The sequence below is a fragment of the Pseudomonas fluorescens genome (assembly GCF_902497895.1).
Taxonomy (GTDB): Bacteria; Pseudomonadota; Gammaproteobacteria; order Pseudomonadales; family Pseudomonadaceae; genus Aquipseudomonas; species Aquipseudomonas fluorescens_BP.
This window is the reverse complement of the sequence record NZ_CABVHQ010000009.1, coordinates 1-57,531: the sequence shown is the minus strand read 5'-3', so window position 1 is coordinate 57,531 and position 57,531 is coordinate 1. Positions and strand designations below refer to the sequence as shown.

Below are 57,531 nucleotides of genomic sequence, written 5' to 3'. Positions count from 1 at the left end.
ATAGAAACAGGGCGAAGATCAGCCAGCCAAGGCCGATCAGAATGCGTCGTGAAACGGCGCTGCCACGACGGGCGGCGTTGGCCGAGGAAGCGGCGGTAAGCGTTGAACTGGACATATTCCGGGCCTCCTTATGGTTTTTCGATGCGCCGCTGCAACAAGTTGATCAGCAGCAACAGGACGAAGGAAACCACCAGCATCAGCACGCCGATGGAGGTGGCGCCGGTGTAGTCGTATTGGTCGAGCTTGACCATGATCAGCAGCGGCAGGATCTCGGTCTTCATCGGCATATTGCCGGCGATGAAGATCACCGAACCATACTCACCAACACCACGGGCGAAAGCCAGGGCGAAGCCGGTGAGCCAGGCGGGCAGCAAGGCCGGCACCAGGATGTAGCGAAACACCTGCAACGGCTTGGCCCCCAGACAGGCAGCGGCCTCTTCGACTTCCCGGGGAATGTCGGCGAGCACCGGCTGTACCGTACGCACCACGAACGGCAAGGTGACGAAGGTCAGCGCCAGGGTGATACCCAGCGGGGTGTAGGCGATCTTGAAGCCCAGATCAGCGGCGAACTGCCCGACCAGGCCGTTCGGTGCGTACAGCGCCGTCAGCGCAATACCCGCCACGGCGGTGGGCAGCGCGAACGGCAGGTCGATCATCGCGTCGATGATCTTGCGTCCGGGGAAGGTGTAGCGCACCAGCACCCAGGCCAGCAACGTGCCGATGATGCCGTTGATGATCGCGGCGTACAGCGCGGTACCGAAACTCAGTTTCAACGCCGCCAGCACGCGAGGTGCGGAGATGATCGCCCAGAACTGATCCCAGGTGAGTTGAGCGGCATGCACGAACATCGCTGCCAGGGGTATGAGCACAATCAGGCTGAGGTACACCAAGGTGTAACCCAGCGTCAGCCCGAAGCCGGGTATGACGGGGGAGATACGACGCGACATAAAAGTCCTTGGTTGACTGAACGGACACGCAAAGCCCGCAAACGAATGCGGGCTCTACTGTAGGAGCGAGCTTGCTGGCGATGGTCGTTAACGATGACGCGTTTTTACTGGGTAAACGCGGCGCTCTTGAGTCCATCGCGAGCAAGCTCGCTCCTGCAATTTTCCTTACTGAGCAGTGTAAATCTTGTCGAACACACCACCGTCATTGAAGAATTTCGGTTGGGCAGTTTTCCAGCCGCCGAAGTCTTTGTCGATAGTCACCAGGTCCAGTTTCGGGAACTGCTGGGCATACTTGGCCGCCACATCCTTGTCTCGCGGACGGTAGAAGTTCTTCGCCGCGATCTCTTGGCCGGCCGGGCTGTACAGGTGTTTCAGGTAGGCTTCGGCGATTTCGGCATTGCCCTTTTTCTCGGCGTTTTTATCCACCACCGCCACTGGCGGCTCGGCGAGGATCGACAACGATGGCACTACAATGTCGAACTTGTCCGCTCCACCGTCTTCTTTCAGTGCCAGGAAGGCTTCATTTTCCCAGGCCAGCAACACGTCACCCTGACCGTTGTTGACGAAAGTGATGGTCGAACCGCGAGCACCGGTATCCAGCACGGGAACGTGCTTGAACAGCTCCTGGACGTATTCCTGAGCCTTGGCTTCGCTACCGCCGGCTTTCAGGCCATAGGCCCAGGCGGCGAGGAAGTTCCAGCGCGCACCGCCGCTGGTCTTCGGGTTCGGGGTGATCACTTCAACTCCGTTTTTGGTCAGATCGCCCCAGTCCTTGATACCTTTGGGATTGCCCTTGCGCACCAGGAACACGATGGTCGAGGTGTAGGGAGTACTGGCCTCAGGCAAGCGTTGTTGCCAATCCGCCGGCAGGGACTTGCCGAGCTTGGCGATTTCGTCGATGTCACCGGCCAGTGCCAGTGTCACCACATCCGCCCGCAAGCCATCAATCACCGCCCTGCCCTGTTTGCCCGAGCCCCCGTGGGATTGCTGGATTTTCACAGTGTCGCCGGCGTGGTCTTTCTTCCAGAAATTGACGAACTCGGCGTTGAAATCCTGATACAGCTCACGGGTCGGGTCATACGACACGTTGAGCAACTCGTAATCCTTGGCAACCGCGGAACCAGCAAAAATAGCGCTGGCCAGCGCGGCCAGAGCGTAACGGCGAATCGACGACATAGTGAAAGCTCCTGAAATTCTTGGGGTGTTGGCTTTTCTTATGGGTTCTGGAAGCGGGTCGCGTCGGAAAAGATCGCAGCCTGCGGCAGCTCCTACACAGGTGTACGCAAATCCCCCGTAGGAGCTGCCGCAGGCTGCGATCTTTTGATCTTGCTTTAGCCCGGCTTGGTACCTGGGTTCTGCAAACGAAATTTTTCTTTGCGTTCGATCTGTACCACTTGAGCGTTGTGCACGGTGATTTCCACTGCCCCGAAACGAAGGTCGCGCAATGCGCTCTGGATCTCGCGCAAAATGGTGGCTTCGTCCTGGCCGTCAACGCTACGTAGAGATGCGCTCATGGTGCTGCTCCTGAAATAAGAGGTGCCTGACAGTGGCGGCACTGCTTGCGGCGTGAGAGCAATAGTAAATAGGTGGTTATATTCTTAAAAATACTATTTAAGAATGTTTATATAACCAAAATGAATTATCTGCCGGGACAGGGGTTTGCGGGGGGATTTGCGGGAACAAGATCAAAAGATCCCAGGCTTCGCGTTCCCCCTGAAGGAACGCAAATCCCCGTAGGAGCTGCCGCAGGCTGCGATCTTTTGGACGCCACTCAAACTCAAAGACTTACCGAATCACCGGCGCTCTTGCCCAGTCCAGCTGGTCTGCCGGCACCGGCCGTCCAAACCAGTAGCCCTGGCCCAGATCGCAGCCATGCTCGAGGAGGAAACCTGCCTGTTCGATCTGTTCGATGCCTTCGGCGTGCACTTGCATGCCCATGCTTTGCGCCAGGGCGATAATCACCCGAACAATGGCTGCATCGTCGTCATCCCAAGGCAATCCGGCGACGAAACCCTGATCGATCTTGAGTTTCTGCACCGGCAACCGCTTGAGCCGCAGCAACGATGAATAGCCGGTGCCGAAGTCATCGATGGCCAGGCGCAAGCCCAGCTCGCGCAACCGGTGCATTTGCTCCAGCGCCACTTCGGGGTCTTCCATCACCGCGCTCTCGGTAACTTCCAGCTCCAGAAAGGCCGGATCCAGGCCTGTGTCGTGCAACACCTGGGCGACCTGCTGATAAAGCTCACGACGGGCGAACAGACGACTGGAGACATTCACGGCGATGAACGACAGCGCCACTCCCGACTTCAGCCATTGGCACATCTGCTGACAGGCTTGCTGCATGACCCAGGCATCGATCTCGGCAATCAATCCGGTGCGCTCGGCAATCGGAATGAACTCGGCCGGCGCCACCAGGCCACGCTCGGGGTGCTCCCAGCGCACCAGCGCTTCGACGCCGATCAATCGACTGGTCTGCAATTCATGCACCGGCTGGTAGTACACCCGCAGCTCCTGCTGCTCCAGTGCGCGCCGCAACTCATTGGCGATTTCTACCCGGTGCTGAGCGTGAGCGGTGAGTTCTTCGGTATACAGCGCATAGCCTTCACGCCCGGCACTCTTGGCCTTGAACAGCGCCGAATCGGCATTGCGCAACAGTTGCTCGGCACTCAACGCATCGCTGGGGAACAGGCTGATGCCGATGCTGGCGTTGATGAAGAGCTGATGCCCGTCGAACTTGAACGGCTCCTTCAGCCCGTCGATGATCCGCTGGGCCAGCGCTGCCGCTTGCATCAGTTGCGGGCAACTTTCAGCGAGCACGGCAAACTCGTCGCCGCCCAGTCGCGCCAGAGTGACCCCGGGACCGAACATCCCTTGCAGCCGCTCGGCCACCGCTTTGAGCAGCTGATCGCCGACATTGTGGCCGAGACTGTCGTTGATCATCTTGAAATGATCCAGATCGATCAGCAGCAAGGCGCAGCCACGCTTATGGATCTGCGCCGAGGCCAGCGCCTGCTCGGCCCGGTCGGTGAAGAGCAAGCGATTGGGCAAGTCAGTCAGCGGATCATGGTGCGCCAGGTGGGCCAGTTCATGCTGCGAATCCTTGATCGCGCTGATGTCGGAAAATACCGCGACATACTGACTGAGCTCTCCCTGGTCATCCTTTATGGCCCGGATGGTTTGCCACTGGGGGTAGATCTCACCACACTTGCGCCGGTTCCAGATCTCACCGCTCCACTCGCCGGTGTTTTCCAGAGACTCAAACATCGCTGCATAGAATGTCGCTGGATGACGGCCGGACTTGAACATGCTCGGCTGGCGACCGAGCACTTCTTCACGCTGATAGCCGGTAATTTCCATGAACGCACGGTTCACATGGACAATCAGCCCATGCCGATCGCTGACCAGCACCCCTTCGCGGGTGCAATCGAACACCGCCGCGGCCTGACGCAATCGCGCACGATCCTCATGGTGGTGGCGCACACTTGAACCGATACCGAGAAACCTCAGTAATCGTGCACGAGCGATGAAGATCAGAGCGGCACTGAACAGGGCCCAGACATAACCGTTGATCAGTTGCCAGTGGACCAGATCAATCGAATCATCGAGGAAACTGCTCAATAAATGACCACTGAGTTGCAGCCAGAAAACTGACAGCAGCAGGTAGAGCAACGCTGCACGCATCGCATCTCGATAAGAAGCCGTCATAAGGCGATCAATGTCCTCGCAAAAAATCCGGATTATAGGATAAGTAACATCCATACACTCTTATCTGAAAGGGCGACTGGTTTTATCTGTGGGCTGAGTGATAATGCGAGCGCTGTTTTCATTTTTTCGAGGGCCATACAACCTATGTGGTACAACGGTTTTCTTGACTTGTCGCCTTGGCGACTGGTGGCAGTCACCCTGTTGATGACCCATGTGACCATCGTCGGCGTCACAGTTTATCTGCACCGCTATTCAGCCCATCGCTCCCTGGAGCTCAATGCCGGCCTGAAACACTTCTTCCGCTTCTGGCTGTGGCTGACCACCGCGCAGAACACCCGCGAGTGGACCGCTATCCACCGCAAGCATCATGCCAAATGCGAAACCGTCGATGACCCGCACAGCCCGGTGATCAAAGGCCTTTCCACGGTCATGCGCAAGGGTGCCGAGCTGTACCGCGCCGAAGCGGAAAACCCCGAGACCCTGCGCATCTACGGCAAGAACTGTCCGGATGACTGGATCGAACGCAACCTCTACACCCGCTTCCCGCTGCTGGGTGTAACGATCATGGGCGTCATCGACCTGCTGCTGTTCGGCACCATCGGCATCACCATCTGGGCGATCCAGATGATGTGGATTCCGTTCTGGGCCGCCGGCGTCATCAACGGCCTGGGCCATGCCGTCGGCTATCGCAACTTCGAATGCCGCGACGCGGCAACCAATCTGGTGCCCTGGGGCATCCTGGTCGGTGGCGAAGAGCTGCACAACAACCATCACACCTACCCTAACTCGGCCAAACTGTCGGTGAAGAAGTGGGAGTTTGATCTCGGCTGGGCATGGATCAAGGTCTTCAGCTTTTTGCGTCTGGCCAAGGTTCAGCGGGTCGCGCCCATCGCCCACCGGGTCGAAGGCAAGGGCAGCCTGGACATGGACACCGCCATGGCGATCCTCAACAACCGCTTCCAGATCATGGCCCAGTACCGCAAATTGGTCATCGCGCCGCTGGTCAAGCAGGAGCTGGAAAGGGTTGATCACTCGGTCCGTCATCAGTTCCACCGGGCCAAGCGTCTGCTCTCGCGAGAAACCAGCCTGCTGGATGACAAGCATCATCTGCGTATCCAGACCATACTCGAGCACAGCCAGGCGCTTAAGGTCATTTACGAAAAACGCCTCGCATTGCAGCAGATCTGGATCAAGACCAGCACCAACGGTCATGACATGCTGGCGGCGATCAAGGAGTGGGTTAACGAAGCCGAGGCCAGCGGCATTCAATCGCTGCGCGACTTCGCCCACCAGCTGAAAACCTACTCGCTGCGCCCCGCTACCGCCTGACCCTATGGTGAGGGCTTGCCTGTGGCGAGGGGGCTTGCCCCCGCTGGGGCGCGCAGCGGCCCTAAAACCGGCTGATGCGTTTCTACAGATAAAGCGCATTGGCAGATTTTACGACTGCTTCGCAGCCGAACGGGGGCAAGCCCCCTCGCCACAGCAAGCCCCTTCGCCACAAAAACGGGAACTTAGCTGCAAATCCCTTATCTCAAGGAGCAATTCGCCATCCAGGCGGGCTTTGCTGTGGCCGCTTTCGAACCTTGAGCGGCACGTCCTTCGAGATCTGTGCCGATGGTCCCTAAAGATCTACCCACTCCACCCTCTCAATCGTGGCCCGACGCTGCGCAAACCCTGCTTGCCTTGATGCATGCCCAAGGTGAAGTCGCGCGCCTGAGCGAGCGTGAACAACTGTTCAGCTCCTTGCTGGTGAGCGTCAACGCGGTACTTTGGGCTTTCGATTGGGAAGCTCGAAAAGTGCTGTATGTCAGCCCGGCCTATGAGCGAATCTTTGGCCGCTCCGCGGGCCTGCTGTTGGCCGACTACAACGAGTGGCGCAACAGCATTTATCCGGACGACCTCGAGTACGCCGAACGCAGCCTGGCCGAAGTCTTGCACAAAGGCGCCGTCGAAGATCGCGAATACCGCATCATCGCGGCTGACGGCCAGATTCGCTGGATCAGCGATAAATGCTTCATCAATCGCCAGGCCGAGCCTGGACAACCGGTGATCGTGGTCGGCTTTGCCGAAGACATCACCGAAAAGAAACAGCTCGAAACCGAACTGCAACGCCTGGCCACCACTGACGTACTGACTCAGAGCAGCAATCGTCGACATTTTTTCGAATGCGCCAATCGCGAATTCGAAAAGGCTCGACTGGAAGGTTCGCCGCTGGCCTTTCTGTTGCTGGATATAGATGATTTCAAGGTGGTCAACGACACTTACGGCCACCCGGAAGGTGATCTGGTGCTGCAGCGCATCGCCGAAAGTGGTCGCGCAACCTTGCGTCGCGGCGATCTGTTCGGGCGCATTGGTGGTGAGGAGTTCGCGGCGATCTTCCCCGGCTGCGCGCCCGCCATGGCCATGCAAGTGGCGGAGCGTCTGCAACGGGAAATTCAGAGACTGAGCTTCAACCATGATGGCCAGACCTTCGGCATCACCGTGAGCCAGGGCTTGACCAGCCTCACCGCCGAAGACCAAACCCTGGACAGCCTGTTCGCTCGCGCCGACGCCGCGATGTATGAGGCCAAGCGCCAGGGCAAGAACCGGATTGTTTTGGGGTGAGGTTCGCCTGACTGTAGGAGCAGCCGGTCGACGCTCGATTGCTCGCGATTGAAGCGCCTCGGTCTGACAGATGCACCGCGGTGATGCCATCGCGAGCAAGCTCGCTCCCAAAGGTATCTCGCTCCCACAGGTATGAAGTCAACCTAGCCTTTGCGCAACCGCATAAACTCAAAAAAACCCGCCGAAGCGGGTTTTTTGTTAATCAGGTCACAGCCAGCGATCAGAGCTCGGAGAAACACTCTTCGATGATTGCCAGACCTTTGTCCAGTTGCTCGTCCGGCGAAGTCAGCGGTACCAGGACCCGCAGCACGTTGCCGTAGGTGCCGCACGACAGCAGAATCAGGCCCTTGTCGCGAGCCTTGGCCACAACCTGCGCCACAGCAGCGGCGTTCGGCTTGTGGCTGTCGCCGTTTTCGAACAGCTCGACGGCGATCATCGCGCCCAGGGCACGGACTTCGCCGATTACCGGGTACTTGGCTTGAATGGCTTTGAGGCCAGTGACCAGACGCTCGCCGACGGCTTTGCAGCGATCCAGCAGGTGCTCTTCTTCGAACACTTCCATCACCGCCAGCGCAGCTGCGCAAGCAATCGGGCTACCGGCGTAGGTGCCGCCCAGGCCGCCTGGAGCGATGGCGTCCATGTACTCGGCCTTGCCGCACACACCGGCCAGCGGGAAGCCGCCAGCAATGGATTTGGCGAAGGTGGTCAGGTCGGCAGCAACGCCCATCTGCTCCATGGCGAAGAAGGTGCCGGTACGGCCAGCGCCGGTTTGTACTTCGTCAGCGATCAACAGAATGCCGTGCTGGTCGCACAGGGCACGCAGGCGCTTCATGAATTCTTTCGGCGCGACGTAGAAACCACCTTCGCCCTGAACTGGCTCGATGATGATTGCAGCGATGTCACGCGGCTCGGCGTCGTTCTTGAAAATTCGCTCGATGCTGGCGATCGAATCGTCGATGCTCACGCCGTGCAGTTCGTTCGGGTACAGCGCGCGGAAGATGCCGCCTGGCATCAGGCCCATGCCGGCCGAGTAAGGCACGACTTTACCGGTCAGGCCCAGGGTCATCATGGTGCGACCGTGGTACGCGCCGGTGAAGGCGATCACGCCAGCACGACCAGTGGCGGCACGCGCGATTTTCACGGCGTTTTCCACGGCTTCGGAACCGGTGGTGACCAGCAGGGTTTTCTTGGCAAAGTCACCAGGAACCTTGGCGTTCACTTTTTCGCACAGCTCGACATACGGCTCGTAGGCCAGCACCTGGAAGCAGGTGTGAGTCAGCTTGTTCAGTTGCGCAGTCACGGCCGCGATGATTTTCGGGTGCAGGTGACCGGTGTTCAGCACAGCAATGCCGCCGGCGAAGTCGATGAACTCGCGACCTTCAACGTCGGTCACGGTGGCATTCTTCGCCGACTCGGCGAAGATTGGGTGAATCTGGCCAACACCGCGTGGTACAGCGGCTTCGCGGCGTTTCATCAAAGAAGCGTTAGTCTTGCTCATAGTGTCCTCATTCACCGCTCATCGGGCGGCGTGGTTCAAGGAAAATGCGGCGGGGAGGCAACTACGGCAGCATGCGATGATCGACTGCCACAGCTTTCCCGACCACAGAGAAAATTCCGTGTGAAGCTCGGAAAGGGACAGCGCTCTCGTGCCCTTTCCGATTCAAGCAACGCCTTGCCGGACTCAGATGCCCAGGCAGAGGTATTTGATTTCCAGGTAATCTTCGATGCCGTACTTGGAGCCTTCACGGCCCAGGCCCGAGGCCTTGATGCCGCCGAATGGCGCGACTTCGTTGGAGATCAACCCGGTGTTGACGCCGACCATGCCATATTCCAGGGCTTCCGCCACACGGAACACCCGACCCAGGTCGCGAGCGTAGAAGTAGGAAGCCAGGCCGAACTCGGTATCGTTGGCCATCGCGATTACATCGGCTTCGTCTTTAAAGCGGAACAGTGGCGCCAATGGACCGAAGGTTTCTTCCTTGGCCACGGCGGCATTGTTTGGCACGTTGGTCAGAATGGTCGGCTCGAAGAAGTTGCCTTCCATGCTCTTGCCACCCGCCAACAGGGTCGCGCCTTTGCTGAGGGCGTCAGCAATGTGCTCCTGAACCTTGGCCACGGCTTTTTCGTCGATCAGCGGACCGGTGGTGGTGCCGTCTTCCAGACCATTACCGATTTTCAGCTTGGCCACAGCCACTTTCAGCTTCTCGGCGAACGCGTCATAGACCGAATCCTGAATGTACAGGCGGTTGGCGCAGACGCAGGTCTGGCCGTTGTTACGATACTTGGAGATGATCGCGCCTTCGACGGCCTTATCCAGATCGGCGTCGTCGAACACGATGAACGGCGCGTTGCCGCCCAGTTCCAGGGAAACCTTCTTGATGTCCTTGGCGCATTCGGCCATCAGCTGGCGACCGATTTCGGTCGAGCCAGTGAAGGACAATTTACGTACGATCGGGTTGCTGGTCAGCTCGCCGCCGATGTCGCCAGCGCTGCCGGTGACGACACTCAGCACACCTTTCGGAATACCGGCACGGTGTGCCAGTTCAACCAGGGCCAGGGCCGAGAACGGGGTTTGCGAAGCAGGCTTGATCACCATGGTGCAACCGGCGGCCAGAGCAGGGCCGGCTTTACGGGTGATCATCGCGGCCGGGAAGTTCCACGGAGTGATCGCGGCGGTCACACCGATCGGCTGCTTGAGCACGATCAGGCGCTTGTCCGGCTGGTGGCCAGGAATCACGTCACCATAGATGCGCTTGGCTTCTTCGGCGAACCACTCGATGAACGAGGCGGCATAAACGATTTCGCCCTTGGCTTCGGCCAATGGCTTGCCTTGCTCGAGGGTCATCAGGCGACCGAGGTCGTCCTGGTTTTCAATCAACAGCTCGAACCAGCGACGCAGCTTGTTTGCACGCTCTTTGGCGGTCAGTGAGCGCCAGGCCGGCAGGGCTTTGTCAGCTGCTTCGATAGCACGACGGGTTTCGGCAGCGCCCATTTTCGGCACAGTGCCCAGAATTTCGCCCGTGGCCGGGTTGTTGACCTTGATCGTCTGACCGTTGTCCGCATCGACCCAAGCGCCATCGATATAGGCTTGCTGGCGGAACAATTGGGTGTCTTTGAGCTGCATGTGGGCTTTTCCTTAACAGCACCGCGCAGGCGCGGAGCGAATTATTAATTGTAGAAAGGCGCCTCAAGGGCTGCCGTCAGGAAATTCATTCACCGGCCGAAGCACATAAATAACGCACATAAAGTAACTCGTGCGGTTCAGCACCCAGACAAGAGCGTTTGAAATCTCAAACGAATCCTAGGATCAAAGGGGGTAAAGGACAATAGGCTGTTCGAAAAAAAGAACAAAAATGGCGCTTTTGCTGAAATTTTCTGATCAACGTAGTGAATAGCCGTTAGCGTCGCAAAACATCAGGCGATTCAGCAGCATGGACGCCCGCTATGCTTATGAGTATCATGGCGCCCGCATTGCACCAGTAGCTCAGCTGGATAGAGTACTGCCCTCCGAAGGCAGTGGTCGTGGGTTCGAATCCCGCCTGGTGCACCATACGCAGAAACGAAAAAGCCCCAGGTCTTATGGCCTGGGGCTTTTTTGTGGGCGTTGACTCAAGATCTTTTTTTGGACTTGCCACCCGCAGGCGCTTCAACTGGCTCGATGTCCGCATCCAATTCTTCAGTATCATCATCCTCTTCCGACGTCGGTAGCGGATCTTTGCGGCTTTCAGTGATTGCCCGGCGTATTTCCTCGCCCATGACCGGACAATTCTTGAGCTGGGCAATGCGGTCGATTCGTTGCGTCACGGCTACTCTCCAACGCATCAGCAATTGGTTCAATAGTGCGCCCTTTCAATTATCGACGCCAACCTGCTGACCGTCATTGACCTCGGTGGTCCTGCAATTCCTTGAGTCGAGCCGTGAGGTCATTCTTCGGGAAACGCTTGCGCAACGCCTCTAGCTGGGCGTCCGCGGCTTTTTCCTGACCAAGGCCGCGCAGGCGCAGGACCTCTCGCAGTTCCTCATCCAGTGTTTTGGATTGGGCTGCGGCACGCTTGCTGACCTTGGCTTTCGCCTCGTCCGCCATAAACTCACTGGCTTTTTCCTGGGTTTGTGCACGAAACGACTCGGTTTGCGCTGGCATAGCGAAACTGGCCGTTGGAGCCGCTGGGGCGGGAGCTGACACGGCGCCAGCAGGGGCGCCACCCTGAATGGATTGCGGCATTGATTCGGCGAGTTCAGCCGACCCGGGCACAGCTTGCCGTTTGGCGCTGCTCGGCGCGGACAGTTTCGGTTCGGGGGCAAAGTCATACTTGGGTTGTTGTTCCGGCGAACGCTGCACCAACGCCAGCATCAGCGCAACGCCCACCAGGCTGGCGAAAGCCACTTGCCAGCGGGGTTTCTGGCAGGCCTGTAGCCAACGCTGCCACAGGCTTGGCGACGGCGCGGGAGTTTCGCGACGAGCGGCGGCGAGGATCAGCGAATCCAGTCGGGCCGGTGGTTCACCCGTCGCTTGTTGGCGAAAATGCTGGAGTAGATCGTCTTCCGCTGAATCCGGCGGCTGTCGGGCGTCAGTCATGTGAGTACCTCCTCGGCCAGCAGCCGACGCAGTTTTTGCTGTGCATAACGGAAACGGCTTTTCACCGTTTCCAGCGGCGTCTCGGTCAGGGCTGCGATCTGTGGCAGCTCGAGGTCGCCGTGGACCCGCAACAGGAAGACTTCGCGCTGATCGGTGGGCAACTCCTGTAGTGCCGCTTCCAGACGCAGGCTGTCGCGGCTCAGGGTCAGTAGCTGCTCCGGTCCGGCAGCGTCATCGATCAGTGCGTGGGCCTGTTCGTCGTAGCTGTCGTGCAGGGGGTTGCGGATGCCTTGTTTGCGCCAGTGGTCGATCAGGCGGTTGCGGGCGATCTGATAGAGCCAGGTACGAAAGTTCGCCCGACCTTGTGGCTGGCTGGTGCTGCGGATCAGGCTCAGCCAGGTTTCCTGGTAAACCTCTTCGGCCAGTTCGGTCTTGCCGCTCAAGCCCAGGAGGAAACGGTACAGGCCCTGGCGATGCCGCTCATACAAAATCTCGAACGCCACCGCATCGCCGGTGCGATAGCGCGCCAGCAGCGTTTCATCGCTGCCGGCGGAGTCGGTGGATGACGCATTCGCGGCAGACATATCAGTAAGAGACTCCTTGGCTCTGCTCACTGTGGCGTTATTCGACGCGGCTGTCGTCTGCTGCACTGGGCCGCTGACTGACCGTTGCCGCCGGGGTTTGCAGGCTTTGCGCCAACTCGACCAATTGCACGAACTCGCCACGCAGGCCAAATCGATCATCGCCTCGTGCGCCACGGGCCAGTGCCACGGTGTCGTTCAAGCCGAAGGAGCCGGTGTAGCGCCCATCCTTAAGCTGTTGGGAAAACGCCGCGACTGCCGCCGCGAAGCGCAGATCATCACTGGCTTGTGCCAACTTGCCGGGCTGCTCGCCCTGAACGATCGGCCGTTCGATCAAGCGGCTGGCACCACCCTCCGGTAGTTGATAGCGCACTCGCAGCATCGCCAGTTCATTGGCTTTTCCATCCTGCCGAGCGGCTTGCCCACTGGTGTAACGCAGCGGCTCCAGCCAGCCCTTTTCACCTTTGGGCACTATTTCGTACAGCGCGGTGACCGTATGCCCGGCACCGATCTCGCCCGCATCGACTTTGTCATTGCTGAAGTCTTCGCGTTTCAATGCACGATTTTCGTAGCCGAGCAGCCGGTATTCACTGACCTGCGCAGGGTTGAACTCCAGCTGCAGCTTGACGTTTTTCGCCACCACGGCGAGGGTCGAGCCGAGTTGATCGACCAGCACCTTGCGCGCCTCCCGCAGATTGTCGATATAGGCATAGTTACCATCGCCAGCGTCTGCCAGTTGCTCCATCAGCTGTTCATTGTAGTTGTCCACGCCGAACCCCAGGGTGGTCAGGGAAACGCCGGTTTTGCGTTTATCCACCGCCATTTGTTTGAGGCTGTCGAAATCGCTGACGCCAACATTGAAGTCGCCGTCGGTGGCCAACAGGATGCGATTGATGCCTTTGGCGATAAACCCCTGCCGGGCCATCTGATACGCCAGTTCGATACCGGAGGCGCCCGCGGTCGAGCCTCCTGCTGTCAACTGCTCGATGGCGGCGCGGATCTTCGCCTTGTCGCGGCCGGAGGTCGGCTCCAGGACCACCCGTGATTCACCGGCATACACCACCAATGACACCCGATCCTGCTCACGCAACTGATCGACCAACAACTTCAGGGTGCTTTTGACCAGCGGCAGCCCTTCGCGGCGATCCATGGAGCCGGACACGTCCACTAGAAACACCAGATTCGCCGGAGCCAGTTCAGCTACCGCGCGATCCGAGGCCTTGATGCCAATGCGTAGCAGACGGGTGTGGGGATTCCACGGTGATGGCGCCAGCTCAGTGGTCACGCCAAATGGCGTGCCGTCGCCGGGCTGGACGTAATCGTAGGGGAAGTAGTTGACCATTTCTTCCAGGCGCACCGCGCCTTCCGGCGGCAGGCGGCCCTGATTGAGCAGACGCCGCACGTTGGCATAGCTGCCGGTGTCGACGTCGACACTGAAGGTCGATACCGGCGCTTGGGCGACGCTCTGGATCGGGTTATCCGTCAGAGCCTGATACTGCTCGCGTTGCTCATCCCGATAACCCGGCGCAGTGGCTTCACCGGCCGCTACTGGCGCGTACATCGTGGCAGGCGCAGGCATCGCTCCCAGGCTGCGTTTGGCCTGCGTCGCATCCGCCATCAGCGCCTCGCTTTGCACCGAGGATTCCGCCTCGCGGTGCAGCGCACCTTGGGCCGGCGGCTGGGGGGCAGCGGCGTCGGGTCTGGATGACACACCACAGCCGACAATCGCCAGCAGCAACCCGGCGGCGAAACCCTGTGCGGCCGGGCGAAGAAAATGCAGAGGAAGTGACATGTGGCTGACCTCGAGAGGAAATGATCCATTCATCCTCTGAGACGGACAGCCTTATCGATTCGGGTTAAGTCCCGAAGAATATTTTTCAGCGCTGGTAACGCCGCACCACGCTGCTATTGCGCAGCACATGACCTTTGATCTTCTCCATCAGCTGCGCACGGGTCAGGCCCGCGGGCAACGCATCCGGAGCGAGATCGAGGGCGTAGATCTGGATCACATAGTGATGCGCGCTGTCGCCGGCCGGCGGGCATGGACCGGCATAGGTGGTGGTATTTTTGCTGTTGGTCCCTCCGAGCCCTTCAAGGGTCGATTGGTCACTCGCCCCGGAGGCGATAACGCGAGTGGTGGCAGCGATGCCGTAATGCACCCAGTGATCGACCCCCAGGCCTTTTTGCCCGTCCGGGTCGTGCATGACGATGGCGTAGCTGGTGGTGCCCTTGGCCCCATCGCTCCAGCTCAGCGCCGGAGAAACATTTTGCCCACCGCAATCGTTGGCATCGCTGGCATTGGCCTGGCTGAACAGCGCATTGTCCGGCGCCCCGGGAGTGGTCAGGGTGAAGCGTTCCTGGGCCTGGGCGGTCAGTTGCAGACCAAGCACCAGTGCGCTGGCGACCAACCAGCTGTTGGGCGGAACAAGTAGAGACATGACTGAGCACCTTCTGCGGATGGGATCGTCGTAGGGCCTGGAAACTATAGCCTGCGTGATGGACCCTGCGGTTAGCAGCCCTGGATCCTGACGTAGGGCCGGCTAACGGGCGTCCTCTATTTCTCTCAGGGTCTACCCGTATTTCCCCTTTCCTGTTTAGCTTCGATCAAGGCAGCCTGATATTTTTTCAAATAATCAGTTACAACAAATTCATTTGAAGTTTGCAGCTGCTTCTGAATCGCATCAATTGATGCTTGTATCTGTTTCTTTAACTCTATCATCTAACAATTCAAACCCAGCGCGTCTCGGTTGCGTTTCTTCAGGCTCTCACCAACCGGGTGCCGCAATTGGAGAGCTTATACATTTTGTAAAAAATAAAAACCGCAATTACTTGCAACAATACGATAATGATCTCTATGCACATTCTTCTAACCTACGACTATACTGCGCGGCAAATTATAGGACTGAACGCATGGCTAGATCTGAACATATTCCACAAGAGCTTGAAATCGAAGCCGCGCGAGATTTTTTTGCCCCCAGAAATTTCGGCTTTGAAAAACATGGAATTGGCTGGAAAAAAGTTATACCTGGAATAGGCTCAACTATTTTTACTCCTCTTAATTGGGAACATGCGCATTTTTTAACAAATTTGAAAGATGGCCAGAAAGGAAATGGTTTAGAGCTTGCCTCGCAACAACAAGAAAGAATTTTTGGAATGAGGGATCATCGCGACATCATGCCCCCTTATCTTATAAGTAATATTGCAAAAACTGGCGGGTCCGCATTTGTAGCATACACTGAAAAGGAAGGATTTACAGATGAAGGGTGGTTAGGTTTTGGATTTGTTTTTGGTGGGAAAAACAATTCGTTGGAATCTACATTCTTGGGAGTTAGAGAAAAGAACAGAAGCAAAAATGCTATTGGGTTTCATCTAAGATTACTTCAATCAAATGATGCGTTAGAAAATGGATCTACTCGAATTGAATGGATGCAAGGTCCTTTGCGGGGTGAAATTGCAAAACTAAGCATTAATAAATTGGGAGGGACAGCTTCTACTTTTACTATTGATAAATATAGAGATATGAAATACAAGCTCTATGGACCTGGAACAACAGATAGAATTACTGTTGAATGGAATCTTTTGTTACCGCGCACTCAACAAAAAATAATAGATATCTCGCAAGGGGTTTCTCAAGGATTAACATTAGAGGATATACAAGCGCTACCTATTGCAACAGGAGATAATATCAAACAAATCGAACAAGATAGACATTCATCCCTTCTCTATGAAATCCCTGCCTATGCTGATGAGCTTGAGGAGGAAGAAAAAATAGCATGGAGAGATGACATGAGGAAAGTATTCGGAATATTGATGGATACAGAGTATGTCAAAATCCCAGCCGATGCCAAAAATGATCCCGCATTAGTACAAAAAATAGCTACGTCAGGGAGCTATCAAATCAGTGACTTTGCTACAGGATTTGATGGAGACCAGAGAAGAAATTTTTATGTATTAACCAGAAAATCAATTGCGCAATGAGAGAAAAGGGGACGGATTTATTTCTTTAATGGCCTCTTTGGCTCAACAATTAAATCTCTCCCATTTTCTTCTTCTATTCTTCTTAAATCTCTCCCCTTTTCTTCTTCGTGCCCCCTTTTCTTCGAAATCAAACGCCTGGAAGCCCTCAAGCATCATCCTCCGACTTTGCCCGCTACCGCGATGAGCGTCGAAGTTGCGTAAGGGGCATACGGTTAAGCGTGAACTGGCCCTGTTTCAATGCGTGATCGAAGTCGCACGTCGGGAATGGGGATTCATCTCGCAGAAAATCCAGAGCGGATGGGCAGGGCGAGAGAAAAATATCTCTCGGATTGCGCGCAAACCTGCCGCAACTTCCAAAACTCTGACCTTTTGTTCAGCAGAAAATCCATATGTATTACTGGGCGCCATTTTACCGTTGCGTTGACCGCCGAACGGGAGGCGCCATTTTTATGGCGCTATTTGGTTATTTTAATAACAAGACTCGAAGCGACGCTTGGACAATTCAAAAAATTGGCGGTATCATTTTGATCCCCTCCTGCTGTCGACTTGCATAGCCGATACGACAAGCAGCGGATAAGCCTTCGAAACTGTAGTTGCACCTGCCTGTACGTTGCGCTGCTTGCGGCAATCATTGCGTACCGGGCCCGGATCAAAATGCACAGATCAGCAGCTTGATTTGCCGTGCACCCGAACACAGAAGGATTCAGACAAGACACTCGACTGAGTGATTGGAGACGGCAGGGCTGGTTCGAGTTGCATCGCCCGCCACGCCAGCGTGGCGCCGCGTTGACGGCGCCTTCGGCCCTGAGCCGCGAAGCTCACCGATCACTGTCGTAAAGTCTTGATAATCCGGGGAAAGGTTCACTGCAGGATGACAAGGACGTTATTCATTGCACGAAACAAACACTCGATGATTGCACGCCGCGAGCCCGGTTTCACGGGCCCCCGAGACTCCGCCGTGGATGGCTAAAGAAGTCACACGAGCCAGACACCGAGCGCCGAGGATTGTTTTCGCATCCGATATGACGACTGGCACATGACCAGGTCTGCCTCTCCAGCGGCAAGGATGATTCAGATCATGTCAGGCGCAGGGTTCATCCCTGAATATCCTTGTTTTTTTGAGGTTTCCGGCCAGATGTCAGCGCCTTTGCAGTAGCCGTTGCACACCCGGTTCACAGGTAGGAAGGCAGTCGCGGATCGGTTGTGCACAGGGCTCTCTGCCCGTTGGTTTAAGGCATTTTTCGGGTACGGAGAAGTCAGTTTGAGTCATGTTAGCTTAGGTATCCGGCATTTGCAGGATGAGCAAGTGTTATTGCGTCAAGGCGGCCTGTACTGGGTCTCCGTCGATCTGAACAGCGATGCCGAGGCGCTTGCGCTTCAGTTCCTGAGCGCCTTGCCGCAAACCCAGCCAACCACACTTGTGTGCGGCGGATGCGATCCCCGGACCCTGTTGGAAAACCTCGACGGCGAGTCTGGCCCGGAGTGTCTGCGGCTCTTCGAAGTGGCCGGCGATGACCTCGGCATGGCCCTGAAATCCTGGGTGCCCGAGCTGCAGCGCAGCGTCAGGACCCCGGACAGTCAAATCCTTCTGCTGTTACCGGCCCTGGCCTGGCGGCGCTTTGACGCTCGGCATCTGCAGCAATGGTGTGAAGAAACACGCCAGTGGCTGCGCAAGCGCCGCTGCACCCTGATGGTGCTGTGCCACGGCCAGGAACCGGCGGTGCATGCCGAACTGGTGGGCCTCAACGAAGAGTTGTCGGGGTTGGCGCAGTTGTATCGGCGCGATGGCAGCATCCGTTATCAGCTGCACTTCTGGCATAACGAGCTGGGCGTGTGCGCCGCACGAGAGTTCGAACTGGAGCAGGCCGACGGGGTTCTGGGCCTGAGCCGGGCGCAACGTAGTAGCCCGCAAGCCATCCGTACCGATGACCAGCGTGTCTACCTGGCCCAGCGCAGCGTACTCGAAGGCGCGCCGCCGCTGTCCCAGCAATGGCGACTGTTCGCGGAGCGCGACGAGTTGTTGCTGCACGCCCTAAAGGCGCGAGCCGCGAGCGTGATCGTGGCGATCGAGGGTAACGACCAGGTCGAAGACCTTGCCCGTCAGTTGCACAAGTTACGCAATCACTGCGGAATGGCACTGAAAATCATCGTTCGCGAAATGGAGCCCTGCCTGCGCTACCGCGACGAGCGTCTGCTGCTGGCCTGCGGCGCCAATCTGATCGTGCCGCAGAAGGCCTCTCTGGCACACTTTCTGAGCCTGACCGATAGCGTGCAGGGGCAGCTCTGGCATTACCGCAGCGACATTGAGTTCCAGGCCCTTTATGACCGTATGCACCCCCCTCATGTTCGCGGGCTGCTGACGCCGAGCAAGTTCATCGCAACCCTGGACCAGGTGTACAGCGGCGCTTCCGGCGAGATCAGCCACCAGTTGCTGAAACTGCAGTCACGTGGCGGACTCGAGATAGAGCAATACCTGAGTCAGGTCAGCCTGCGCCGCTATGGCGACATCGCTTGTGTGCTGGACGGCACCTTCTATCTATTTCTGTTCGCCTGCCGCGCCGATGGCCTGGAACCGGCCCTGAGCAATATATGCCGCCTGTCATGGGGCGATATTTTCAGCGCCTGCGAGCCGTTGCCATCGGTGGAGCACCTGCCGCGCAAGGCCTTTATCGAGGCCACCGAATTGCCCGAAACGTTTCTGCTGGCGGGTGAGCGGGTCGTCGATAACCTGTCGCAATTCGTCGGACTGACCGGCTTCACACCGCACCGCACCACCCTTTCGCTGACGGAACCTTGCGCATGATGTATTCCGAGTTGCTGCAGGTGATTGCCGCCAGCAGTCTGCTGACGCTGGCGCTGGTTCTGCTGCTGAGCCGTTTCAGTCAGCGCATCAAGCACGGGCTTGAGCGTTATTTGGGCCCACGTTACTTGAAATCCCGTGGTGTACGTCGGCGTACGACCCCGCAACCTGTCCAGAGTGAGCCCCATGAGCCGTCTTGAAATCCCCGTCAGCCCGCAACTCGCGTGGAGCTGGCCGGGTCTGGGCCTGTGGAACCTGTACTTCCTGATCAAGTTGCTGTTGTTCTGGGGCGGTTACCTCAATCTCCAGATCCTGCCCAACCTGGTGTTCGCTGCGGTCTTGCTGATACCGTTGCGCAATCGTTATACGACCCTGCTGCGTTGGCTGATCGCCGTGCCACTGGGGTTGGCGCTGTTCTATCAGGACTCCTGGCTGCCGCCGTTCAGCCGCCTTCTGGATCAACCCGGCGTACTGGACTTCACCGGTGAATACCTGTTGGAGCTGGCCGGTCGCTTCATCGACTGGAGCCTCTGCGGTCTGCTGCTGATCGTGGTGGTGGCGTACCTGTTCGTCAATCAGTGGCTGCGCCTGACCACCCTGACCCTGGGCTGGCTGGCGTTGCTGGGCAGCGCCAACCTGCTGGCGTTGCAAGCGCCCGCGCAACAGGCTGCGAATCCCGGCACGGCGTCTGCCAGCGCCGTGGTCGGCAACGCCGAGCCCGACAGCGCGACACTGGACGACTACCTGCAAAAGTTCTACGACACCGAGGCCGGCCGGCGCGTCGAGTTCAAGCCCTCGACCTCAGGGGCCCAGCCGTTCGACCTGCTGTTGATCAATATCTGCTCCATGGCCTGGGACGACTTGGACGCAGTGGGCCTGCGGGACAACCCGCTGTTGCAGCAGATGGATGTGGTGTTCGACAACTTCAACTCGGCCACTTCCTACAGCGGCCCGGCGGCGATACGTCTGTTGCGCGCCAGCTGCGGCCAGCAACCGCACAACAAGCTCTACCGCGTGGCGCCGGAGCAATGCCTGCTGATGGACGATCTGCGCAAGTTGGGTTTTGCCAGCGAAGTGATGCTCAACCACACCGGTCAGTTCGAAGGATTCCTCGATGAAGTCCGCAGCCAGGGGACTCTGCCCAACCCGGCGGTGAACGCCTCGAACCTGTCGCGGGTGCTGGTGGGCTTCGACGGTTCGCCAATCTGGCGCGACCGGGAAGTCCTGGACAAGTGGTGGCAGCACCGCGAGAAAAACCAGGATTCGCGCGTGGCGCTGTTCTACAACACCACCACACTGCACGACGGCAACCGAGCGCTGACCGCCGACGGCGGCACCAAGAGCGCCGAGTATAAACCTCGTGCCCAGGCTCTGATCGACGACCTGACGGCCTTCATCAAGAAACTCGAGCGCAGCGGTCGGCGCGTGGCCGTGGTGATCGTGCCCGAGCACGGCGCGGCGCTGCATGGCGACCGCATGCAGATCTCCGGCATGCGTGAGATTCCGAGCCCGTCCATCACTCACGTGCCGGTGGGCATCAAGCTGATCGGGATGGGCGCCACGGCGAATTCGGTGCCGCTGCATGTCAACGCACCCACCAGTTATCTGGCCTTGTCCGAAATCATCGCCCGCTTGTATGCCGCCTCGCCCCAGGCCGAGGGCCAGGGGCCGGACTGGCAGGCGCTGTTGAGCGATCTGCCACAGACCCCGGTGGTGTCCGAGAACTCCGGCACCGTGGTACTCGACTACGGCGGCAAGCCCTATATCCGGATCAAGGAGAAAAGTGCATGGCTACCTTACCCTCAGCGCTTCAAATGAGTGCCTTGGCGCATGCCCGTAACGGGCGGGCCGATGACATCGCCCGGCTGAAGCTTGAGCTTGAGCTGCCGGATCTCGAGTACGTGGACATTTCCGCCGAACTGGAACTGCGCCGCGCCTTGCAGCGCTGGCCGCTATTGGCCGAGCTGGAAAGCGCGGCACTGCCGCTGAAAACTCAACTGAAGGCCCCGCAGAAGGTGAGGACGTGAGATCGTTGAGTCTGCGTGGGTTGCGTGGAGGCGTCGGCAGCAGTTCCCTGCTGGCGGGGATTGGTTACGCCCTGCACAGTCTGGGCGAGCGCGTGCTGGTGGTGGACATGTGCCCGGAGAACCTGCTGCGCCTGTACTTCAATCTGGCGACCGTGAAAAGCTGCGGCTGGGCCCGCGGCATGCTCGATGGCGAGAAATGGTACAACCAGGCCTGGAGCCTGGCGCCGAATCTGAGTCTGCTGCCCTATGGCCGCCTCGACAGTGACGAACAACTTGAAATGGAACGCCATCTGGCGAAGGACCATACCCTGTGGGCCCGGCGTCAGGCCAGCCTGGCCGAGCACTACGACTGGGTACTGTTCGATGTGCCGCAGCGCCTGGTCGGACACGGCAACACCGGCCCCTGTCATTTCCCGATCCAGGTCGCCGAAGCGGATGCGGCCTGCCATGTGCTGCTGCAACAGCAGGGGACGGTGAACGGCCCGTTGCTGGTCAATCGTTTCGATCCCGGTAGCCAGTTGCAGCGTGATCTGATGCTGATCTGGCGTAAGAACCATGCCGACCGGCTGCTGTCCCTGACCGTGCACAACGATGAGGCGATGCGCGAGTCGCTCGCGTTCAAGACCCCGATCGGGCTGTATGCGCCAGGCAGTCTGGCGGCCCAGGACGTACTGAGCCTGGCGACCTGGTGCCTGGCCCGCCGCCGGGAGGTGGCATGATTGCCCGCTGGTTTCCCTACACCTACCTGCGTCGCGAGTACGATACACCCCCTCTGACCGCGCTCTTGCTGGCTTCGCTCAATGCCCTGGGCTGGCTGTTCCTGCGCCTGGAGGCGCCGGGCTGGCAGCAGATGCGCGAGCAGCGTCAGCGCTGGTATCCGCAGTTGGCGAATAAGCCGCCAAGCCTGGGTGATCCGCTGCGTTTCATGGTGCAAAGCCTCTGGTTGCTGCTGGTGCAGCCGCTACGCCGCCCGCTGAGCTGGCCGCGCTGGACGCGCCCTGCGCGGCTGCGGCAACGCCTGCTCGGCGTGCGCTTGGGCCGCTTGCTCGACGCCTTGCCGCGCCATGTCCAGCAAAGTGCGCGAGTGCGGCAGAGCCAGGCCTGGTGGAAAGGCCTGAAGCCCCGTCGTCAGCGCTGGCTGAACATTGGCGTGAGTGTGGTAGCGGTGGTGCTGATGCTGGTGTGCATCACCGAACCCTTCGGCTACATCGCCCAACTGGTGTTCGTGATTCTGCTCTGGGCGCTGGCCATGCTGGTGCGGCGCATCCCGGGGCGCTTCCCGACGCTGTTGATGATCGTCCTGTCGATCATCGTGTCCTGCCGCTACCTGTGGTGGCGCTACACCTCGACTCTGAACTGGAACAGCCCGCTGGACCTGACCATCGGCCTGTTGCTGCTGGCGGCCGAAACCTACGCCTGGGTGGTGTTGATCCTGGGCTATATCCAGACCTGCTGGCCGCTGGGTCGCCAACCGGCGCAGATGCCTCGCGATACCCGGCTGTGGCCCACCGTCGATCTGCTGATCCCGACCTACAACGAGGACCTCTCGGTGGTCCGCAGCACGGTCTACGCTGCCTTGGGCATCGACTGGCCGCAGGACAAGCTGCGCATCCACATTCTCGATGATGGCAAGCGCGAGAGCTTCCGCCAGTTCGCGGCCAAAGTCGGCGTCGGCTACATCACTCGCGCGGATAACCGGCATGCCAAGGCCGGCAACCTCAACCATGCGTTGAGCCGTATCGATGGCGAGCTGGTGGCAATTTTCGACTGCGACCACATCCCTGTGCGCTCCTTTTTGCAGCTCACCGTGGGCTGGTTCCTGCGCGATCCGAAGCTGGCCCTGGTGCAGACTCCGCACCACTTCCTGTCTCCCGACCCTTTCGAGCGTAACCTGAACATGTTCCGGCGCCGGCCCAACGAGGGCGAGCTGTTCTACGGCCTGGTGCAGGACGGCAACGATATGTGGAACGCGGCGTTCTTCTGCGGCTCCTGTGCAGTATTGCGCCGCTCGGCGCTGGACCAGATCGGCGGCTTCGCGGTCGAAACCGTGACCGAAGACGCCCATACCGCGCTGCGCCTGCACCGACACGGCTGGAACTCGGCTTACGTGCGCATTCCCCAGGCTGCCGGGCTGGCCACCGAAAGCCTGTCGGCGCATGTCGGCCAGCGGATTCGCTGGGCCCGCGGCATGGCGCAGATTTTCCGCACCGACAACCCCTTGCTGGGCAAAGGCCTGACGATTTTCCAGCGGATCTGTTATGCCAACGCGATGATGCACTTCCTGGCCGGGCTACCGCGGCTGGTGTTTCTTACCGCGCCGCTGGCCTTCCTGTTTTTTCACGCCTACATCATCTACGCCCCGGCGTTGATGATCCTGTTGTACGTGCTGCCGCACATGATCCATGCCAGCCTGACCAACTCGCGGATGCAGGGCAACTATCGCCAGACGTTCTGGGGCGAGGTCTACGAAACGGTATTGGCCTGGTACATCGCCCGGCCCACCACCGTGGCGCTGTTCAACCCCAAGAAAGGCAAGTTCAACGTCACGGCCAAGGGCGGTCTGATGGAGCACAACCAGTTCGACTGGAAGATCGCCCAGCCCTATCTGGCGCTCTCGGCCCTGAACGTGGCAGGCCTGGGCTTCGCCTTCTGGCGCTTGCTCAGCGGCCCGATGACCGAGATCGGCACGGTGCTGGTGAGCATTCTCTGGGTGGTCTACAACCTGCTGATCATCGGTGCCGCAGTGGCGATTGCCGCTGAAGTGCGGCAGGTGCGCCAGACACACAGGGTGCAGTCCAAGCTGCCGGCGGCCGTGCGTCTGGAAAACGGTCACTTCTACTCCGGCATGCTGGTGGACTACTCCGACGGCGGCGCCGGGTTCCAGGTGGATGTGCCGCTGTCGCTGCCGGTGGGTGGTCGCGTTTCGCTGCTGATGCAGCGTGGGCAGCGCGAGTTCCTGTTTCCCGGCGTGGTCAGCCGTAGCCACAAGAACTTCGTGGGGATCAGCTTCACCCAGCTCACGGAGCAACAAAAAATCGATTTCGTACAGTGCACCTTCGCCCGGGCCGACGCCTGGCTGAACTGGGGCGAAGGCTTCGCCCAGGACCGGCCGCTGCACAGCTTCCTGGACATTCTCAAGCTGGGTGCCAAGGGTTATTACCGGCTCTACGAATACCTTCCAGCCTGGACCCGTGTGGTGATCGATCCGTTCCTGCGCCTGCTGGCCTGGCTGGGCAGTTACCTGCCGCGTATGCCCCTGGCGTCTTCCCCCTCCTCGTCTATAACGGTGAACGCAGCATGAGCCGCTATTTCAGCAAATCGCTATTTGCCGCCCTGGCGCTCCTGGCTGTTGCCTGCGCGCAGGCCGCCCCGGCGCCTGCCCCTCCCCCGCTGGCGCAGGAGCAGGAGCAGAAGCAGAAGCAGAAAACCCCAAGCTGGGCCACCTCGCGCACCTTCGAACAGCTGGGGCGTTCGACTGACAGCCTGTTGCTGGGGATCCACAACAGCGATCAGATCGAGTTCACCCTGCGGCGCGACCGAATCGCCAGCGATGCCAGGCTTGAGCTGGAATACACCCCGTCTCCGGCGCTGCTGCCGACGCTCTCGCATATGCGGGTCTACCTGAATGACACGCTGATGAGCGTGGTGCCCATCGAGAAAGAACATCTGGGGCGCAAGACCACGCAGCAGATCGCCCTGGATCCACGACTGGTCACCGACTTCAACCGCGTCCGCCTGGAATTCGTCGGCCATTACACCGACATGTGCGAAGACCCGGCCAACAGCGCCTTGTGGGTCAACGTCAGCCGCGCCAGCCAGGTTTCCCTGCAGGAACAGGCACTGGCGACCAAGAACGATCTGGCGTTCTTCCCGAGGCCATTCTTCGACGCTCTGGGCTATGGCAAGCCGGTCATCAACCTGCTGTTCGCCGCCTCCCCGACCGTGGGCGAACAGCGCGCCGCCGGCATCCTGGCCTCTTACTTCGGCAGCCTGGCGGGTTGGCGCGGCGCCCAGTTCCCGGTGCTGTTCGATCAGCTACCGGCGAGCCAGGACCGGGGCACACTCACCCCTTCGGTGGTGTTCGCCACCAACGATCATCGGCCACAATTCCTCGCGGACCTGGAGAAGTTCCCGCTGGTACAGGCGCCGGTGGTGCAGCTGATCGACAACCCCAACGACCACTACAGCAAAGTGCTGTTGGTGATGGGGCGCAATGACGCTGACCTGGCGGTGGCCGCCCGCGCCCTGGCCTTGGGCGCAGACCTGTTTCGCAGCTCGCGGGTGACGGTGGAAAACGTCCAGCAGTTGCAGCCGCGCAAGCCCTACGACGCCCCCAACTGGATGCGTACCGATCGCCCGGTGCGCTTCGCCGAACTGCTCAAATACCCCGAGCAATTGCAGGTCAGCGGCCTGCAACCGCGGTCGATCATCCTTGACATCAACCTGCCGCCCGATCTGTTCGTCTGGCGTAACCAGGGCATCCCGCTGCAGACCAAGTACCGCTACACGCCGCCGTCGGCCAACGACGAGTCGCGCCTGAACATCAGCCTCAACAACCAGTTCATTACCAGCCTGCCGCTGCTGCGCAACACCAACAGCCGCCTGGAAGAACTGCGCCTGGCGGTGCTGTCCAACGAATCAGCGAACGTCAGCGACCAACTCCTGGTTCCGGCGCTGAAAATCGGCGACCGCAACAGCCTCCGTTTCGATTTCAGTTTCGCCAGCACCTTCGGCAGCTCCCAGCGCGACCGCTGCCAGACCTCCCTGCCGGTGGACACCCGGGCGGTGATCGACGATGAGTCGACCATCGACCTTTCGGGCTATCACCATTACATCGCCATGCCGGACCTGCGCGCGTTCGCCCGCAGCGGTTTCCCGTTCAGTCGTATGGCTGACCTGTCGGAGACCCTGGTGGTGGTGCCAGCCAATCCGACCGCCACCCAGCTCAGCACCTTGTTCGAGGCGGTCGCCAGGATCTCCTCGCAAACCGGCTTCCCGGCGCTGGCGCTGAACCTGAGCGACAACTGGGATGACGCCAGGAAAGCCGACGTCGACCTGCTGGTGTTGGGCGCCCTGCCCGCGGACCTGCGGGATCAGTCGGACCTCAACCTGTGGCTCGACCATACCCGCGACTCCCTGATGCATGCGTCGAATGCCGCCGCCGGCCAGTCTTCGCCCCGGGCCGGGCAGATCAACGATGAGCGCAACCTGGGAGCCAACCTGGTGGAAGTGTCGGCCAAGGCCCCAATGGCGGCGATCGTCGGCATGCAGTCGCCCTTCCATAGCCAGCGCAGCATTGTCGCGCTGCTGGCCACCACCCCCCCCGACTACCAGATGCTGCGCGAAACCCTGGGCGACAACGGGAAAATCGACGCCGTGTCCGGTTCCGTGGCCATGATCCGCAGCAGCGGCGTGAATAGCCAGCTGGTCGGCGAGCAGTACTTTGTCGGCTACTTGCCATGGTGGCTGATGCTTTGGTTCCAACTCTCCGAACATCCGGTACTGCTGGCGGGCATGGCGGTCCTGAGCGTGCTGCTGACCTCCTTCCTGCTGTGGCGCGCCTTGCGCTGGGCCGCGCATCGTCGGCTGGCGAACGAGGAGTAAGGGATGAAAGCCGCCGTCGCATGGGCGTTGGCCCTGAGTCTGCCGGGGCTGGCGACTGCCTCCGAGTGCACCTGGCCGGCTTGGGAGAGCTACAAGAAGGCGATGGTGAGCCCCGATGGACGGGTGATCGACCACTCGTTGCCGCAGCAGATCACCACCTCGGAAGGCCAAAGCTACGGGATGTTCTTTGCCCTGCTGGGCAACGATCGCAAGAGTTTCGCCAAGCTGCTGAACTGGACCCGGGACAACCTCGCCGGCGGCGACCTGAACCGCCGGCTGCCCGCCTGGCAGTGGGGGCTGAGCCAGGAGGGTCGTTGGCAGGTGCTGGATCCGAACAACGCCAGCGATGCCGACTTGTGGATGGCCTACAGCCTGCTGGAGGCCGGCCGCCTCTGGAAGCGGTCGGATTATGAAAGCCTTGGCCGCAACATGCTCTGGCGCAGCGCCGCGCAAACCCTGCGCCCGCTGCCCGGGCTGGGCCTGATGCTGTTGCCGGGGGATGTCGGCTTCGAATCCGCCGACGGCTGGCGGCTCAACCCGAGCTACCTGCCGCCACAACTGCTGGCGCGTTTTGCCCTGATCGCTCCGGTGTGGAGCGACGTGGCGAACAGTACCCGGCGCCTGCTTCTGGAAAGCTCGCCCAAGGGCCAGGCCGCCGACTGGGTGGTCTGGAAAGCCGGGCAAGGCTGGGCAGCGGACGCCAAGGGCGCGTTCGGCAGCTATGACGCGATCCGCGTCTACCTCTGGCTGGGCATGCTCAATCCCCAAGCCCCGGGCAGGGCCGAGTTGCTCGCGCAGGTGCAACCCATGGTGGCGATGACGGCGCGGCTCGGCCATCCGCCAGAGCGTGTGGATGTCGCCCGGGGCACCGAACAGGGGGTCGGCCCTGTCGGTTTCTCGGCGGCGCTGTTGCCGCTGCTGGCCAGCGCAGCCGAAGGTGGTGCGGCGCTGGCAGCCCAACGCGAACGTCTACGCCAGAACCCGCCCCTGGCGGACGCCTATTACAACCAATCACTGCTGATGTTCGGCCAAGGATGGGACCAGCAGCGTTATCGTTTCGACAAGGACGGACGGCTACTGCCGGCGTGGACCTCATCATGCAAGTAGTGCTCATGCGCAAAGTCGTGTCGCAATGGACGTTGGTGTTGAGCTGCTTGTCGGGCACCGCGCTGGCTCAGCCGGTTACTCCCCAGGAACAGCAACAGTGGCTGCTCGAACAGGTACGCTTGGGCGAAGCGATGTATCGCGAGGACCTGGTGCGCGACTCGCTGGCGCGCCTGGAGCTGATTGCTCCGGAGCATCCGCAGGTCTTGGTCGGCGGGATTCGCCAGGCCTTGCTGCAGCATAACCAGCCGCTGGTGGAGCAACGCCTGGAGCGGTTGCGCCTCCAGGCCCCGGGTTCGACGGCGCTGCGCCAGGCCCAGGTTTTGATCAAGCTGCAGAGCAAGGACGGTCAGCATCTGTTGCAGCAAGCCCGCCTGCTGGCAGCCGCCGGACGGGCGGAGGAGGCGGCCGCGCAGTACCAGGAGCTGTTCGGCAGCGAGCCGCCGGACTTCTCCAGCGCGCTGGAATACTGGGGCGTGCGCAGTGACATCAGCGGCCAGCGCCCCGCGGTGATCCAGCAGTTGCAGAGCCTCGACAGCCAGTACCCGGGTAATGCGGGGCTGCGCCAGATGCTCGCCGGCCTGCTGTTCGCCGAACAGCGCGATGCCGAAGCCCTGGCGATTCTGCACCAACTGGCCGGCGATCCCCAAGCCAGCAACCTCGCCTCCGAGCGCGAATACAACTACCTGAGCAAGCTGCCGGTCAGCGGCGAAACCGCTCGCGCCTGGGAGGACTTCCAGCGGCATTACCCCTATTCGATCTTCACGAACGAGGCGGCCAAGCAGCTGCAGCATCAGCGCCAGTTGCTCGGCGATCCGGCTTGGCAGGCAGGCGTCAAAGGCAAGGAGCTGCTAAAGGCCAACGACTATGTCGGCGCCGAAAAGCTCTTGCGCCGTGCCTCACGCAACTACCCGGACGATGCCAGCCTGATCGGCTTCCTGGGCACCGCATTGATGCGCCAGAACAAGCATGACCAGGCCTATGCGGCGTTCACCGAGGCCTTGAGCAAGGAACAGGACACTTCCTGGATCAGCAAGTGGAAAGACCTGCAGCTGGCCAACCGCAACTGGATGCTGCTGCAACAGGGTGACGAAGCCCTGGAGCGCAAAGACTTGGCGACGGCCCGCAAAGCTTATCAACAGGCGCGCCAAGTCAAACCCGACGAAGCCGACTGGCTGGTGGGTCTGGCCAATATCGCCCAGGCCGAAGGCGAAGACATTCAGGCCGAGGCCCTGCTGCTGCAGGCGCGCAAGCTGCAGCCCGACAACGGCAAGGCGGTGCGCGCCCTGGTTCGTCTGTACCAGGTGCAAGCGCCGGAAAAGGCCAAGGCCTACCTCGACACATTGCCGGCGGCCACCCAGCGCGAGTTTGCGGCCTTGCGCCGGAGCCTGGAGCTCGACCGCTTGAACCTTGAAGCGGATGCCGCGATCCAGCGCGCTGACTGGCTGACAGTTTCGCGGGTGCTGCTCAAGGCTCGGGCACTAGCCCCGGACGATCCCTGGCTGACCTATCGCCTGGCCAATGCCCAGCATGAACAGGGGCAAGACAGCGCGGCCGAAGACAGCTTCCGCCAGTTGATCCAACGCCAGGGCAGCAATGCCCAGGCGCGTTACGCCCACGGCTTGTACCTGGCGTCGACCAGGCGCGACAGCGAGACCCTCGCCACCCTGGCCGCCATTCCCACGACGCAGTGGGACGACAATATGCGTGACCTGTCCAGCCGGGTCCAACGTCGCCAGCTGTTAGCCCGGGCTCAAGCCCTGCGTGATGCCGGTCACGAGCCGCAGGCGATCGCCCTGCTGCTGCGCGCCCCGAACACCGACGATCTGTCGACCCTGGCAGACTGGGCTTACCAGCGCGGTGATCAGCTGCAAGCCGAGGCCTACTATCGGCAAGTCCTGCAGCGCGAGCCGCACAACGCCGAGGCGCAGCTTGGTCTGATCGAAACCCTGATTGCCCGCGGCCAGCTTGCGCCGGCGCACCGCGCCCTGGAAGAACTGCCTGTGCCAGCGAACGCGCCGGCGGCCTACCAGCGGCGCCTGGCCAATGCCTGGACCGGGGTGAACCAGCCGGACAAGGCTCGCGCGCTGTACGCCCGCTTGCTCAAGACGCCACAGAGCGATCCGCTGCTGTATCGAGACGCGGCGCGGCTGATGTCCCGCCAGCAGCCCCAACAGGCGCTGGACAATTATGCCCGCAGCATGGCCGCCGCCAGCTTGATCGATCCCGCGCAGGCCAACCCCCGCAACGATCGCGCCATGACCCTGGCCAGCCGGGCGAAGGACGCCGACGAGTGGCTGCCGCGCAGCCTGCGCAGTGACGTGGACACCCTGTACCAGGCGCAGAACCCGACTGTGCACCTCTCCCATGACTTCGCCTGGCGTACGGACAACTCGTCGTCGGGGATTTCCGACCTGACCACACAGACCACCATTCTGCGCCTGGATGCGCCGGTTGCCGAAGGCCAGGGCTTCCTCCAGGCCGAGCGGGTGGAGCTGGATGTCGGCAGTTTCGACACCAAGGCGAACGGCCTGCACCGCGAGCAGTTCGGTACCTGCGCACTGGTCACCAACGGTTGCCCGGATACCTCCGAAAGCACCAGCGGCACAGGCCTGGCGATGGGCTGGGAAAATGAGCGCTGGGCGCTGGATCTGGGGCACTCGCCGGAAGGCTTCAAGGTGCCGAACTGGCTCGGCGGGGTCACCTACAGCAGTGACTGGCGGTCACTCGGCTGGTCCCTTACGGCCTCGCGACGGCCGTTGAGCAACTCTCTGGTGTCCTATGCCGGCGCGGTCGACCCGATCACCGGCATCACCTGGGGGGGCGTCACCGCCAATGGCGTCACCCTGGGGCTCAGCCATGACGAAGGCGGTGTCGACGGAGTCTGGGTCAGACTCGGCGCCCACTGGCTGCGGGGCAAGAACGTCGCCGACAACCAGCGTCGGTCGGCCATGGCCGGCTATTACTACCGCCTGGTCGACCGCGCCGACGAGCGTCTGCGCACGGGCCTGACCCTCATGTACTGGGGCTATGACAAAGACCTGAGCGAGTACAGCCTGGGCCAGGGCGGTTACTACAGCCCGCAGCAGTACTACTCCATCGGCGTACCGCTCAACTATGCCTGGCGCAATGCCGACTGGTCGGTGCTGCTGGAAAGCTCGGTGGGCTGGTCCTATTCCAAGACCAGCGATAGCGATCTTTACCCCGTTCACGGGGCGGACAAGTTGCGCGAGCTGATCGAGCATGCCGACTACGTATTCGCCGGGGATGCCAGCCAGATCACCACCGACAGCAGTAGCAGCGGAGTCAACGTCCGCCTGCAAGGTCTGTTCGAACGCAGGCTATCGGACAACCTGGTCCTGGGCTCCGGCATCATCTGGCAGCACAGCGAGGGCTATGCGCCGAGCCGGGCCTTGCTCTACCTGCGCTACACCTTCGACCCCTGGCAAGGCAACCTGCCGTTGCCGGTCGAACCCATAGCGCCTTACGCCGACATGCGCTGAAGGCGCTGAGGGTCAAGCCGATGGATGGCGGGCCCGGCTACTGCCAGTGATGAGGAGCAAAGTGGATGAAGATTAGTCAGCCGTTTCGCGCGACGCTGCCCCTCAACGTCGCCCTCGAGGCGACTTATTGAACGACGACAGGGCCACTCAACTTGCTCATCACGAAGCCGATAAACTGCTCGACAGTCATCTTCTGGCCGTTGAAATCCACCTGATTGTTGGCGTAGCGCAGCTTGGACACGATGTTGTTGCCGTCCAGTGTCGCCAGTTGAGTCCCTACCGCCATGCTGCTGACCATTTCACTGGCCATGGTCCCTTGGTCGGCAATCATCTTGGCATCGGTCTGGCCTTCGATCTGCGCCTGCACACTGGCGACGTCGGCGATCATCGGTTTGGACAGCAACAAATTGAAGTCCAACAGCGCAATCAGCTGCTTGCCCACTTCTACAGGCGGCAGGTCCATCGATTGCGGTTTGGCCAGATCGACCACCAGGCTCATACGGCTTTCACCGTTGGCGGTATTGAACGACAGGTTTTCCAGAGCGAGCTGCGGTTTGGCGTCCAGCAGTTTTTCCAGATCAGCCTTGACCCGGGCCTGCTCGGCGTCGGTCAGGTTCAGCTCTGGCGCCGGCTCACCGGCGGCAGCTGCAGCGGCTGCAGCCGCTTCGTAGGGCGGAAATTTGTTCTGATAAACCTGCACCAGCGACACAGTGGCCGGAATATCGAGGTTCTTCATGCTCCAGGCCATTTTGGCCGCGCCGACCGCCTTGCCGTTGAAGAGGATTTCGCCAACCTTGTAGTCGGCACGACCCGCTGCCTGAGTCCCGGATTCCTGGGTAGAGCTTTTCAGTTCGGCGTTTTTGAAAGTCACTACCGACTGCTTGTCACCGAAGGTGGTCTTGGTGCTGGTCAGCTCAAGGGTGTTTTGCCCCAGGTAATAGCCGTAGCTGCTTTTGCTGAGGTTGCTGGCCAGGGTCATGCCATTGAGTTCGATCAATACCAGTGTCTGGTCTTCGGCGACCGATGACAGACTGAGGCTGTCCATGTAGCCCTTGGCTTTGACCTGCTGCGCTTGGGCACTGGCGGCAACATCGAGGTTCAGACCGGAAAACTTCAGATTGGATTTCTCATCCAGCGCGACCTCCAGTGGCAGCAACTCGAGCTTGCTGTCGGTGGAGTTGTCGTAACCGATGTTGACTACCCCCTTGACCGGGGCAGCATCCTTGGTGGCGGCGAACCATTTTTCGGTGAACGGGGTCTTTTCCAGCTCGTAGTGGCTGGTCGCCAGGACCGGCAGCCATTTGAGCGTGACCAGGCGCGAGAATGGCAGCGGGCCGTGTTCGATATGGTCGACGAACAGCAGTTCGACGCCTTCAGGGCTGTCGCTGAACATTTCGCCCTGACCTTTGAGGCGGTAGTGCGCGGTACTGGTGAATATCCGGCGATCCAGCGAGATCAGCTCCAGCGTGGCATTGCCTTTTGAACCGACCAGGGCGGCTTGCAGTTCTTTATTGGCATCGGCGATCGAAGTTTGCAGCACCCCTTCCAGTCTGGTGCCGGTGTACCAGGCGCCGCCCGCGCTGATTGCACCGACCGCGACAACGATTGCTAACAGGATGCCTGCTGATTTATTCATGCTTTACCCGATCAATATCCGTAGTTGAAAGTGTGGTGGTCTTTCCTGAACCCTTGACGGGTTGCGGCTCGACGCTACTAAAAGTGCTGGGAGATTAGCATTTGCGGCACAGCACGACCCACCTTCGAAGGTGAAACAACGGTCCAGGTCGAGGTGATCGGCGCGAAAAAAGCAAAAAGATCGCAGCCTTCGGCAGCTTCTACACGTTTTGCGTACGCGCGCATCTACACGGGTGTACTCGCTTGTCACAGGAGCTGCCGCAGGCTGCGATCTTCAGGCTTTCATTCCTCAGGAATACTCCACTTCCATCTCATCGAGCTGATGATCAAAGCTCTTCAGCCGCGCGGTCCAGGTGTACACCAGCACTTCAAAATCCCGGCTGATCACTGCCCCGCCCGGTGACTCTGCACGCGTGTCATGGAAATCCAGCTGATAGCGTTCCCGGGCCATGGCGCTGGCGACGTCGCAGAGTTCGCGGGCGTTATTGAGCCAGTGCCGACCGTCGGCAACTTGTTTGTCGAGGGCCAGACATTGGTGTTTCAAGGCTTCCAGGCTTTTTTCCAGCGGGGTGCCGGTGAGTTCGCCCATGACTTCCTGAAAGGTGCGCCCCGGCTGCCAGTAACTGCCCCAGAAATAGCGATCAAACACCGTTTCGACGCGGCGCAACGCGACCTTGGTGTTCCAGATCATCACCAGGGTCTTGCCTTGTTCAAGCTGCTTTTTCTTGATCCGCTGACCCTGAAGCGAAGCCCAGGCGAACATCACCATCGCCAGCACCGCAATCAGCGCCACCGCGCTGTCGAGGAAGAGCAGCGCCTTGTCTATCTGGTGAGCCAGCATGATGCCGTAGAAATAAGTGGCAGAGAGCAGCACCACCGCAGCGATGGCGCACCAGAAGCCGGGAGCATAAGGGTTTTTCATTATTGGAATCCCCATGACCATCGCGAGCCTTGATCCGTGGACAAGCGCCAACCGCCGCGCGTCCACCCAACTGATCAAAGCATAGCAACGGCCTCAGGGTTTCGTGTGCTCAGAACCTTGCGTTCGTCTGCTTTCCAGATCATCGCCTGCTCCAGCCCATTCGCGGGCTTGCCCCAATGCCAGTCAGTTAAGGACATGAGGTCTTTATTGTAGGAGCGAGCTTGCTCGCGATGGACTCAAGAGCGGCGCGTTTATTCAGAAAACACGCGTTATCGTTAACGTTCATCGTCGGAACGCCGCCCGGAGCAAGCTCGCTCCTACAGGGCGCACCTTTCGCTTTACTCTGGCATTGGCGCTTGCCCGGGATACGGACTGACGGTCGACAACCCTCTAAGCCAGAATCCGAAAACGAAAGATCAAGTCGCGTTCAACGCCTGTGCGGTCAAGCGATGCTGCACTTCTTCCATCATGTCCAGGCCGTCTCTCAATGACACAAACGCGGCATTGATGAAGCGGTAAAGATCCTGATCGTCGATATCGCGGATGGTGACCGAGGTGAGGGTTTCCAGCAGATCGGTGCCGATACGGATGCGGCTACAGGCGGTTTCGTGGAGAAAATGGGTTGCCGCGAGGGTGTTGAAGGTTAGAACAGATGCGGCGGTGGGGTTGGATGTCAGGGGACGGTACGGAGTCATAGATATATCTCGTAGATAATTTTTTTGGAGCCTCCATTGATCGTCGCCAAACGAAAAAGGGTGGCAGCTGTACGCAGGTTGGCGAACCGGTTATCTACGAAACCCGGCAGACCCGAAGATCTCCCGCGCACAGCCGCCATAGATCAGCATGCCTTCACCAAAATGGTACAAGCATGGAATCGGTGCGCTGAAACGCGTCATAGAAAAAGGATCGCCAAATCCTGTCGCCGATATGCGGCAACGGGGCGAACTATAGAAGGGATGGTTCGGGGTCTGCAACCAAAGAGGCGGACCGTTGACTTTTCTTAGCTTTTTTTAGCCTATTCGTACAGCCGTCAACACCGGTCTATTGCGACCGAACTCAGCTTACAAATCATCCAGGCGAACCGGCTCGGAAACCTCATGACGGCGAGCACAAACAAACTCGGCCAAATCCATGTCATCCAAGCGCTCAATCATGGCTTCAAACACATCCGCCGATATCAGGTATCCCATGATTCGGTTGTTATTGAGCACCGCAATCGGCTCCTCTTGTGCATCACGCATTAACGCCCCGGGATTCTTCTTGAGATCAGAGACGCTGACGACCCTATCGGCAAGCACGCTTTGCATAACTTGAAAGCTCCTTGTCTGACGTTCTTGAGCAAACACCTGGCTCGAAAAGCACAGGCGGACACAGTGCCCACCCACAGAAAAAATGCTCAAACGGGAGTTAACCCCAGATTTTTTCAACACTCACCAGATTTTTGTATATTTCAGTGTTTTCCCTCAGATTTTTACACCCCCCCGCCCCTACCTCAGCAGCACATTCTGTTGATCCACCAATGATCAATCATCACCGTCTATTTGCTTATCCCAAGATTCGCGCCTAATATCTCCCAAAACGGGAGATTCTTGCATCGTGCGAATAATTGCGAAAGGGACTTTGAAGATCTTCTGGGAGAGCAGCCCGGCTTATGCCGATGCGATGACACCTCTCTCAGAGTGGTATCGACACATGGAAAAATCGTCATATCGTACGCCTCAGGAAGTAAAAGCCGAGCTGAGGACAGCCAGCGTTCTGAAAGGTGGACGGGTGGTATTCAATATTGCCGGCAATAAGTATCGAGTAATTCTGGCAATTGACTACGAACGGCAATTGGGCTTTGTGCGTTTTGTCGGCACCCATGCTCAATACGATCAGATCAATGCGGAGACTGTGTAATGAACATCAAGCCCATCCGAAATGATGAGGATCTGACACTCGCTTTTGCGCGTATCGAGCAATTGTGGGGGGCAGCCCTAGGCTCGCCCGAAGGAGATGAGCTGGAAATATTGGCGTTGCTGGTCGAGAAGTATGAGGACGAGCATTTCCCCATCCCGCCTTCGGATCCCATCGAAGCGATCAAGTTTCGCATGGATCAGCAAGGCCTTACGGCTCGCGACCTGGAAGCCTTTATTGGTCCAAGTGGACGCGTTTCTGAAGTCTTGAACCGCAAACGACCATTGAGCTTGCGCATGATCAAGCGTTTGCATGACGGTTTGAGGATTCCATACGAAAGCCTGTTGGCTGACGTGGTTTAAAGTAGGGAGTGGGCTAAGCAACTGGATGTTTAGCCGCTTCCTTCAATTCTTTGCCCCTCAGTTTTTTACACCCCCCGCCCCTTCCTCAGCAGCACATCCAGCTGATCCACCACTTCGGCCCAATCGGCATCGTCGAGAATCTCGTCGCGCAGGAATTGCGCTTGGCTCTCGGTCCAGAAGAAGGCGTCGGCCAGGTGCAACTCGGGTTTGAGCGGTGAATGGGTGGCGATGAATTTATCGATGCCCTCCGGGTCATCCGGCAGACCAAGTTGTTTGAACAGGGATGGCAGGCTGTGGGTGGGTGATTCCATGGGGGACTCCTGGTTTTAGGCTGGAGGAGTGTCAATGATTGAGTGGGTGATCTTATTGCGACTGCTGCGCAGTCGATCGCGGGCAAGCCACGCTCCCACATTTGACCGGATAGTCCCTGTGGGAGCCGGTTTGCCCGCGAAGACGGCTGGATAATCACTGCACATTGTCATGAATAACTTACCTCGCACACTTCGGCATGGGGCACCATTTTCAGGTACTGGTCCACGCTCAGATGGACGAGGTTGTTGTGGTTGCCGGCCTCCAGGTAAATGTCATCCTGACGGGTCAGCAGCGGATCGATGATCATCTTCATGCCATAGGATTCGCCCAGGGCGGGCACGGCACCGCGTTCGCAGTCGTTGAACAGATGGGCCAGCGTGCTTTCGCGGGTGATTTGCCATTCACCGCTGCCACGGACTTTGCTCAGGTCCAGATGCCGGCTGGCGGGCAGGACGGCCATCAGGTAGTGCCCGTGGTGGTCGTCGAGAATCACTGATTTCGCCACGCGTTCAGCGGGGATGCCCGCCACCCGGGCGGTTTCCAGGCTGCTCGACGAATGAGGATGAGTCACGACGTCGTATTCGCAATGGGCCTGCTCCAGGCTCAGATGCACGGTTCTTGCCATACGCATGATGCACCTCGGTGTCCTGCTCAACGGCTGCAGGACGATGGGTTAACAACTGATTTCCCCCTTAAAGAGTCTAGGCCGTGCATCGGGTACCGACCACCACAAACTGCTGATCGGTTCAGCGAAGTCACTGATCAAAATTCGTTCAGCCCGTTGCTCTACTAAACTCCAGTTCAGAGCCGGCAAATGGCTGACGGCCGGTAGTGCATGACTCTCCGGGGGGTCATATGTACAGAGGTGGATGGCGGGCAGTGGTGCTGTGGTTGTTGATCGGGTTACCGACCGGGCAGGCGTGGGCCGTGGATCCGGTCGTGGTGCTGACGGTGAACGATGTGATCAGCCCGGCCAGCGCCGACTACGTGGTTCGAGGCATTAACAAGGCCGCCGATGAGCACGCGCAACTGGTGGTGCTGACCATCGATACCCCGGGCGGGCTGGACACCTCGATGCGCTCGATCATCAAGGCGATTCTCGCCAGCCCCGTGCCAGTGGCCAGCTTCGTCGCCCCCAGCGGCGCCCGTGCCGCCAGCGCCGGGACTTACATTCTGTATGCCAGCCATGTCGCCGCCATGGCGCCGGGCACCAACCTGGGCGCGGCGACCCCCGTACAAATCGGTATGCCCGGGCAACCAAACCCGCCAGCGGCGCCACGTTCCGACAAGGAGCCGGAGCCTGATACCAGCAAAGACACCCTGACCCACAAGCAGATCAACGACGCCGCCGCGTATATCCGTGGCCTGGCGCAATTGCGTGGACGCAACGTCGATTGGGCTGAGCAGGCGGTGCGTGAGGCAGTTAGTCTGTCGGCTCAGGAAGCGCTGAAACTCAAGGTGGTCGATTACGTGGCGGACGATGTGAACGGCCTGCTCAAGCAGCTCGACGGCAAGACCCTGAATGTCGCCGGGCAGGAAGTACGGTTGCAGACCGCCGGCGCTGCACTGATCAGCCATGACCCGGACTGGCGCACCAAGCTGCTGTCGGTGATTACCCATCCCAGCGTGGCGTTGATCCTGATGATGATTGGCGTGTACGGCCTGTTCTTCGAGTTCATGTACCCGGGTACCGGTGCTGGCGGCGTGCTGGGCGGGATATGCCTGCTGCTGGGGCTGTATGCCCTGCAACTGCTACCGGTGAACTACGCGGGCGTGGCGCTGATTCTGCTGGGCATCTCCTTCATGGTCGCCGAGGCGTTTTTGCCGACGTTCGGGGTGATCGGGTTCGGCGGGATCGCGGCTTTTGTCGCCGGAGCAGTGATTCTGATGGACACCGATGTGCCGGGTTATGGCATTCCGCTGTCCTTGATCATCACCCTGGCCGTAGGCAGTGCGCTGTTGTTGGTGGCACTGGCGAGCATGGCAATGAGGGCGCGACGACGACGACTGGTCAGCGGTGATGCAGGACTGGTGGGCAGCATCACGCCGGTGATCTCCGTGCAACCCGACAACCCTCACAACGGCTGGGTGCAGCTGCAAGGGGAAAACTGGCAGGTGTCGAGCTCGATGCCCCTGCGACCCGGACAACAGGTGCAGGTGGTGGCGCGCAAGGGACTGCTATTGGAAGTGACTGCGGCACAGGTGATACCACGAGGAGGATGATCATGGGTCTGGAACTGGGTTTTGGCGCGCTGCTGGCGCTCTTGATTGCGTTGATAGCGTCAGCGTTTCGTATCCTGCGTGAATACGAGCGCGGGGTGGTGTTCCAGCTCGGCCGCTTCTGGCAGGTCAAGGGCCCCGGACTGATTCTGTTGATTCCGGTGGTGCAGCAAATGGTTCGGGTGGACCTGCGCACAGTAGTGCTCGATGTGCCGACGCAAGACGTGATCACCCGCGATAACGTGTCAGTGAAGGTCAATGCCGTGCTGTATTTCCGGGTGCTCGACCCGCAGAGGGCAATCATCCAGGTCGAGGACTTCCTCATGGCCACCAGCCAACTGGCGCAAACCACCTTGCGGGCAGTGCTGGGCAAACATGAACTGGACGAATTGCTCGCCGAACGCGAACGCCTGAACACCGATATCCAGCAAGTGCTGGATGCCCAGACCGACGCTTGGGGGATCAAGGTGGCCAACGTCGAGATCAAGCATGTCGACCTCAACGAATCGATGATTCGCGCCATCGCCAAACAGGCCGAAGCCGAACGGGAACGCCGGGCCAAGGTGATCCACGCCGAAGGCGAATTGCAGGCTTCGGAAAAACTCATGCAAGCCGCCGAAATGCTTGGCCGCCAGCCGGGGGCGATGCAGCTGCGCTACATGCAGACCCTGGGGGCGATTGCCGGTGACAAGACCTCGACCATCGTCTTTCCCTTGCCGATCGAGTTGTTGAAGGGCATGGCGGATTTGTCGCCGAAGACATGAGTGGGCCGCAGGCCCACTCATTGTAGGAGCTGCCGCAGGCTGCGATCTTTTGGGAGCGCCCTCGCCCCCCAGGCAACTTATCAGGCCGGCAGCACCGCGCACTCACTGAGCCAGGCCAGCAGTTGCCGAATACAGGCATCGATCGACTGCCCGCCGGTATCGAGCACCAGCGCCGCGGACCGTGGAGGTTCGTAAGGCGCGCAAAGAAGGTAATACTCGAGCGCCCGTGCACCGCAGCCGTGTCGGCGGCGATGTTTGAATGGAGTTTTTGTCTTGGCCAAGGCTGCAACCCTAGCAGTTCTGCTAGTTCCCAGCGTTGGGCCGAGCGAGTAAAACTGGAGGCCTTCAGTCACATCGACCGTATCACCAAGGAAGGCTTTTCCATGGCCTACTCAATTGCTGATGACCAGGCCAACACGATCCTGCCACGCACCATGCTATTGGCGACCGACAGCAAAAACTCGGTGCTCGCTGAAGTGGTTGTCGGCAAAACCAACCATTTGGCCTATTCCGCGTACGGTCATCAATCCGCACAACAGGAGGTCGCGACGAGCCTGGGCTTCAATGGTGAACTACGCGAGGCACGGATTGGCTGGTATTTGCTGGGCAACGGCTATCGCGCCTACAACCCACGATTGATGCGCTTTCATAGCCCGGACAGTTGGAGCCCGTTTGGGCGGGGCGGGTTGAATCCGTATATGTATTGCGTGGGGAATCCGATAAACAGGTCGGATCCGACGGGGCATTTCCCGTTTATCGAACTTGTTGCCTCTGGGTTCAGTTGGCTCAGAAAAAATGTGCACGGTTATCGGGTTGCGCCTGTGCCGAAACTGAACCCATCGGATGTATCTAATGCTCTGTGGGGCATGCATTCAACCAAGATGAGATTAATCCAAAATAAATCTGGACCCCCTTCGGGAGAGGGGATTGCTGAGGTCCTATATCGCGTCATGTCCTCAGGACAAATGCCAGGTGGCTCTCCGGCGATCAGCGTTATTGGCCCCACGACACCAAAACGCTATCAAGGATACGGGGCGACGGCAGCCGGTTTGAACTCACAAGGCAGCAGACGAATAATGGCAGAGAACCCGAACCTGAAAGTCGGCTCAGGCTCGAACAGGACAGAGAGTTTTTCTTTCAACATAGATTCACCGCCAGACTATTCGGACCTTGGCGGTGGGATAAATAGTGGTCCTACCAACCCAGCGACCGGTCAAGGTTTTCCTCCTGCCGGTAGACGTCTTTCGATACCCCCACCACCGATCCCCGCACCGAGCTCGCCCTCACCATCGAGATGGTCCGGCGAGTCGGGGCCAAGTGATTGGAGTTCGAGCTCAAGTTCTTCACGCTCTTCGAGTCCGCCGCCACCCTATGCAACGCTCACAGATATCAGAACTGGCCAGTCTAGCTCTGGCTGGGTTACGAAGAAGAAATAGAAGACCTGCAAAATTGGTGACGTCCAAGCGGTGCGGAAATCAGAGCGTTTATTGCGGTGCAAGCATAAGCACTTTTGCTTGTGTCATCTGAACATCAAGCCCTCCCTACCGCTGCATCCCCCACCGCTTCACCGTCACCCGCTCCAACGTATCAAACACCAGGTTCTCCACCAGCAAGCCAATCAGAATCACCACCGCCAACCCGGCAAAAACCTTGTCGGTGTACAGCTCATTTCGGTTCTGGAAAATGTACCAGCCCAACCCACCCTTGCCACTCGTTGCGCCGAATACCAGTTCCGCCGCAATCAACGTGCGCCAGGCAAAGGCCCAGCCGATTTTCAGCCCGGCGAGGATTGATGGCAGTGCAGCCGGGATCAGGATGAACAGTACGAAGCGAATGCCCTTCAAACCGTAATTGCGCCCGGCCATGCGCAGGGTTTCCGAGACGCCGAGAAAGCCGGCGTAGGTGTTCAAGGCCAAAGCCCAGAGCACCGAATGCACCAGCACGAAGATCAAGCTGTTCTGTCCCAGGCCGAACCACAGCAGGGCCAGCGGCAACAGGGCAATGGCCGGCAATGGGTTGAACATCGAGGTCAGGGTGCTCAGCAGATCGCGACCGAACTGAGTCGAGACTGCCAGGGTGGTCAAGGCGAAGGCCAGGACGATGCCGATCAGGTAACCCTTGAGCAGCACCACCAGGGAAATACCGACCTTGCCCAGCAACTCGCCGCTGAGCAGACCTTCGTAAAGTGCGCTGCTGGTTTGCAGGAAGCTGGGCAGCAGCAGGTCGTTGTTCTGGAGGCGGGCGACGACTTCCCAGAGCACCGCGAGCAAAATCAGGATCAGGCTTTTGCGTAACCAGCCTTGTTGCCAGAGGCGCTGACCGAGGGGCAGTTCGCGCTCCAGCGGGACGCTCAGCAGCGGTTCCAATGCAACTTCGTATTCCTGGCGTACGGGTGATGAATGGCTCATCGGGCAATCCTCCATTAGCTCAATAAGCGATGCGAATATCGGCGAAATCCAGTTCACGACTGGATTCAACCGACTGGCCTTCATCAAACAACAGCCGATGAATGCGCCGCGCCGATTGCTGAAACTCCACGCCACCGAGGCTGTGCAAATCGTACTGATGGCTGTGGACTTCTGCGCGTACGCGCCCCGGATGCGGCGACAGCAACAGGATGCGATTACCCACCACCAGCGCCTCTTCAATGGAGTGAGTGACGAACAGCAAGGTGAAGCGCACCTCCTCCCAGAGCAGCAGCAATTCTTCCTGCATCTTGCGTCGGGTCAGGGCGTCGAGGGCGGCGAAGGGTTCGTCCATCAGCAGGATCTTCGGCTGCATCGCCAGGGCCCGGGCAATTGCTACGCGAGCTTTCATACCGCCGGACAAGGTATGCGGATAGGCATCGGCAAACGCCGCCAGACCGACCTTGTCCAGGTAGTGCAGCGCCCGTTCCTCGGCTTCGCGGCGCTTGAGGGTTTTTGAGGCGAGCAGCGGGAACATGACGTTCTGTTTAACGGTCTTCCACGGCGGCAGTTGATCGAACTCCTGGAACACCACGATCCGGTCCGGCCCCGGTGTGGTAACGGTTTGCCCCTGCAGACGGATCTGTCCTTCGCAGGGTTGGATAAACCCGGCAATCGCCTTGAGCAGAGTCGATTTGCCGCAACCCGAAGGACCGAGCAGAACGAAGCGGTCGGCAGGATCGATCTCGAAGCTGACCTGGTGAGTCGCCCGAACGACGCGCTGCGGGGTGCGGTACTCGAGGCTGACGTGGTCGACCGACAGCAGCGCTGGCGCTGCTGTGATCAGGTTGCTGGCCGTGTGGCCTTGCACAGGTGCGTTCATTGCTGTCAGCTCCCTTGCAGCGGTTTCGCATCCTGGAAGAAGTAGTCCTTCCATGATTCGGGTTTGTTTTTGAGCGCGCCAACGCGGTAGAGAAACTCCGCCAAAGGATAGGTATTTTTCGGTGTGACGCTGAATTCGAACTGCGGGTTGTCGATGATTTTCAGCAAGTCGGCGCGATCGATTTTGGCTTTGGTCACGCGGATGTAGGTGTCAGCGGCCGCGCCTTTGTCGTTCTGGGCAAACTCGGCGGCTTCGGTCAGGGCTTCGATGAAGGCTTTGTAGGTTTTCGGGTTCTCGTTGCGGAACTTCTCGGTGGCGAACAGCACGGTTGGCGAGTTCGGGCCAAGCAGGTCGTAGGTATTGAGTACTACATGCACCTTGGGGTTTTTCAGCGCCTGATCCTGGAACGGCGGGTTGGAAAAATGCCCGGTCAACTCGGTGCCCCCGGCGATCAACGCGGCAGTGGCGTCCGGGTGCGGGACGGCGATGGTGTACTTGTCCAGGCGGTTGAAATCCTTGTCGCCCCATTGCTTGGCGGCGGCGTATTGCAGGAAACGCGACTGCACGGAAACGCCGACCGCTGGCACGGCGATGCGGTCCTTCTCGGTGAAGTCGGCGATGGTTTTGACTTGCGGATTGTTGCTCACCAAGTAGTACGGGAAATTGCCCAGGGAAGCCACGGCCTTGACGTTCTGCTTGCCGTGGGTGCGGTCCCAGATGGTCAGCAGCGGACCGACCCCGGCACCGGCGATATCGATGGAACCGGAGAGCAACGCATCGTTGACCGCCGCGCCGCCGGACAGTTGGGTCCAGTCGACCTTGATCTCGATGCCCTCCTCCTTACCGTGTTTTTCGATCAGGTTTTGATCGCGCACCACGTTGAGCAACAGGTAAACAATGCCGAACTGTTCGGCGATGCGGATCTCGCCTTCGGCATGGGCGACGCTCGGGGCGAGCAGGCTACTGGCGAGCAGGCTGAACCCCAGGCCGATGCTGACGGCCACGGATTTGATTGGTTTGGACATGGAAGTGCTCCTGGCTATAGGAAGTGCCGTGGTCGATCAGTAAGGGGCGTCGCCCTGAATGGTGGTGCGATAGAGCTTGCGGCGCAGATGGCTCGGGCACCCGGCGGCGAGGTGGATCAGCGAGCGGTTGTCCCAGAACACCAGGTCGTGGGGCTGCCATTGGTGGCGATAGATGTTTTCCGGCCGCACGCTGTGGGCGTAGAGCTCGGCCAGCAGTTGCTGACTTTCGTCTTCGGGCAGGCCGACAATGCGGGTGGTGAACCCCTCGCTGACGAACAGTGCCTGGCGGCCGTTTTCCGGATGGGTGCGGACGATCGGATGCACCACTTCGTTGACCTGAGCGAGCTGCTCCGGGGTCAGAGTCGGGCGCCAGTTGCCTGCGAATTTGGTTTCGCTATAGCGCGCGGTGTAAGAGTGTGCGGCCGAGCGACCTTCGACCGCTTTGCGCAGCGCTTCGGGCAGCCCGTCCCAGGCTTTGTGCATGTCGGCGAACAGAGTGTCGCCGCCTTCGGCCGGCAGCTCCTGGGCATGCAGCATCGAGCCCAGGCTTGGCAGCTCTTTGTAGGAAAGGTCGGAATGCCAGAATTTGCCGGCATCGCCCAGACCGATGGATTGGCCGTTCTCGATGATGTTGGAGACGATGAGGATTTCCGGGTGGCCAGCCAGCAGGAATTGCTTGAGCACATGAATCTGCAAAACCCCGAAGCGGCGGCTGAAGGCGATTTGCTGTTCCGGGGTTATGCGCTGATCGCGAAACACCACCACGTGATGGTCCAGATGCGCACGGTGAATGCGGGAGAAGTCCTGGTCGTTGATCGGCAATGCCAGGTCGAGGCCGATGATTTCGGCACCCACGGCACCGCTGAACGGACGGATTTCAAAAGTTTGCGGCGCGATGTTCGCGGCGCTTGGGAAAGCAGTAACTGCAGACATAAATCACTCCCACGCATGGCACGCTCAAGGGCGCGCGCGTCGATCAGAAACTCACGGAGGTCCCGTGTTGGTTCATTTCGTGCGGCGCGCCGATTGGTCGGCAGGTACGCAGGGGTTTGACTTTATAGATATAAGAACATGAATTTAAATACCGTTAGAGAATAACGATATGACTTATTTCAAAGATCAAAAGATCGCAGCCTGCGGCAGCTCCTACACGCGGTCCGGGTACAGCCGCGAATTCGAGGTCGTACGCAAATCCGCAGGCTGCGATCTTTTCCATGGGCGGCCAGTGAGCGTGATGATTTCTCTTCCCACCGCATGCTCGCACCCAGTTGGCCTATGCTGCTGCCAGCATGACGCGGGTCCATTCATGAGGGATTCTCAATGTTCTACGTGCAACGCGATGCTCAAGGTCAGCTGATTCGCGTGGAAGCCGCCGCCTACGCCGAAGCGACGGAAACGCTCCCCGCCGACCACCATGAAATCCAGGCCTGGTACGCCAACGAAGCGCTGGAAACCAGCCTCAAGCAACTCAAGCAGAGCGACCTGGATATGATCCGGGTACTCGACGACCTGATTCAGGTGCTGACCAGCAAAGGGGTGATTCGTGTCACCGACCTGCCGCCGGCAGCCCAGGCCAAGCTGATGGACCGGACCCAGGCCTGTGAAGCCCTGGGTGGTTTGAGTCATCTGATCGATGATGATGAGACAGGGTTGATCTGAAACCCGGTTAAAGCGTCCTTTGTCGGAGGGGGCTTGCCCTATCGTTACGCGAACCATGTAGCAGCTGCCGAAGGCTGCGTTCGGCTGCGAAGCAGCCGCAAAGTCAGGCACTGCGGTATTCCAGACAAATCGTGGAAGCAGGATTTACGACTGCTGCGCAGCCGAACGCGGCCTTCGGCAGCTGCTACGGGGACAGTGCTGAATCTGGAAATTACTTCACTTCCAGGGCACAGGCTCGCCCTGGCCTTCGCCGTACAGGCCCATCTCGCGAATCACCAGGAGCTCGCCCTCGGTCTCCACTCGTTCGGCAATCAGCGGCAAGTCGATGCTGTGGGCGGCGCGCTGGAGGCTGACCATGAAGCTGCCGCTGAAGGCGACCACCAGGAATAGACAAATAGCGATCAACAGTTATTTAAACAGGGACATCAACAGTCTCGACTGGAAAACCTTCGGCCTGCATTCTTTTCAATACGTCCTGCCAGCGCGACAAGCGCTTGGTATCACCGACTTTCTTGTTGCTCTCGGCCCCCGGCAGCCATAATCCTTCGGCATTGAAGGAGTAGACCGGCAGCAAGTCGGTTCGTTGACTGGCCGGCTTGATGGTGTCGATCAGGCTGTCGAGGACCAGCGGCATGGCGTCCGGGCGCGAGTAATAGGTCAGCACCATGTGCGCGCGGTTCAAGCGCAAGGCCTTGACGTAGGTAATCCGCAGTTTGTCGCTGGAGACCCCGAGACGGCGCAGGCTGAAGTACTTGGCAATGGCGTAGTCCTCACAGTCGCCTGCGCCCTTCCATAAGGCTTCAACCGGAGTCTCCCAGTAATCGACCTGATGCCACAAGTCGATGTCTTCTTCGTAGCGCATGTGTTTGTTGAAGAACTGGTTGACCAGTTCGAGCTGTTCCAGCTCGCTGGCCTGGTTTTGCGAGGAAAGCAAACGCTGCCAGGCATCGATTCTCTGCTGCCCTTGACCCAAAGGACCGTACAATGTTTCGGCTCGACGACTGATCAGCGAAAAATCCCAATCGGCATGCAAGCCACCCAGCAGGACGCCGGCCAGAAGCACCGCTGAACATAGCCAGCGCAGGGTTCGAGGGGGAGCTAAACGTATCGCCAATGCGAGTCGTCCATGAGGGATTGGGGGAAATCGATTGATGGTGAAGGTTCGATAAGTAAAAGACAATGGCACCGTGAAATCACGGCTCGCCGGACGCGCTAGACTTAGGTGAATGATCGTCGGGTTCAGCGCTGGGACCCAAAAAGATCGCAGCCTGCGGCAGCTCCCACGGGGATTTGCGTACCGCGGATCGTCCAGGGGATACAGGGAACGCCGATGGTTTGACAAGTGACTGAGCAGTCACTAGTGTGCATTGGATCCAATAAATCCCATTCATTTCATAAAGCAGGGTAGCGTCGTCGTGCCACAGAAGCCGAACCCTTTGCGCAGTATCCCGGTCAGCGGACCGATACCCGCCCATCTCGCGCGCTCAGTGATTGAAGAAACCTTGCGCTCGGCCATCCTCGATGGTCGCTTGCCGTGTGGGACAGCCCTTCGCCAGCAAGACCTGGCCGATCTGTTCGGGGTGAGTCGCATGCCTGTGCGTGAAGCCTTGCGACAACTCGAAGCGCAGTCGTTGCTGCACGTGACCGCACACAAAGGTGCCGTCGTCGCGCCTTTGATCGAAGGTGATGCCGTCGAGACTTACGCCCTGCGCATCCTGCTGGAATCCGAAGCCCTGCGTCTCTCGATTCCCTTGCTTGAGGCCGCCGATTTTACCCTGGCCGCCCACTACATCGACGCACTCGAAACCGAGACCGATTACACTGAGATGGGCAGGCTCAACCGCCTGTTTCATATGGCCCTGTATGGCAAGGCCCCCAACCGCAGGCTATTGAGCCTGGTAGAAAGCGGGCTGATCGAAGAAGAGCGTTTTCTGCGCTTCAACCTTGAGGCCATGGGCCTGGGAAAAATCTCCCAGGATGACCATCGGCACCTGCTGCGAATGACCGAAGAGCGGAACATCGAACAGTGCGTAAAAGCCCTCGAAAATCACCTCAACCGTGGGGTCGAAGTGATTACCCGTTATTTGAGCGATACTGATCCTCAGGGCAATAAAACACCGAAGTGAAGGGCGCGGGGAATGCCATGCATTCCCACGGGGCCCGGTTGATCGTCAACATTCACCTCAGACTGCTCAGCGAGTAATCTGCCTGCAAATCCTTCTTTCCCCACCAGGAAGCGCCTCGTTTCCGACCTCTGCAACCGCCAGAACCTGAGCACCAGCTCCCACTTCCAGTATTCAAAGCACCTTCATCCCTACGCCAGTGATAGCAGCGCCATCCATTTGGGCTCACTCTTGAGTTTGCCAACTAAAAATGATCGAGCGGCGTGTATCTGCACAGTCCTCGCGCACTGGACGCACAGAAGGAGGCCTGCCACTGGAAGGAAGGACCGGGCTGTTCCCGACCCCCTCCGACACCATCAAATAACTTCAACTCATCCATCAGAAAGTTGTTCCGAGTGAGGCATTCACTCATTTATCTTTATTCTGACTTATATAAGCCGGAAGGAACAACTTCATCTCAATAAAACTTATTCCAACTGTTTTATCGGAACTTGTCGCGCTCGAAAAACTGCACTTTACAAAAAATATAAAAAACACTTGCCCCACACTTATCCTGTGTATTAATTTTTCTCCGCCGACATGAAGTTGCATAACCAATTCATGTCGGCGCGATCTGCATCACTGACAACGAAAGCTGCGGCGCAATCTACCGTCAAGCCTACAGGCCCTGGCGCACATGGCCGTCAACCCTTGAACCTTATCAATATTAACTTGAGGCACTTGTTCGCCCTTTAGAAAGTTAACCAGGCTTCCCGCCAATTACAAACCCGTTATCAGACTGATACTCCTCCTACACGTTAGAGGCCACAACATGAAAACAAACAAAGAACTGCTTCACTTTAAAAAAGCGCAATTAAGTGCCCACCCGATCTTTTCGGAAATCAACTCGCTGCCGATACTCCAGCGATTTATGGAAACCCATGTGTTCGCCGTCTGGGACTTCATGTCACTGACCAAACGCCTGCAACAGGAACTGACCTGCGTCCAGCTGCCATGGCTTGCGCCGCAGGACCCTCAAGCCGCTCGCCTGATCAATGAAATTGTCCTGGGTGAAGAATCGGATAATCGAGTCGATCACGGTCATTACAGCCATTACGAGCTGTACCTGGATGCAATGCGCGAAGTCGGCGCCCGCACCGCGGTGGTCGAACGCTTCGTCGCGCTGCAACGCGAAGGCGTGAGTTACGACACCGCCCTGCAAAGTGTCGAGGTTGATCCGGCCGCGGCGAACTTCGTCAGGCACACCCTGCACACGGCGCTGCATGCTCCGGCCCACAGCGTCGCCGCGGCATTTCTGCACGGTCGAGAAAGCGTCATCCCGCAAATGTTCCAGCGCATTCTCGACGATTGGGACATCGGCATCGAACAGGCGCCGACCTTTCGTTACTACCTGCAACGGCATATCGAAGTCGATTCCGAAGACCACGGCCCGGCCGCGGAAAAACTTCTCGCACGACTGGTCGATGGCGACCCGCAACGCGAAGAGGAGGTTTATACCGCCGCCATCGCCGCCGTGCAAAGCCGCATCGCCTTGTGGGACGGCTTGCGCCTGAGCATGGCTGAAACCATCGCCGAGGTGAGCGCATGAACGCCGCCGACTACCAATCCTTCGCCGAGTCCTGGGAAAGCCGGGCAACCATCCGCACCCGTCCGCGGCGCATGGTCGAGAACGACAACAAGCTGATTTATCCCCTGAGTCGCCAACCCTTGGTGCTGGGTGAAACTTTTCTGCGCGAATGCCCCGAACAGCGGGATTTTGCCCTGGTGCAGACGCTCTACAAATTCATCAACGACGTGGTGATCTTCGAAACCGAAATCGTCGATAAAACCGCGCGCAGCATTGCCAAGAATCGCTTCGCGGTGCCCTTCCCCTTCGCCTGTCGTTATGACGCCATGACCGTGGTGGTGGATGAGGACTACCACGCGTTGGTGGCCATGGACTTCATGCAACAGACCATCGCCATGACCGGGATCACGCCAATCGAGCTGCCCGGTGAAATCGAGCTGAGTCGGGCAATTCCAGCGGCACTGGCGCTGGCTCCGGAGCACTTGTGCGCCGCCGTGGAGCTGATCTGCGTGGCGATTGCCGAAAATACGGTGACCAACGATGTCGCAGCCTTCGCCAAGGACGACACGGTCAAGCAATCGATCAAGGGACTGATGGCCGACCACCTGCTGGACGAAGGCCGACATTCGGTTTTCTGGGCAAGGCTGGTGCGGATCTACTGGCATGGCGCAAGCGAAACCGACCGGCACAGCATCGCGCAGATCCTGCCGGTGTTCATTGCCCACTACCTGACCAACGATATCCAGAAGGCCTTCGACTGTCGGCTGATCGAGCACTTGCAACTCAGCGACAGCGCAAGGCTGGCACTCAAGGGAGAAGTATCCGGGCTGGCCTTCCCGATCAATCGTCATCACCCACTGGTCGCCAACATCGTGCGGTTTTTGCGCAGCAGTTCGTTGCTGGATTCGCCCTGCGTCCAGCACGCCCTTAGCGCCTACCTGGTCTGACCCGAGGAGCACATCATGCGACGGCTCGACATTCTACTCATAGGCCAGAGTCAGGCTTTGAACGACCTGGCGCTGGAACTGGAACAACATGGCCACTCACTTGGCCGCCTGACGGACAGTCGGGCCCTCAACCAACAACCGGTCAGCAGCGCCAACCTGCTGATCGACGACGGCAGCCTGACGATCTCGTCGCAACGTCTACGGGACTTTGGCGACTGCGTACCGCTGAGTTTACGTTTGGTCGCGGGGTCTTTGAGCGAATACGGCCTACCCCAACTCGAAGTGCTCTGCGGGTACGGCTCGGGCACCGAACAGCGACTGATTGCCCGATGGCCCGTGGTTGATGAACCTTCAGGCAATGGCCAGACACTGCGTATGCGGGTAGTTGCCGAGTTGGTGGACGCTGTGGCCGTGATGGTCAGTCGCTTCTCCCGCGATGCCGATTACTTCCTGCAGGCCGAGTCCGCCGAACCTTGCTCCCAAGGACATCAGGAAAACCTGCTGCTGCTGGAGCGGCTGTCTTACGCCCATCGATTCAATCTCACCCATCAACCGGAGTTGCTGCTGATCGCGCAAACCCCATTGATCGAAAGGCTTGAACAAAGCCTCAAGGCATTCGCCGACCGACCTGCACTGAACATCGCCGGCACGTCCATCAGCTATGGCGCCTTGCACGCCCAAAGCCTGGCAATCCAGCAGCGATTGCTGCCGCTACTGGAACAACACAAGCCGGGCGACGGGCCGTTGGTGGTGGGTATCTGCCTGGCGAAATCCAGCGCGCTTTATGCAGGTATTCTGGCGATTCTCGGCAGCGGCGCGGTGTATCTGCCACTCGAACCGAGCCATCCACTGCAACGCCAGCAGTACATCCTGGAGAATGCCGGAGCGCTGTTGCTGCTTCACGATGGCCAGCACCCGCTCAGCGCCGCGATACCTGGATTGGACATCAGCCGCATCGACGCCTGCACCGCGGATCTCTCGCAGCCGCTGATGAGTCAACGCCCCGCCCTCGATGCGCCATGCATGGCGTTGTACACCTCGGGCACCACCGGTCATCCGAAAGGCGTGTTGCTCAGCCAGCACAATCTGGCGCATTTCTGCGCCTGGTATGCCGCCTATGTAGAGCTGACCGAGCACAGCCGGGTCTTGCAGTTTTCGTCCCTGAGCTTCGACTCATCGTTGATCGATATCTTCCCGACGTTGATCCAGGGCGCCGAGTTGATCGTCCCCAGCGACGACGAGCGCCGCGACCCGCTACAACTGGTGGAGTTGATCCGCCGCCAGCGTCTGAGCCATGGGTTTGTGCCGCCGGCATTGCTGAGCATTCTGCCCCTCGACCAGCCGTTGGGGCTCGAACATGTGATGACCGGTGGCGACGTCTGCGAACCCTACGTGATCGAGTGCCTGACCCGGCAATGCCGGCTGTACAACCTCTATGGGCCGACGGAAGCCACGGTACTGATTACTGCACGACAACTGCAGGCCGGCGATAGCAACCGCACCCTGGGTGCGCCGATCGCCAACAGCCAGGTGCTGATTCTCGATGAAGCCTTCCTGCCAGTTGCCGAGCACACCGTGGGTGAGCTGTACATCGTCGGGCCCGGGGTCTGCCTGGGCTATTTGAATAATCCGCAGCAGACCGCCGAACGCTATCTCGACTTGCCGTTGCCCGACGGCCAAAGCCTGCGCGCCTATCGCACCGGCGATATGGCGAAGTGGACGGCCGACGGCATCGAGCTCTGCGGCCGGCGGGACAACCAGGTGAAGATTCGCGGCTTCCGGGTCGAGCCGGAAGAGATCGAACACTGCCTTCGTGACAGTCAATTGTTCCGTCAGGTAGCGGTGGTCATCGACAGCAATCGACGAATTCTGGCATTCCTCGCCCAACCTCAGGAAGACCCGCCGGGCAGCGCCCGCGAAGCATTGAAAGCGCACGCGCTACAGTTTCTGCCGGACTATATGCAGCCAGTCGCCTGGACCGAACTGGCGAGCATGCCTTACGCCAGCAACGGCAAAGTGGATCGCAAAGCCCTGCTGGAACTGCCGGTCAGTTTCCTTGAAAACCATCCGCGGCGATTACCCAAAACCGCTGACGAAGCGCAGTTGCTGGAGCTGTGGGCTGAATTACTGGAGTTGCCGGCCAGCGACATTTCCACCGACGAAAGCTTCTTCAATCTCGGCGGCCACTCGATTCTCTTGTCACGAATGCTCCTGGGTTTGCGCCAACAATTCGGACGCAGTATCTCGATCAACCGCTTCATTGAAGTGCCGACCATCGCCAGGCTGGCGACGCTGGTCAGCGGTAACAGCAGCGAAGAAGTGCTCAGTGCAAAGGCCTTGGCCGACGCTTTCCGCGAACTGGATATACACGCCTTGCCGGTCAGCCGGATGGGGGATGTGCACAAGGTGATCGTCACTGGCGCCAACAGCTTTGTCGGCGTGCACATTGTCGAGGCTCTGCTGGCCTGGGGCGCGACCGAAGTCGCGTGTCTGGTACGCGATGGTGCCGGGAAGTCGGCCGCCGAACGCTTTTCCCAGTCCTTGCACGAGAACCGTCTGGAGCATCTGGACCTGAGTCGGGTGCAGGTTTACGCGGCGGATATCACCCGGCCCGAGCTGGGGCTTGCACCTGAGGTGTACGAACGGCTCGACCGGGAATTCGGCGCCCTGGTGCATAACGCCGCCAACGTCAATCACGTCATGGATTACCCGTCACTGGCCCGGGATAACGTCGAGCCGATTTTCGAGTGCCTGCGCTTGTGCGAAGGACGCAGCAAGAAGGTCTTCAACTTCGTTTCCACCCTCTCGGCCTCCAGCACCATCGACGCCGATGGCCGGGTCCTCGAACAACCGGCCGCGCTGACTCCGCCGATCTACATCAAGAACGGCTACAACCTGTCCAAATGGGTGGGTGAGCGGGTTCTCGAGCGCGCTCGCGAGCGTGGGGTCCGGGTCAATCTCTATCGGCCGGGCAACATCAGTTTCAACAGCCTCACGGGGGTCTGCCAACCCCACAAGAACCGCCTGATGCTGATGCTCAAGGGCTCGATTCAATTGGGCCAGGTGCCGGAGTTCGCCCTGAACTTCGACTTGATGCCGGTGGACTTTCTTGCCCGCTTTATCGCCTTCCACGCCAGCCGCTATCAGCCGGACCAGGCGGTGTTCAACCTGCATAACCCCGAGCCGCTGAGCTGGGACGCTTACGTGGCGTCCTTTCGTGAGACCGGACGGGAATTTCGCATGGTCAGCGTCGCCGACTGGCAACAACAACTGGGCCGGGTCGACAGCGAGAACGCGTTGTTCGGCGTGTTGGGCTTCTACCTCAATGGCTTTGAGGAAGACATCGGCGACATCTCGATGATCGGCCACGACAACGCCCAGGCTGGCGTCCGGTTGATGGGCGAGCACTACCCGCAAAAATCCCCCGCGCTGCTGCGCAAGGGCTGCGATTACCTGAAAGAAATCGACTTCATTTGATGCATCAAATCCCAACCAAACTGGAGCACAGCATGACCACTCTGCAACCCGATACCCTGATCAAAAACCCCCATGGCTGCCATGTTTCAGCCTCGGTCGAGGTTCCTGCCGATGCACTGCGTGTGTGGGAGGTGGTCGGCAACTTCGCCGGATTCGATCAATTCATCCCCGCGCTGTCGCACATCGAGATGACCGGCGAAGGCGTGTCTTCGCTGCGCAAGAAATTCTTCAAGGACGGCAATCTGGTGGTCGAGCAACTCAACTCGCGGGACGATCAGGCCATGAGCATGACCTGGACGACGATCTACAACACCCTGGGGGTCGCCAACCTGTGGGCCGCCATGACTGTCGAGCCACTGGTTGCGGGCAAGTCCCGAGCGACCTGGACCATCATCGCCGAACCGGCCCAGGGTGGCACCGAGGCCTTGCCTGGGTTCAAGGATTTTGTTCAGGGCTTTGCCGATGACTCGATGAGTAATGTGCTGAAGCTGTTTGTGTAAGGTTCGAATTCATCGGTTTTAGACACACCGCTATCGCGAGCAAGCTCGCTCCCACATTGGACCTGCGCCGACCCGCACTTTTGTGGTCAGTGCAAAACCCTGTGGGAGCGAGCTTGCTCGCGATGAAGATAACGCGGTCCCTCAGACAGGCCTTAAATTCAGATCTTGAAGCTGTCGACCAATTGCTTCAGACGCTTGGCCTGTTGCGACAAGGCATCACAATCCTTCAAGGTTTCGTTGAGGTTGACCACGCCCTGCTGGTTCAGCAGGTTGATCTGGTTGATGTCGACGTTGAGGGTTTCCACCACCGCGGTCTGCTCTTCCGTTGCCGCGGCCACCGACTGGTTCATCCCGTCGATTTCGGTGATTCGTTGAGTCACGCTGACCAAGCGCGCACCGGCCTGATTCGCCACTTCGACACTTTCCTCGCTGGAAACCTGGCTGGCGTTCATGGTGGTCACTGCTTCGCGAGAACCTATCTGCAGCGAGGTGATCATCTTGTGGATCTCCTCGGCTGATTCCTGGGTGCGGTGGGCCAGGTTGCGCACCTCGTCCGCTACCACCGCAAAACCACGACCGGCTTCACCGGCACGTGCCGCTTCGATTGCTGCGTTAAGCGCCAGCAGATTGGTTTGCTGGGAGATACCTTTGATCACATCGAGAATATGCCCGATGTTGTCGGTGCTGGCATTCAAGGTTTCGATCTGGGTGCAGGACTGGCTGATTTTTTGCGACAGCTCAGTCATGGCCAGTATGGTTTTTTCCACCACCTGACGACCATCATCCGCCTGTTCACTGGCGCCGCTGGCGTGCTGCGAAGCATCGGCGGCATTGCGGGCGATTTCCTGGGTTGCGGCACCTAGTTCATTGATCGCCGCCGCTACGCTAGTGGTCCGCGCACTCTGCTCGTCGGAACCGATGATCGAGGCGTTCGACGATGCCATCACCCGTTGCGACAGATCATGCACCTGACGTGTGGCCGACGAGACTTCGGAAATCGACGCGTGAATCCGCTCCACAAACTGGTTGAACGCGCCGCCCAACTCTCCGAACTCGTCTTTGTTTTCCACCGTCAGACGACGGGTCAGGTCGCCCTCACCTTGCGCAATGTCCTGCATCGCTCGCCCCATGGTGGTCAGCGGACGCAAGAGCACCTGAATCAACAAACTCAACAACACCGCGATGGCGGTCACGGCGACGAACATTGCGATCAAGGCCGAAGTGCGGAATTGGCTCAATGGTGCGTAGGCCTTGTCCTTGTCGATCGACAGTCCGATGTACCAATCAGCGTTAGGCAGACCGGTCACTGGCGTGAAGGACAGAATGCGCTCGTGTTGATTCAGGATGACTTCCTGATTGCCCTTCCCGATGCGCACCGCGGAACCCGGGTAGATATCCTTGAGGTTCTTCATCAACTGGTCTTTCTCCGGGCTGACGATCACCTGCCCGTCAGCACTGACCAGGAAGGCATGCCCGATACCGCCAAAGTCCACCGAATTAATGATCTTCACCAGGGTTTCCAGGCTCAGGTCACCACCGACCACCCCGAGCAGTTGCCCCTGTTTCTTGACCGGCATGGCAATGGTCACCACCAGCCCACCGACCGCCGCCATGTAAGGCGGGGTCAGCATGGTCTTGTCGGCCGCTACTGCCTGCTTGTACCAAGGACGCTGACGCGGATCGTACCCGTCCGGCATTTTTGCGTCAGGGCGCTGGGTAAAGGTGCCATCGGTTTGTCCAACGTAGGTGAACTGGAAGTTCGAGGTGAAGGCTGGCTGACTGACCAGCCCCGGGTAATCCGCCTGGGCACCTTGGTGAGCAACGTTCTGGGCCAGGTTTTCCAGCACCAGGATCCGCCCGCCCAGCCAGTTCTGCACGCTGCCGGCGGTCAGAACGCCGGCCTGCTCGACAGAAGACTCGAGGTTTTGCTTGATGATATTTCGCTGCAGGTAGTCGTTGTAGAAAGTGAACAACGCAAAAGCCAGAACCACGACGCCTGAAGCGGCCAACAGGATTTTATGGCTGAACTTGAGATTCATTTCAGGGGACTTCTTATGCAGAAAGTGGGGACGCGTCCGGTTGCAGATGTTCCATGTAACAGCGCAGGCGGTGTTCTAAGACCGCTCTACTTAGGTGCACGCATTTCTCACCACTCTGTCGGCACGAACCGGATAAAACTTAGCGCTTTGTAGGAAATGAACTCCATATGCGCAGTAAACCTGCCGGACGGCGGACTGGAATGGCTACAGCACGATATTGATACCGACTGACCGAACGGTGGTTGCAAAATCCACGGAGCTTGAATGACAATGCGACTAATTATCATTTATGACGTTCGGACAGTTGTATTCATGCCATCATCTGATTTTGCAGTGCAGGCGCTCTACAGCAATCATCACGGCTGGCTGAACACCTGGCTGCGCTGCCGGCTGGGCAATGCCGCCGATGCCGCGGATCTGCCCCAGGACACCTTTGTCCGTTTGCTCCAAAGAACCGAACGTCTCGAAGTGAAAGCCCCGCGGGCCTTTCTGCGCACGATTGCCCGGGGCCTGGTGATCGACCACTGGCGCCGCGAGGAAATCGAGGGAAACCTCGCAAAGCGTATCGGTGGTGACCCGTGAGCAAATGGATGACCAGGGTTCGCAAACCGTGTCCCAGGCCATGCGCTACACCCCCGGCGTCTTGACCAATCCCTACGGCGCCACCCATCGCTACGACTACGTGGCGATGCGCGGCTTCAACGATGGCTCGGTGGACAACATCTACCTCGATGGCTTGAAGTCCATGGGGGACGGATAATTGGTTTCACCGGACAGGTCATGATTGCGCTGCTAGGCGTTCTGATTGCGGTGTTGTCGGGGACGGGGATCTACATCTGGTGGCGCAAGTTGCTTGCTCGCAGAGCTGGCAAGGCACGTAAGGCTTAGAAGAACGCTCGATACGGAGTGGTCTTGGCAGCAGACCGTTTCTAGCTTGCAGCTCACCACTTGTAGCTTGTGGCTGCTCCCAAAAAACAAAACCCCTGTCTGCGTAAGCAGACAGGGGTTTCGGAATTCAATCTTGACGATGACCTACTCTCACATGGGGAAACCCCACACTACCATCGGCGATGCATCGTTTCACTGCTGAGTTCGGGATGGGATCAGGTGGTTCCAATGCTCTATGGTCGTCAAGAAATTCTGTGACCAGCCCGTTACCGCAGTAACGTGCCAGCAAAAATCGGTGACTTCTACTAAAGACAAAACCCCTACCTGCATACGCAGATAGGGGTTTCGGAATTCAATCTTGACGATGACCTACTCTCACATGGGGAAACCCCACACTACCATCGGCGATGCATCGTTTCACTGCTGAGTTCGGGATGGGATCAGGTGGTTCCAATGCTCTATGGTCGTCAAGAAATTC

At 59.2% G+C, this 57,531-nt stretch carries 49 protein-coding genes, 1 tRNA gene, 2 rRNA genes and 4 pseudogenes (1 of these 56 only partly in view); 27 read left to right on the top strand and 29 right to left on the bottom strand.

The window, feature by feature from the left end:
• The 5 genes from cysW to dibA all read right to left on the bottom strand — a co-directional run.
• A protein-coding gene (gene cysW, locus F8N21_RS06835) for a sulfate ABC transporter permease subunit CysW (protein ID WP_150641394.1) crosses the window boundary here: on the bottom strand, positions 1–115 show its start. It extends 758 nt beyond the left edge of the window; only the first 115 of its 873 coding nucleotides appear in the window; it begins with the start codon at positions 113–115; its stop codon lies beyond the left edge, outside the window.
• A 13-nt stretch (positions 116–128) separates the two neighbouring features.
• Positions 129–947 (bottom strand): sulfate ABC transporter permease subunit CysT, encoded by an 819-nt coding sequence (gene cysT, locus F8N21_RS06830; protein WP_150641393.1) that lies wholly within the window; start codon positions 945–947, stop codon positions 129–131.
• 165 nt (positions 948–1,112) lie between these two features.
• The gene (locus F8N21_RS06825) at positions 1,113–2,123 is read right to left on the bottom strand and encodes a sulfate ABC transporter substrate-binding protein (protein WP_150641392.1); all 1,011 of its coding nucleotides are present in this window, start codon (positions 2,121–2,123) and stop codon (positions 1,113–1,115) included.
• Between the two features lie 155 nt (positions 2,124–2,278).
• A complete protein-coding gene (gene oscA / locus F8N21_RS06820; protein WP_045181150.1) occupies positions 2,279–2,461 on the bottom strand; it encodes a sulfur starvation response protein OscA in 183 nt (60 codons plus the stop codon).
• A gap of 271 nt (positions 2,462–2,732) precedes the next feature.
• Entirely contained in the window at positions 2,733–4,652 is a 1,920-nt protein-coding gene (gene dibA / locus F8N21_RS06815; RefSeq protein WP_150641391.1) for a phosphodiesterase DibA, read from the bottom strand.
• 144 nt (positions 4,653–4,796) lie between these two features.
• On the opposite strand from dibA, the gene desA reads away from it, so the two are divergent.
• A complete protein-coding gene (desA, locus tag F8N21_RS06810; protein WP_150641390.1) occupies positions 4,797–5,981 on the top strand; it encodes a delta-9 fatty acid desaturase DesA in 1,185 nt (394 codons plus the stop codon).
• A gap of 285 nt (positions 5,982–6,266) precedes the next feature.
• Positions 6,267–7,256, top strand: coding sequence for a GGDEF domain-containing protein (locus F8N21_RS06800; RefSeq protein WP_150641389.1), 990 nt, complete (start codon positions 6,267–6,269; stop codon positions 7,254–7,256).
• A gap of 220 nt (positions 7,257–7,476) precedes the next feature.
• Here F8N21_RS06800 and gabT read toward each other — a convergent pair whose 3' ends face one another.
• Complete coding sequence (gene gabT / locus F8N21_RS06795; RefSeq protein ID WP_150641388.1) at positions 7,477–8,754, bottom strand: 4-aminobutyrate--2-oxoglutarate transaminase; 1,278 nt, start codon at positions 8,752–8,754, stop codon at positions 7,477–7,479.
• Between the two features lie 183 nt (positions 8,755–8,937).
• Positions 8,938–10,380: an NADP-dependent succinate-semialdehyde dehydrogenase gene (gene gabD / locus F8N21_RS06790; RefSeq protein WP_150641387.1), complete on the bottom strand. Its 1,443-nt coding sequence runs from the start codon at positions 10,378–10,380 to the stop codon at positions 8,938–8,940.
• A gap of 349 nt (positions 10,381–10,729) precedes the next feature.
• Here gabD and F8N21_RS06785 point away from each other — a divergent pair.
• Positions 10,730–10,806: transfer RNA gene (locus F8N21_RS06785), tRNA-Arg, on the top strand.
• 59 nt (positions 10,807–10,865) lie between these two features.
• On the opposite strand, the gene F8N21_RS06780 is transcribed toward F8N21_RS06785, so the two are convergent.
• The 6 genes from F8N21_RS06780 to F8N21_RS30400 form a co-directional block, all read right to left on the bottom strand.
• On the bottom strand, positions 10,866–11,060 hold the full coding sequence (locus tag F8N21_RS06780) for a hypothetical protein (RefSeq protein ID WP_150641386.1): 195 nt from the start codon (positions 11,058–11,060) through the stop codon (positions 10,866–10,868).
• Positions 11,061–11,133: 73 nt separating this feature from the next.
• Positions 11,134–11,832 (bottom strand): hypothetical protein, encoded by a 699-nt coding sequence (locus F8N21_RS06775; protein WP_150641385.1) that lies wholly within the window; start codon positions 11,830–11,832, stop codon positions 11,134–11,136.
• Complete coding sequence (locus F8N21_RS06770) at positions 11,829–12,416, bottom strand: RNA polymerase sigma factor (protein WP_150641384.1); 588 nt, start codon at positions 12,414–12,416, stop codon at positions 11,829–11,831. Before F8N21_RS06770 ends, F8N21_RS06775 begins: the two co-directional genes overlap by 4 nt.
• A 37-nt stretch (positions 12,417–12,453) precedes the next feature.
• Entirely contained in the window at positions 12,454–14,205 is a 1,752-nt protein-coding gene (locus tag F8N21_RS06765) for a vWA domain-containing protein (protein ID WP_150641383.1), read from the bottom strand.
• Positions 14,206–14,290: 85 nt separating this feature from the next.
• The gene (locus tag F8N21_RS06760) at positions 14,291–14,851 is read right to left on the bottom strand and encodes a YbhB/YbcL family Raf kinase inhibitor-like protein (protein WP_150641382.1); all 561 of its coding nucleotides are present in this window, start codon (positions 14,849–14,851) and stop codon (positions 14,291–14,293) included.
• Between the two features lie 125 nt (positions 14,852–14,976).
• Positions 14,977–15,132 carry a hypothetical protein gene (locus tag F8N21_RS30400; RefSeq protein WP_191624227.1) on the bottom strand — a complete coding sequence of 52 codons (156 nt, stop codon included), beginning with the start codon at positions 15,130–15,132 and terminating at the stop codon, positions 14,977–14,979.
• A gap of 191 nt (positions 15,133–15,323) precedes the next feature.
• On the opposite strand from F8N21_RS30400, the gene F8N21_RS06755 reads away from it, so the two are divergent.
• The 10 genes from F8N21_RS06755 to bcsC all read left to right on the top strand — a co-directional run bounded on the left by F8N21_RS06755 (position 15,324) and on the right by bcsC (position 31,429).
• Positions 15,324–16,391, top strand: a complete 1,068-nt coding sequence (locus F8N21_RS06755; RefSeq protein WP_150641381.1) for a hypothetical protein — start codon at positions 15,324–15,326, stop codon at positions 16,389–16,391.
• Between the two features lie 1,201 nt (positions 16,392–17,592).
• Positions 17,593–19,194, top strand: coding sequence for a cellulose biosynthesis protein BcsE (gene bcsE / locus F8N21_RS06745; RefSeq protein ID WP_318184107.1), 1,602 nt, complete (start codon positions 17,593–17,595; stop codon positions 19,192–19,194).
• Positions 19,191–19,391 (top strand): cellulose biosynthesis protein BcsF, encoded by a 201-nt coding sequence (bcsF, locus tag F8N21_RS06740; protein ID WP_150641379.1) that lies wholly within the window; start codon positions 19,191–19,193, stop codon positions 19,389–19,391. The genes bcsE and bcsF overlap by 4 nt, the downstream gene beginning before the upstream one ends.
• Positions 19,378–21,009, top strand: a complete 1,632-nt coding sequence (gene bcsG, locus F8N21_RS06735; protein WP_150641378.1) for a cellulose biosynthesis protein BcsG — start codon at positions 19,378–19,380, stop codon at positions 21,007–21,009. Before bcsF ends, bcsG begins: the two co-directional genes overlap by 14 nt.
• Positions 20,979–21,218 carry a cellulose biosynthesis protein BcsR gene (gene bcsR / locus F8N21_RS06730; protein ID WP_150641377.1) on the top strand — a complete coding sequence of 80 codons (240 nt, stop codon included), beginning with the start codon at positions 20,979–20,981 and terminating at the stop codon, positions 21,216–21,218. The genes bcsG and bcsR overlap by 31 nt, the downstream gene beginning before the upstream one ends.
• Positions 21,215–21,937, top strand: a complete 723-nt coding sequence (gene bcsQ, locus F8N21_RS06725) for a cellulose biosynthesis protein BcsQ (RefSeq protein ID WP_150641376.1) — start codon at positions 21,215–21,217, stop codon at positions 21,935–21,937. The genes bcsR and bcsQ overlap by 4 nt, the downstream gene beginning before the upstream one ends.
• Positions 21,934–24,519 (top strand): UDP-forming cellulose synthase catalytic subunit, encoded by a 2,586-nt coding sequence (gene bcsA / locus F8N21_RS06720; RefSeq protein ID WP_150641375.1) that lies wholly within the window; start codon positions 21,934–21,936, stop codon positions 24,517–24,519. Before bcsQ ends, bcsA begins: the two co-directional genes overlap by 4 nt.
• Entirely contained in the window at positions 24,516–26,822 is a 2,307-nt protein-coding gene (gene bcsB, locus F8N21_RS06715) for a cellulose biosynthesis cyclic di-GMP-binding regulatory protein BcsB (protein ID WP_150641374.1), read from the top strand. The genes bcsA and bcsB overlap by 4 nt, the downstream gene beginning before the upstream one ends.
• 3 nt (positions 26,823–26,825) lie before the next feature.
• Positions 26,826–27,929, top strand: a complete 1,104-nt coding sequence (gene bcsZ / locus F8N21_RS06710) for a cellulose synthase complex periplasmic endoglucanase BcsZ (RefSeq protein WP_150641373.1) — start codon at positions 26,826–26,828, stop codon at positions 27,927–27,929.
• A 5-nt stretch (positions 27,930–27,934) separates the two neighbouring features.
• The gene (gene bcsC, locus F8N21_RS06705) at positions 27,935–31,429 is read left to right on the top strand and encodes a cellulose synthase complex outer membrane protein BcsC (RefSeq protein ID WP_150641461.1); all 3,495 of its coding nucleotides are present in this window, start codon (positions 27,935–27,937) and stop codon (positions 31,427–31,429) included.
• 124 nt (positions 31,430–31,553) lie between these two features.
• Here bcsC and F8N21_RS06700 read toward each other — a convergent pair whose 3' ends face one another.
• From F8N21_RS06700 to F8N21_RS06685, 4 genes are all read right to left on the bottom strand, one after another.
• Positions 31,554–33,065 (bottom strand): YdgA family protein, encoded by a 1,512-nt coding sequence (locus F8N21_RS06700; protein ID WP_150641372.1) that lies wholly within the window; start codon positions 33,063–33,065, stop codon positions 31,554–31,556.
• A 288-nt stretch (positions 33,066–33,353) separates the two neighbouring features.
• Positions 33,354–33,986, bottom strand: a complete 633-nt coding sequence (locus tag F8N21_RS06695) for an NADH:ubiquinone oxidoreductase subunit N (protein ID WP_150641371.1) — start codon at positions 33,984–33,986, stop codon at positions 33,354–33,356.
• Between the two features lie 416 nt (positions 33,987–34,402).
• Entirely contained in the window at positions 34,403–34,681 is a 279-nt protein-coding gene (locus tag F8N21_RS06690; RefSeq protein WP_150641370.1) for a hypothetical protein, read from the bottom strand.
• Between the two features lie 366 nt (positions 34,682–35,047).
• On the bottom strand, positions 35,048–35,293 hold the full coding sequence (locus F8N21_RS06685; protein ID WP_150641369.1) for a type II toxin-antitoxin system Phd/YefM family antitoxin: 246 nt from the start codon (positions 35,291–35,293) through the stop codon (positions 35,048–35,050).
• Between the two features lie 289 nt (positions 35,294–35,582).
• Between F8N21_RS06685 and F8N21_RS06680 the strand changes: the two genes are divergently transcribed.
• Both F8N21_RS06680 and F8N21_RS06675 read left to right on the top strand, forming a co-directional pair.
• Complete coding sequence (locus F8N21_RS06680; protein ID WP_150641368.1) at positions 35,583–35,885, top strand: type II toxin-antitoxin system HigB family toxin; 303 nt, start codon at positions 35,583–35,585, stop codon at positions 35,883–35,885.
• Entirely contained in the window at positions 35,885–36,244 is a 360-nt protein-coding gene (locus F8N21_RS06675) for a helix-turn-helix domain-containing protein (protein WP_150641367.1), read from the top strand. The genes F8N21_RS06680 and F8N21_RS06675 overlap by 1 nt, the downstream gene beginning before the upstream one ends.
• 65 nt (positions 36,245–36,309) lie before the next feature.
• Here F8N21_RS06675 and F8N21_RS06670 read toward each other — a convergent pair whose 3' ends face one another.
• Together F8N21_RS06670 and F8N21_RS06665 are read right to left on the bottom strand one after the other, a co-directional pair.
• The gene (locus F8N21_RS06670) at positions 36,310–36,555 is read right to left on the bottom strand and encodes a DUF2789 domain-containing protein (RefSeq protein ID WP_150641366.1); all 246 of its coding nucleotides are present in this window, start codon (positions 36,553–36,555) and stop codon (positions 36,310–36,312) included.
• A 167-nt stretch (positions 36,556–36,722) separates the two neighbouring features.
• Positions 36,723–37,187, bottom strand: a complete 465-nt coding sequence (locus F8N21_RS06665) for an aminoacyl-tRNA deacylase (protein WP_150641365.1) — start codon at positions 37,185–37,187, stop codon at positions 36,723–36,725.
• Between the two features lie 224 nt (positions 37,188–37,411).
• Between F8N21_RS06665 and F8N21_RS06660 the strand changes: the two genes are divergently transcribed.
• The gene (locus F8N21_RS06660) at positions 37,412–38,779 is read left to right on the top strand and encodes an NfeD family protein (RefSeq protein WP_150641364.1); all 1,368 of its coding nucleotides are present in this window, start codon (positions 37,412–37,414) and stop codon (positions 38,777–38,779) included.
• 2 nt (positions 38,780–38,781) lie between these two features.
• Complete coding sequence (locus F8N21_RS06655) at positions 38,782–39,540, top strand: slipin family protein (RefSeq protein ID WP_150641363.1); 759 nt, start codon at positions 38,782–38,784, stop codon at positions 39,538–39,540.
• Between the two features lie 80 nt (positions 39,541–39,620).
• On the opposite strand, the gene F8N21_RS31425 is transcribed toward F8N21_RS06655, so the two are convergent.
• Complete coding sequence (locus tag F8N21_RS31425; RefSeq protein WP_412071623.1) at positions 39,621–39,821, bottom strand: hypothetical protein; 201 nt, start codon at positions 39,819–39,821, stop codon at positions 39,621–39,623.
• Positions 39,822–39,923: 102 nt separating this feature from the next.
• On the opposite strand from F8N21_RS31425, the gene F8N21_RS06645 reads away from it, so the two are divergent.
• Complete coding sequence (locus F8N21_RS06645) at positions 39,924–40,976, top strand: RHS repeat-associated core domain-containing protein (protein ID WP_224788176.1); 1,053 nt, start codon at positions 39,924–39,926, stop codon at positions 40,974–40,976.
• 105 nt (positions 40,977–41,081) lie between these two features.
• On the opposite strand, the gene F8N21_RS06640 is transcribed toward F8N21_RS06645, so the two are convergent.
• The 4 genes from F8N21_RS06640 to F8N21_RS06625 are packed head-to-tail and all read right to left on the bottom strand — an operon-like array spanning position 41,082 to position 44,786.
• Entirely contained in the window at positions 41,082–41,948 is an 867-nt protein-coding gene (locus tag F8N21_RS06640) for an ABC transporter permease (protein ID WP_150641361.1), read from the bottom strand.
• Positions 41,949–41,967: 19 nt separating this feature from the next.
• Positions 41,968–42,828 (bottom strand): ABC transporter ATP-binding protein, encoded by an 861-nt coding sequence (locus F8N21_RS06635; RefSeq protein ID WP_150641360.1) that lies wholly within the window; start codon positions 42,826–42,828, stop codon positions 41,968–41,970.
• A 5-nt stretch (positions 42,829–42,833) separates the two neighbouring features.
• On the bottom strand, positions 42,834–43,853 hold the full coding sequence (locus F8N21_RS06630; RefSeq protein ID WP_150641359.1) for an ABC transporter substrate-binding protein: 1,020 nt from the start codon (positions 43,851–43,853) through the stop codon (positions 42,834–42,836).
• A 36-nt stretch (positions 43,854–43,889) separates the two neighbouring features.
• Positions 43,890–44,786: a TauD/TfdA dioxygenase family protein gene (locus F8N21_RS06625; protein ID WP_150641358.1), complete on the bottom strand. Its 897-nt coding sequence runs from the start codon at positions 44,784–44,786 to the stop codon at positions 43,890–43,892.
• A 387-nt stretch (positions 44,787–45,173) separates the two neighbouring features.
• Here F8N21_RS06625 and F8N21_RS06620 point away from each other — a divergent pair, with 387 nt between their 5' ends.
• Positions 45,174–45,512: a tryptophan synthase subunit beta gene (locus F8N21_RS06620; RefSeq protein WP_150641357.1), complete on the top strand. Its 339-nt coding sequence runs from the start codon at positions 45,174–45,176 to the stop codon at positions 45,510–45,512.
• 216 nt (positions 45,513–45,728) lie between these two features.
• Here F8N21_RS06620 and F8N21_RS06615 read toward each other — a convergent pair.
• Together F8N21_RS06615 and lapG are read right to left on the bottom strand one after the other, a co-directional pair.
• Positions 45,729–45,872: pseudogene (locus F8N21_RS06615) on the bottom strand (hypothetical protein); the annotation flags it as partial.
• Positions 45,873–45,924: 52 nt separating this feature from the next.
• Complete coding sequence (gene lapG / locus F8N21_RS06610) at positions 45,925–46,626, bottom strand: cysteine protease LapG (protein ID WP_150641355.1); 702 nt, start codon at positions 46,624–46,626, stop codon at positions 45,925–45,927.
• A 301-nt stretch (positions 46,627–46,927) separates the two neighbouring features.
• Between lapG and F8N21_RS06605 the strand changes: the two genes are divergently transcribed.
• The 5 genes from F8N21_RS06605 (at position 46,928) to F8N21_RS06585 (ending at position 54,126) form a co-directional block, all read left to right on the top strand.
• Complete coding sequence (locus F8N21_RS06605) at positions 46,928–47,638, top strand: GntR family transcriptional regulator (protein WP_150641354.1); 711 nt, start codon at positions 46,928–46,930, stop codon at positions 47,636–47,638.
• An 808-nt stretch (positions 47,639–48,446) separates the two neighbouring features.
• Entirely contained in the window at positions 48,447–49,223 is a 777-nt protein-coding gene (locus F8N21_RS06600; RefSeq protein WP_150641353.1) for a DUF3050 domain-containing protein, read from the top strand.
• Positions 49,220–50,149: a diiron oxygenase gene (locus tag F8N21_RS06595; protein WP_150641352.1), complete on the top strand. Its 930-nt coding sequence runs from the start codon at positions 49,220–49,222 to the stop codon at positions 50,147–50,149. Before F8N21_RS06600 ends, F8N21_RS06595 begins: the two co-directional genes overlap by 4 nt.
• A 15-nt stretch (positions 50,150–50,164) precedes the next feature.
• Complete coding sequence (locus F8N21_RS06590; RefSeq protein ID WP_150641351.1) at positions 50,165–53,626, top strand: non-ribosomal peptide synthetase; 3,462 nt, start codon at positions 50,165–50,167, stop codon at positions 53,624–53,626.
• Positions 53,627–53,658: 32 nt separating this feature from the next.
• Positions 53,659–54,126 (top strand): SRPBCC family protein, encoded by a 468-nt coding sequence (locus F8N21_RS06585; RefSeq protein ID WP_150641350.1) that lies wholly within the window; start codon positions 53,659–53,661, stop codon positions 54,124–54,126.
• A gap of 158 nt (positions 54,127–54,284) precedes the next feature.
• On the opposite strand, the gene F8N21_RS06580 is transcribed toward F8N21_RS06585, so the two are convergent.
• Positions 54,285–56,165 (bottom strand): methyl-accepting chemotaxis protein, encoded by a 1,881-nt coding sequence (locus F8N21_RS06580; RefSeq protein WP_150641349.1) that lies wholly within the window; start codon positions 56,163–56,165, stop codon positions 54,285–54,287.
• Positions 56,166–56,477: 312 nt separating this feature from the next.
• Here F8N21_RS06580 and F8N21_RS06575 point away from each other — a divergent pair.
• From F8N21_RS06575 to F8N21_RS06565, 3 pseudogenes are all read left to right on the top strand, one after another.
• Positions 56,478–56,711, top strand: a pseudogene (locus F8N21_RS06575) (sigma factor); the annotation flags it as partial.
• Between the two features lies 1 nt (position 56,712).
• A pseudogene (locus F8N21_RS06570) lies at positions 56,713–56,919 on the top strand (TonB-dependent receptor plug domain-containing protein); the annotation flags it as partial.
• A pseudogene (locus F8N21_RS06565) lies at positions 56,901–57,053 on the top strand (PepSY domain-containing protein); the annotation flags it as partial. The pseudogenes F8N21_RS06570 and F8N21_RS06565, both read left to right, overlap by 19 nt.
• A 131-nt stretch (positions 57,054–57,184) precedes the next feature.
• Here F8N21_RS06565 and rrf (F8N21_RS06560) read toward each other — a convergent pair.
• Together rrf (F8N21_RS06560) and rrf (F8N21_RS06555) are read right to left on the bottom strand one after the other, a co-directional pair.
• Positions 57,185–57,300: ribosomal RNA gene (rrf, locus tag F8N21_RS06560) — 5S ribosomal RNA — on the bottom strand.
• A 109-nt stretch (positions 57,301–57,409) separates the two neighbouring features.
• Positions 57,410–57,525 (bottom strand): 5S ribosomal RNA (gene rrf, locus F8N21_RS06555).
• Positions 57,526–57,531: the final 6 nt, after the last annotated feature.

Excerpts from the sequence above, each read along its gene's own strand:
- cysT (WP_150641393.1), bottom strand. The coding sequence starts at position 947 with ATGTCGCGTCGTATCTCCCCCGTCATACCCGGCTTCGGGCTGACGCTG.
- F8N21_RS06825 (WP_150641392.1), bottom strand. The coding sequence starts at position 2,123 with ATGTCGTCGATTCGCCGTTACGCTCTGGCCGCGCTGGCCAGCGCTATT.
- oscA (WP_045181150.1), bottom strand. The coding sequence starts at position 2,461 with ATGAGCGCATCTCTACGTAGCGTTGACGGCCAGGACGAAGCCACCATT.
- dibA (WP_150641391.1), bottom strand. The coding sequence starts at position 4,652 with ATGACGGCTTCTTATCGAGATGCGATGCGTGCAGCGTTGCTCTACCTG.
- desA (WP_150641390.1), top strand. The coding sequence starts at position 4,797 with ATGTGGTACAACGGTTTTCTTGACTTGTCGCCTTGGCGACTGGTGGCA.
- F8N21_RS06800 (WP_150641389.1), top strand. The coding sequence starts at position 6,267 with ATGGTCCCTAAAGATCTACCCACTCCACCCTCTCAATCGTGGCCCGAC.
- gabT (WP_150641388.1), bottom strand. The coding sequence starts at position 8,754 with ATGAGCAAGACTAACGCTTCTTTGATGAAACGCCGCGAAGCCGCTGTA.
- gabD (WP_150641387.1), bottom strand. The coding sequence starts at position 10,380 with ATGCAGCTCAAAGACACCCAATTGTTCCGCCAGCAAGCCTATATCGAT.
- F8N21_RS06775 (WP_150641385.1), bottom strand. The coding sequence starts at position 11,832 with ATGACTGACGCCCGACAGCCGCCGGATTCAGCGGAAGACGATCTACTC.
- F8N21_RS06770 (WP_150641384.1), bottom strand. The coding sequence starts at position 12,416 with ATGTCTGCCGCGAATGCGTCATCCACCGACTCCGCCGGCAGCGATGAA.
- F8N21_RS06765 (WP_150641383.1), bottom strand. The coding sequence starts at position 14,205 with ATGTCACTTCCTCTGCATTTTCTTCGCCCGGCCGCACAGGGTTTCGCC.
- F8N21_RS06760 (WP_150641382.1), bottom strand. The coding sequence starts at position 14,851 with ATGTCTCTACTTGTTCCGCCCAACAGCTGGTTGGTCGCCAGCGCACTG.
- F8N21_RS30400 (WP_191624227.1), bottom strand. The coding sequence starts at position 15,132 with ATGATAGAGTTAAAGAAACAGATACAAGCATCAATTGATGCGATTCAG.
- F8N21_RS06755 (WP_150641381.1), top strand. The coding sequence starts at position 15,324 with ATGGCTAGATCTGAACATATTCCACAAGAGCTTGAAATCGAAGCCGCG.
- bcsF (WP_150641379.1), top strand. The coding sequence starts at position 19,191 with ATGATGTATTCCGAGTTGCTGCAGGTGATTGCCGCCAGCAGTCTGCTG.
- bcsG (WP_150641378.1), top strand. The coding sequence starts at position 19,378 with ATGAGCCGTCTTGAAATCCCCGTCAGCCCGCAACTCGCGTGGAGCTGG.
- bcsR (WP_150641377.1), top strand. The coding sequence starts at position 20,979 with ATGGCTACCTTACCCTCAGCGCTTCAAATGAGTGCCTTGGCGCATGCC.
- bcsA (WP_150641375.1), top strand. The coding sequence starts at position 21,934 with ATGATTGCCCGCTGGTTTCCCTACACCTACCTGCGTCGCGAGTACGAT.
- bcsB (WP_150641374.1), top strand. The coding sequence starts at position 24,516 with ATGAGCCGCTATTTCAGCAAATCGCTATTTGCCGCCCTGGCGCTCCTG.
- bcsZ (WP_150641373.1), top strand. The coding sequence starts at position 26,826 with ATGAAAGCCGCCGTCGCATGGGCGTTGGCCCTGAGTCTGCCGGGGCTG.
- bcsC (WP_150641461.1), top strand. The coding sequence starts at position 27,935 with ATGCGCAAAGTCGTGTCGCAATGGACGTTGGTGTTGAGCTGCTTGTCG.
- F8N21_RS06700 (WP_150641372.1), bottom strand. The coding sequence starts at position 33,065 with ATGAATAAATCAGCAGGCATCCTGTTAGCAATCGTTGTCGCGGTCGGT.
- F8N21_RS06695 (WP_150641371.1), bottom strand. The coding sequence starts at position 33,986 with ATGAAAAACCCTTATGCTCCCGGCTTCTGGTGCGCCATCGCTGCGGTG.
- F8N21_RS06690 (WP_150641370.1), bottom strand. The coding sequence starts at position 34,681 with ATGACTCCGTACCGTCCCCTGACATCCAACCCCACCGCCGCATCTGTT.
- F8N21_RS06685 (WP_150641369.1), bottom strand. The coding sequence starts at position 35,293 with ATGCAAAGCGTGCTTGCCGATAGGGTCGTCAGCGTCTCTGATCTCAAG.
- F8N21_RS06675 (WP_150641367.1), top strand. The coding sequence starts at position 35,885 with ATGAACATCAAGCCCATCCGAAATGATGAGGATCTGACACTCGCTTTT.
- F8N21_RS06670 (WP_150641366.1), bottom strand. The coding sequence starts at position 36,555 with ATGGAATCACCCACCCACAGCCTGCCATCCCTGTTCAAACAACTTGGT.
- F8N21_RS06665 (WP_150641365.1), bottom strand. The coding sequence starts at position 37,187 with ATGCGTATGGCAAGAACCGTGCATCTGAGCCTGGAGCAGGCCCATTGC.
- F8N21_RS06660 (WP_150641364.1), top strand. The coding sequence starts at position 37,412 with ATGTACAGAGGTGGATGGCGGGCAGTGGTGCTGTGGTTGTTGATCGGG.
- F8N21_RS06655 (WP_150641363.1), top strand. The coding sequence starts at position 38,782 with ATGGGTCTGGAACTGGGTTTTGGCGCGCTGCTGGCGCTCTTGATTGCG.
- F8N21_RS06645 (WP_224788176.1), top strand. The coding sequence starts at position 39,924 with ATGGCCTACTCAATTGCTGATGACCAGGCCAACACGATCCTGCCACGC.
- F8N21_RS06640 (WP_150641361.1), bottom strand. The coding sequence starts at position 41,948 with ATGAGCCATTCATCACCCGTACGCCAGGAATACGAAGTTGCATTGGAA.
- F8N21_RS06635 (WP_150641360.1), bottom strand. The coding sequence starts at position 42,828 with ATGAACGCACCTGTGCAAGGCCACACGGCCAGCAACCTGATCACAGCA.
- F8N21_RS06630 (WP_150641359.1), bottom strand. The coding sequence starts at position 43,853 with ATGTCCAAACCAATCAAATCCGTGGCCGTCAGCATCGGCCTGGGGTTC.
- F8N21_RS06625 (WP_150641358.1), bottom strand. The coding sequence starts at position 44,786 with ATGTCTGCAGTTACTGCTTTCCCAAGCGCCGCGAACATCGCGCCGCAA.
- F8N21_RS06620 (WP_150641357.1), top strand. The coding sequence starts at position 45,174 with ATGTTCTACGTGCAACGCGATGCTCAAGGTCAGCTGATTCGCGTGGAA.
- F8N21_RS06600 (WP_150641353.1), top strand. The coding sequence starts at position 48,447 with ATGAAAACAAACAAAGAACTGCTTCACTTTAAAAAAGCGCAATTAAGT.
- F8N21_RS06595 (WP_150641352.1), top strand. The coding sequence starts at position 49,220 with ATGAACGCCGCCGACTACCAATCCTTCGCCGAGTCCTGGGAAAGCCGG.
- F8N21_RS06590 (WP_150641351.1), top strand. The coding sequence starts at position 50,165 with ATGCGACGGCTCGACATTCTACTCATAGGCCAGAGTCAGGCTTTGAAC.
- F8N21_RS06585 (WP_150641350.1), top strand. The coding sequence starts at position 53,659 with ATGACCACTCTGCAACCCGATACCCTGATCAAAAACCCCCATGGCTGC.
- F8N21_RS06580 (WP_150641349.1), bottom strand. The coding sequence starts at position 56,165 with ATGAATCTCAAGTTCAGCCATAAAATCCTGTTGGCCGCTTCAGGCGTC.